The 55,807-nt window shown below is 65.7% G+C and carries 55 protein-coding genes, 3 tRNA genes and 1 riboswitch (1 of these 59 cut by a window edge); of the genes, 35 read left to right on the top strand and 23 right to left on the bottom strand.

The window, feature by feature from the left end; genetic code table 11:
* Window positions 1-121: 121 nt before the first annotated feature.
* The 3 genes from rplM (at window position 122) to argC (ending at window position 2,333) form a co-directional block, all read left to right on the top strand.
* Window positions 122-586, top strand: coding sequence for a 50S ribosomal protein L13 (gene rplM, locus EDC22_RS08520; protein ID WP_132806212.1), 465 nt, complete (start codon window positions 122-124; stop codon window positions 584-586).
* Between the two features lie 2 nt (window positions 587-588).
* A complete protein-coding gene (gene rpsI, locus EDC22_RS08515; protein WP_132806211.1) occupies window positions 589-1,071 on the top strand; it encodes a 30S ribosomal protein S9 in 483 nt (160 codons plus the stop codon).
* Between the two features lie 233 nt (window positions 1,072-1,304).
* Entirely contained in the window at window positions 1,305-2,333 is a 1,029-nt protein-coding gene (gene argC, locus EDC22_RS08510; protein ID WP_132806210.1) for an N-acetyl-gamma-glutamyl-phosphate reductase, read from the top strand.
* Window positions 2,334-2,386: 53 nt separating this feature from the next.
* Here the strand turns inward: argC and EDC22_RS08505 are convergent, their stop codons facing one another.
* Together EDC22_RS08505 and phaC are read right to left on the bottom strand one after the other, a co-directional pair.
* Window positions 2,387-3,229, bottom strand: a complete 843-nt coding sequence (locus EDC22_RS08505) for a DMT family transporter (RefSeq protein ID WP_132806209.1) — start codon at window positions 3,227-3,229, stop codon at window positions 2,387-2,389.
* Between the two features lie 84 nt (window positions 3,230-3,313).
* Entirely contained in the window at window positions 3,314-5,119 is a 1,806-nt protein-coding gene (gene phaC, locus EDC22_RS08500; RefSeq protein WP_132806208.1) for a class I poly(R)-hydroxyalkanoic acid synthase, read from the bottom strand.
* Between the two features lie 110 nt (window positions 5,120-5,229).
* Here phaC and EDC22_RS08495 point away from each other — a divergent pair, with 110 nt between their 5' ends.
* From EDC22_RS08495 to otnC, 6 genes are all read left to right on the top strand, one after another.
* Window positions 5,230-5,727 (top strand): hypothetical protein, encoded by a 498-nt coding sequence (locus EDC22_RS08495; protein ID WP_132806207.1) that lies wholly within the window; start codon window positions 5,230-5,232, stop codon window positions 5,725-5,727.
* Complete coding sequence (locus tag EDC22_RS08490; RefSeq protein ID WP_132806206.1) at window positions 5,724-6,944, top strand: LL-diaminopimelate aminotransferase; 1,221 nt, start codon at window positions 5,724-5,726, stop codon at window positions 6,942-6,944. Before EDC22_RS08495 ends, EDC22_RS08490 begins: the two co-directional genes overlap by 4 nt.
* 38 nt (window positions 6,945-6,982) lie before the next feature.
* Complete coding sequence (locus EDC22_RS08485; RefSeq protein WP_132806205.1) at window positions 6,983-8,290, top strand: homoserine dehydrogenase; 1,308 nt, start codon at window positions 6,983-6,985, stop codon at window positions 8,288-8,290.
* 101 nt (window positions 8,291-8,391) lie between these two features.
* A complete protein-coding gene (gene glpX, locus EDC22_RS08480; protein WP_132806354.1) occupies window positions 8,392-9,354 on the top strand; it encodes a class II fructose-bisphosphatase in 963 nt (320 codons plus the stop codon).
* A 101-nt stretch (window positions 9,355-9,455) separates the two neighbouring features.
* A complete protein-coding gene (recJ, locus tag EDC22_RS08475; protein ID WP_245499686.1) occupies window positions 9,456-11,231 on the top strand; it encodes a single-stranded-DNA-specific exonuclease RecJ in 1,776 nt (591 codons plus the stop codon).
* Window positions 11,232-11,253: 22 nt separating this feature from the next.
* Entirely contained in the window at window positions 11,254-11,889 is a 636-nt protein-coding gene (gene otnC, locus EDC22_RS08470; protein WP_132806203.1) for a 3-oxo-tetronate 4-phosphate decarboxylase, read from the top strand.
* 24 nt (window positions 11,890-11,913) lie between these two features.
* Here the strand turns inward: otnC and EDC22_RS08465 are convergent, their stop codons facing one another.
* From EDC22_RS08465 to EDC22_RS08445, 5 genes are all read right to left on the bottom strand, one after another.
* Entirely contained in the window at window positions 11,914-12,543 is a 630-nt protein-coding gene (locus tag EDC22_RS08465; RefSeq protein WP_132806353.1) for a glutathione S-transferase family protein, read from the bottom strand.
* 388 nt (window positions 12,544-12,931) lie between these two features.
* Window positions 12,932-13,915 (bottom strand): ABC transporter substrate-binding protein, encoded by a 984-nt coding sequence (locus tag EDC22_RS08460; protein WP_132806202.1) that lies wholly within the window; start codon window positions 13,913-13,915, stop codon window positions 12,932-12,934.
* 58 nt (window positions 13,916-13,973) lie between these two features.
* A complete protein-coding gene (locus EDC22_RS08455) occupies window positions 13,974-14,762 on the bottom strand; it encodes an ABC transporter permease (protein WP_245499685.1) in 789 nt (262 codons plus the stop codon).
* Window positions 14,763-14,880: 118 nt separating this feature from the next.
* Window positions 14,881-14,997: riboswitch (TPP riboswitch) on the bottom strand.
* 62 nt (window positions 14,998-15,059) lie between these two features.
* Window positions 15,060-16,481 carry a hypothetical protein gene (locus EDC22_RS08450; RefSeq protein ID WP_132806201.1) on the bottom strand — a complete coding sequence of 474 codons (1,422 nt, stop codon included), beginning with the start codon at window positions 16,479-16,481 and terminating at the stop codon, window positions 15,060-15,062.
* 39 nt (window positions 16,482-16,520) lie between these two features.
* Window positions 16,521-17,813, bottom strand: coding sequence for an adenylosuccinate synthase (locus EDC22_RS08445; RefSeq protein ID WP_132806200.1), 1,293 nt, complete (start codon window positions 17,811-17,813; stop codon window positions 16,521-16,523).
* 182 nt (window positions 17,814-17,995) lie between these two features.
* Here EDC22_RS08445 and EDC22_RS08440 point away from each other — a divergent pair, with 182 nt between their 5' ends.
* The 4 genes from EDC22_RS08440 to EDC22_RS08425 all read left to right on the top strand — a co-directional run bounded on the left by EDC22_RS08440 (window position 17,996) and on the right by EDC22_RS08425 (window position 22,622).
* The gene (locus EDC22_RS08440; RefSeq protein WP_132806199.1) at window positions 17,996-18,931 is read left to right on the top strand and encodes a DMT family transporter; all 936 of its coding nucleotides are present in this window, start codon (window positions 17,996-17,998) and stop codon (window positions 18,929-18,931) included.
* A gap of 380 nt (window positions 18,932-19,311) precedes the next feature.
* Window positions 19,312-20,445, top strand: coding sequence for a type III PLP-dependent enzyme (locus tag EDC22_RS08435; protein ID WP_132806198.1), 1,134 nt, complete (start codon window positions 19,312-19,314; stop codon window positions 20,443-20,445).
* Between the two features lie 10 nt (window positions 20,446-20,455).
* Window positions 20,456-21,016, top strand: a complete 561-nt coding sequence (locus EDC22_RS08430) for a GNAT family N-acetyltransferase (protein ID WP_132806197.1) — start codon at window positions 20,456-20,458, stop codon at window positions 21,014-21,016.
* A gap of 178 nt (window positions 21,017-21,194) precedes the next feature.
* Window positions 21,195-22,622: a homospermidine synthase gene (locus EDC22_RS08425; RefSeq protein WP_132806196.1), complete on the top strand. Its 1,428-nt coding sequence runs from the start codon at window positions 21,195-21,197 to the stop codon at window positions 22,620-22,622.
* 99 nt (window positions 22,623-22,721) lie between these two features.
* On the opposite strand, the gene EDC22_RS08420 is transcribed toward EDC22_RS08425, so the two are convergent.
* Window positions 22,722-23,366 (bottom strand): hypothetical protein, encoded by a 645-nt coding sequence (locus tag EDC22_RS08420; RefSeq protein WP_132806195.1) that lies wholly within the window; start codon window positions 23,364-23,366, stop codon window positions 22,722-22,724.
* A gap of 424 nt (window positions 23,367-23,790) precedes the next feature.
* Here EDC22_RS08420 and EDC22_RS08415 point away from each other — a divergent pair, with 424 nt between their 5' ends.
* The 8 genes from EDC22_RS08415 (at window position 23,791) to EDC22_RS08380 (ending at window position 32,518) form a co-directional block, all read left to right on the top strand.
* Complete coding sequence (locus EDC22_RS08415; RefSeq protein WP_245499684.1) at window positions 23,791-25,578, top strand: IlvD/Edd family dehydratase; 1,788 nt, start codon at window positions 23,791-23,793, stop codon at window positions 25,576-25,578.
* A 392-nt stretch (window positions 25,579-25,970) separates the two neighbouring features.
* Window positions 25,971-27,047, top strand: coding sequence for an ABC transporter ATP-binding protein (locus EDC22_RS08410; protein WP_132806193.1), 1,077 nt, complete (start codon window positions 25,971-25,973; stop codon window positions 27,045-27,047).
* A gap of 58 nt (window positions 27,048-27,105) precedes the next feature.
* Entirely contained in the window at window positions 27,106-28,431 is a 1,326-nt protein-coding gene (locus EDC22_RS08405) for an ABC transporter substrate-binding protein (protein ID WP_132806192.1), read from the top strand.
* A gap of 62 nt (window positions 28,432-28,493) precedes the next feature.
* Window positions 28,494-29,444, top strand: coding sequence for a carbohydrate ABC transporter permease (locus EDC22_RS08400; RefSeq protein WP_132806191.1), 951 nt, complete (start codon window positions 28,494-28,496; stop codon window positions 29,442-29,444).
* Between the two features lie 88 nt (window positions 29,445-29,532).
* Window positions 29,533-30,378: a carbohydrate ABC transporter permease gene (locus tag EDC22_RS08395; RefSeq protein ID WP_245499698.1), complete on the top strand. Its 846-nt coding sequence runs from the start codon at window positions 29,533-29,535 to the stop codon at window positions 30,376-30,378.
* Window positions 30,379-30,385: 7 nt separating this feature from the next.
* The gene (locus tag EDC22_RS08390; RefSeq protein WP_132806189.1) at window positions 30,386-31,285 is read left to right on the top strand and encodes an NAD(P)-dependent oxidoreductase; all 900 of its coding nucleotides are present in this window, start codon (window positions 30,386-30,388) and stop codon (window positions 31,283-31,285) included.
* Window positions 31,286-31,315: 30 nt separating this feature from the next.
* The gene (locus tag EDC22_RS08385) at window positions 31,316-32,215 is read left to right on the top strand and encodes an NAD(P)-dependent oxidoreductase (RefSeq protein ID WP_132806188.1); all 900 of its coding nucleotides are present in this window, start codon (window positions 31,316-31,318) and stop codon (window positions 32,213-32,215) included.
* A 117-nt stretch (window positions 32,216-32,332) separates the two neighbouring features.
* The gene (locus EDC22_RS08380) at window positions 32,333-32,518 is read left to right on the top strand and encodes a hypothetical protein (protein ID WP_132806187.1); all 186 of its coding nucleotides are present in this window, start codon (window positions 32,333-32,335) and stop codon (window positions 32,516-32,518) included.
* 166 nt (window positions 32,519-32,684) lie between these two features.
* Here the strand turns inward: EDC22_RS08380 and EDC22_RS08375 are convergent, their stop codons facing one another.
* Both EDC22_RS08375 and otnK read right to left on the bottom strand, forming a co-directional pair.
* The gene (locus EDC22_RS08375) at window positions 32,685-33,434 is read right to left on the bottom strand and encodes an SDR family oxidoreductase (protein ID WP_132806186.1); all 750 of its coding nucleotides are present in this window, start codon (window positions 33,432-33,434) and stop codon (window positions 32,685-32,687) included.
* Between the two features lie 33 nt (window positions 33,435-33,467).
* Window positions 33,468-34,733: a 3-oxo-tetronate kinase gene (gene otnK, locus EDC22_RS08370; protein ID WP_132806185.1), complete on the bottom strand. Its 1,266-nt coding sequence runs from the start codon at window positions 34,731-34,733 to the stop codon at window positions 33,468-33,470.
* 217 nt (window positions 34,734-34,950) lie between these two features.
* Between otnK and EDC22_RS08365 the strand changes: the two genes are divergently transcribed.
* The 5 genes from EDC22_RS08365 (at window position 34,951) to EDC22_RS08345 (ending at window position 40,649) form a co-directional block, all read left to right on the top strand.
* A complete protein-coding gene (locus EDC22_RS08365; protein ID WP_132806184.1) occupies window positions 34,951-36,078 on the top strand; it encodes an isocitrate/isopropylmalate dehydrogenase family protein in 1,128 nt (375 codons plus the stop codon).
* 134 nt (window positions 36,079-36,212) lie between these two features.
* Window positions 36,213-37,184: an NAD-dependent epimerase/dehydratase family protein gene (locus tag EDC22_RS08360; RefSeq protein ID WP_132806183.1), complete on the top strand. Its 972-nt coding sequence runs from the start codon at window positions 36,213-36,215 to the stop codon at window positions 37,182-37,184.
* An 81-nt stretch (window positions 37,185-37,265) separates the two neighbouring features.
* A complete protein-coding gene (locus EDC22_RS08355; RefSeq protein WP_132806182.1) occupies window positions 37,266-39,716 on the top strand; it encodes a glycosyltransferase family 4 protein in 2,451 nt (816 codons plus the stop codon).
* Window positions 39,709-40,443: a glycosyltransferase family 2 protein gene (locus EDC22_RS08350; protein WP_132806181.1), complete on the top strand. Its 735-nt coding sequence runs from the start codon at window positions 39,709-39,711 to the stop codon at window positions 40,441-40,443. Before EDC22_RS08355 ends, EDC22_RS08350 begins: the two co-directional genes overlap by 8 nt.
* On the top strand, window positions 40,440-40,649 hold the full coding sequence (locus tag EDC22_RS08345; protein ID WP_132806180.1) for a hypothetical protein: 210 nt from the start codon (window positions 40,440-40,442) through the stop codon (window positions 40,647-40,649). The genes EDC22_RS08350 and EDC22_RS08345 overlap by 4 nt, the downstream gene beginning before the upstream one ends.
* Window positions 40,650-41,119: 470 nt before the next feature.
* On the opposite strand, the gene EDC22_RS08340 is transcribed toward EDC22_RS08345, so the two are convergent.
* The 6 genes from EDC22_RS08340 to EDC22_RS08315 form a co-directional block, all read right to left on the bottom strand.
* Window positions 41,120-41,803 carry a sulfotransferase family 2 domain-containing protein gene (locus tag EDC22_RS08340; RefSeq protein ID WP_132806179.1) on the bottom strand — a complete coding sequence of 228 codons (684 nt, stop codon included), beginning with the start codon at window positions 41,801-41,803 and terminating at the stop codon, window positions 41,120-41,122.
* A gap of 137 nt (window positions 41,804-41,940) precedes the next feature.
* On the bottom strand, window positions 41,941-42,690 hold the full coding sequence (locus EDC22_RS08335) for an FkbM family methyltransferase (RefSeq protein ID WP_132806178.1): 750 nt from the start codon (window positions 42,688-42,690) through the stop codon (window positions 41,941-41,943).
* 176 nt (window positions 42,691-42,866) lie between these two features.
* Window positions 42,867-43,193, bottom strand: coding sequence for a hypothetical protein (locus tag EDC22_RS08330; RefSeq protein ID WP_132806177.1), 327 nt, complete (start codon window positions 43,191-43,193; stop codon window positions 42,867-42,869).
* A gap of 113 nt (window positions 43,194-43,306) precedes the next feature.
* Window positions 43,307-43,744 (bottom strand): hypothetical protein, encoded by a 438-nt coding sequence (locus EDC22_RS08325; RefSeq protein ID WP_132806176.1) that lies wholly within the window; start codon window positions 43,742-43,744, stop codon window positions 43,307-43,309.
* 395 nt (window positions 43,745-44,139) lie between these two features.
* Window positions 44,140-44,214: transfer RNA gene (locus tag EDC22_RS08320), tRNA-Glu, on the bottom strand.
* A 116-nt stretch (window positions 44,215-44,330) separates the two neighbouring features.
* Window positions 44,331-44,771 (bottom strand): VOC family protein, encoded by a 441-nt coding sequence (locus tag EDC22_RS08315; protein WP_132806175.1) that lies wholly within the window; start codon window positions 44,769-44,771, stop codon window positions 44,331-44,333.
* Between the two features lie 100 nt (window positions 44,772-44,871).
* Between EDC22_RS08315 and EDC22_RS08310 the strand changes: the two genes are divergently transcribed.
* The 3 genes from EDC22_RS08310 to EDC22_RS08300 all read left to right on the top strand — a co-directional run bounded on the left by EDC22_RS08310 (window position 44,872) and on the right by EDC22_RS08300 (window position 46,820).
* Entirely contained in the window at window positions 44,872-45,636 is a 765-nt protein-coding gene (locus tag EDC22_RS08310) for an SIR2 family NAD-dependent protein deacylase (RefSeq protein WP_132806351.1), read from the top strand.
* Window positions 45,637-45,744: 108 nt separating this feature from the next.
* Window positions 45,745-46,317, top strand: a complete 573-nt coding sequence (locus EDC22_RS08305) for a cold-shock protein (RefSeq protein ID WP_132806174.1) — start codon at window positions 45,745-45,747, stop codon at window positions 46,315-46,317.
* Complete coding sequence (locus EDC22_RS08300) at window positions 46,314-46,820, top strand: DUF192 domain-containing protein (RefSeq protein ID WP_245499683.1); 507 nt, start codon at window positions 46,314-46,316, stop codon at window positions 46,818-46,820. The genes EDC22_RS08305 and EDC22_RS08300 overlap by 4 nt, the downstream gene beginning before the upstream one ends.
* 299 nt (window positions 46,821-47,119) lie before the next feature.
* Here EDC22_RS08300 and EDC22_RS08295 read toward each other — a convergent pair whose 3' ends face one another.
* From EDC22_RS08295 to EDC22_RS08270, 6 genes are all read right to left on the bottom strand, one after another.
* On the bottom strand, window positions 47,120-47,398 hold the full coding sequence (locus tag EDC22_RS08295; protein ID WP_132806173.1) for a copper-binding protein: 279 nt from the start codon (window positions 47,396-47,398) through the stop codon (window positions 47,120-47,122).
* Window positions 47,399-47,410: 12 nt separating this feature from the next.
* Window positions 47,411-47,902, bottom strand: coding sequence for a cupredoxin domain-containing protein (locus tag EDC22_RS08290; protein ID WP_132806172.1), 492 nt, complete (start codon window positions 47,900-47,902; stop codon window positions 47,411-47,413).
* A 32-nt stretch (window positions 47,903-47,934) separates the two neighbouring features.
* On the bottom strand, window positions 47,935-49,284 hold the full coding sequence (locus EDC22_RS08285; RefSeq protein WP_132806171.1) for a multicopper oxidase family protein: 1,350 nt from the start codon (window positions 49,282-49,284) through the stop codon (window positions 47,935-47,937).
* An 18-nt stretch (window positions 49,285-49,302) separates the two neighbouring features.
* Window positions 49,303-50,727: a TolC family protein gene (locus EDC22_RS08280; RefSeq protein WP_132806349.1), complete on the bottom strand. Its 1,425-nt coding sequence runs from the start codon at window positions 50,725-50,727 to the stop codon at window positions 49,303-49,305.
* Between the two features lie 32 nt (window positions 50,728-50,759).
* The gene (locus EDC22_RS08275) at window positions 50,760-50,993 is read right to left on the bottom strand and encodes a hypothetical protein (protein WP_132806170.1); all 234 of its coding nucleotides are present in this window, start codon (window positions 50,991-50,993) and stop codon (window positions 50,760-50,762) included.
* Between the two features lie 77 nt (window positions 50,994-51,070).
* The gene (locus EDC22_RS08270; protein ID WP_165926837.1) at window positions 51,071-51,565 is read right to left on the bottom strand and encodes a hypothetical protein; all 495 of its coding nucleotides are present in this window, start codon (window positions 51,563-51,565) and stop codon (window positions 51,071-51,073) included.
* Between the two features lie 218 nt (window positions 51,566-51,783).
* On the opposite strand from EDC22_RS08270, the gene EDC22_RS08265 reads away from it, so the two are divergent.
* The 4 genes from EDC22_RS08265 (at window position 51,784) to EDC22_RS08250 (ending at window position 52,839) form a co-directional block, all read left to right on the top strand.
* Window positions 51,784-51,860 (top strand) — tRNA-Pro (locus tag EDC22_RS08265).
* Between the two features lie 44 nt (window positions 51,861-51,904).
* Window positions 51,905-52,210: an ETC complex I subunit gene (locus tag EDC22_RS08260; RefSeq protein WP_132806168.1), complete on the top strand. Its 306-nt coding sequence runs from the start codon at window positions 51,905-51,907 to the stop codon at window positions 52,208-52,210.
* A 22-nt stretch (window positions 52,211-52,232) separates the two neighbouring features.
* A tRNA-Arg gene (locus EDC22_RS08255) sits at window positions 52,233-52,309 on the top strand.
* Window positions 52,310-52,497: 188 nt separating this feature from the next.
* Window positions 52,498-52,839 (top strand): type II toxin-antitoxin system HicB family antitoxin, encoded by a 342-nt coding sequence (locus EDC22_RS08250; RefSeq protein ID WP_132806167.1) that lies wholly within the window; start codon window positions 52,498-52,500, stop codon window positions 52,837-52,839.
* A gap of 310 nt (window positions 52,840-53,149) precedes the next feature.
* On the opposite strand, the gene metC is transcribed toward EDC22_RS08250, so the two are convergent.
* Entirely contained in the window at window positions 53,150-54,343 is a 1,194-nt protein-coding gene (gene metC / locus EDC22_RS08245; RefSeq protein ID WP_245499682.1) for a cystathionine beta-lyase, read from the bottom strand.
* Between the two features lie 245 nt (window positions 54,344-54,588).
* Here metC and EDC22_RS08240 point away from each other — a divergent pair, with 245 nt between their 5' ends.
* Entirely contained in the window at window positions 54,589-55,605 is a 1,017-nt protein-coding gene (locus EDC22_RS08240) for an amino acid ABC transporter substrate-binding protein (RefSeq protein WP_132806165.1), read from the top strand.
* Between the two features lie 108 nt (window positions 55,606-55,713).
* Window positions 55,714-55,807: the 5' portion of an amino acid ABC transporter permease gene (locus EDC22_RS08235; RefSeq protein ID WP_132806164.1), read on the top strand. 1,097 nt of this gene lie beyond the right edge of the window; only the first 94 of its 1,191 coding nucleotides appear in the window; it begins with the start codon at window positions 55,714-55,716; its stop codon lies beyond the right edge, outside the window.

The following is a 55,807-nucleotide window of genomic DNA, read 5'->3' as shown; positions in this document are numbered from 1 at the left end:
GGTGGCTTGACGCGGCGGCCTGGAGAGCGTACAAGCCGCGTCCGACGAGGCGCCCCGGCAGGGCGCCGTTTCGTATGCGCGTCCGGGCTGCCGGATGAGCGCACATCCGACAGGTGACCTCATGAAGACGTTTTCGGCGAAGCCGGCCGAGATCGACAAGCAGTGGGTGGTGATCGACGCCGACGGCCTCGTGGTCGGCCGGCTGGCGGCCCTGATCGCGACCCGTCTGCGGGGCAAGCACAAGGCGAGCTTCACCCCGCATGTCGACTGCGGCGACAATGTGATCGTCGTCAACGCGGACCGCGTTGTCTTCACCGGCCGCAAGCGCGACGACAAGGTCTATCACTGGCACACCGGCTATCCCGGTGGCATCAAGGAGCGTACGGCGCGCTTCATCCTCGAGGGCAAGCATCCCGAACGGGTCGTCGAGAAGGCGGTCGAGCGCATGCTGCCGCGCGGGCCGCTCGGCCGCCAGCAGCTCCGCAATCTTCGGGTCTATGCCGGCCCTGACCATCCGCACGAGGCCCAGCAGCCGGTGAAGCTGGACGTGGCCGCCCTCAATGCCAAGAATGCCAGGAGCCAGTGAAGATGAGTGGGCAGGACATCCAGTCGCTCGGTGATCTCGGCGCCGCGCTCGGCACGCAGAGCCCCGAGGCTCCCGTCTACGAGAAGAAGGTCGATGCCCAGGGGCGGGCCTACGCCACCGGCAAGCGCAAGGACGCGGTCGCCCGCGTCTGGGTCAAGCCCGGCCGCGGCCTGATCACCGTCAACGGCAAGGAGTTCGACCGGTATTTCGCGCGTCCGGTGCTGCGCATGGTCATCCAGCAGCCGCTGATCGCCGCCAACCGGCAGGGTCAGTTCGATGTCGTCTGCACGGTTGCCGGCGGCGGCCTGTCGGGCCAAGCCGGCGCGGTCCGGCACGGGCTGGCCAAGGCCTTGACCCATTACGAGCCGGAGCTCAGGTCGGTGCTCAAGAAGGGCGGCTTCCTGACCCGCGACTCGCGCGTCGTCGAGCGCAAGAAGTATGGCAAGCGCAAGGCGCGCCGCAGCTTCCAGTTCTCGAAGCGCTGACCTTCAGGCAGGCAGCGTGGACGGATCGAGGGCGCCTGCGGGCGCCCTTTTTGTCTGTGGGCCAGGCGCTTCGTCATCCCGGACGGCCGACGGCCGGTACCGGATCGGGTCGCCTCCCGCGCTGGCGACACCCCGATCGGGGCTCTCCGCGCGACTGCGGCCGGGATGACGATGCGGATGGAACAAGTGGGCGGGTGCGGCGACGTCCGCATGCGAACTGAACGGAGACGGCCATGACCACCACACGGGTCGCGATACTCGGGGCGAGCGGATATACGGGGGCGGAGCTGGTGCGCCTTCTCTCCCGCCATCCGAACATGGAGATCGCCGCGCTGACCGCCGACCGCAAGGCCGGCCAGTCGATGGCGGACGTCTTTCCGCACCTTGCGATTCTCGATCTGCCGCCGCTCACGGCGATCGACGAGGTGGACTGGAACGGCGTCGATGCGGTGTTCTGCGCGCTGCCGCACGCGACCACCCAGAAGGTGATCGCGGGCCTGCCGAAGCGGCTGAAGATCGTCGATCTGTCCGCCGATTTCCGGCTCGAGGATCCGGCCGCCTACGAGAAGTGGTACGGGCACGCCCACGCCGAACGCGAGCTTCAGAAGGAGGTCGTCTACGGCTTGCCGGAGTTCTACCGCGAGAAGGTGAAATCCGCCCGCATCGTCGCCAACACCGGCTGCTATGTCGCCGCGGCGATCATTCCGCTGATCCCGGTACTGGAGGCCGGCCTTGCCGATCCGGACTGGATCATCATCGACGCCAAGTCCGGAGTCTCGGGAGCCGGCCGCGCGGCCAAGGAGGCGAACCTGTTCACCGAAGTTTCCGAGGGCTTCCACGCCTATTCGGTGGCCGGCCACAGGCACATGGGCGAAATCGACCAGGAACTGTCCAAGGCCGCGGGCCGGCCGGTGACGGCGAGCTTCACGCCGCATCTTCTGCCGCAGAACCGCGGAATCCTGGCCACGACCTATCTGAAGGGCGAGGCGCAGGCGATCCACGCCCGGCTCGCCGAGCGTTTCGCCGGCGAGCCCTTCGTGCACGTTCTACCTTTCGGCAGGACGCCGGCCACGCGGCATGTACGCGGGTCGAACCACTGTCTGATCGGCGTCGTCGCCGACCGGCAGCCCGGCCGCACCATCCTGATCTCGGTGCTCGACAACCTGGTGAAGGGTGCGAGCGGCCAGGCAATCCAGAACATGAATCTCATGCTGGGCCTGCCGGAGACGGCGGGGCTGGAGCAGCTTGCGCTGTTTCCCTGAGGCCCTCGGGGAGGGTGATCGCTGTCCGGGATGGCGAGGACGGTTGCGATTGGCTAAAGCCGCATCAGCATGAGCCCGGCCAGCACAACCGCAACCGAGATCATGCGCACCGGGCTGAACCGTTCGCCGAGAAAGACGACGCCGATCAGCACGGCGAACACGACACTGGTCTCGCGCAGCGCTGCCACCACTGCGATCGGCGCGACGGTCATCGCCCAGATGACGATGCCGTAGGCGGCGAGCGACAGCGCGCCTGCCAGCAGACCCGGCTGCCAGTTCGTCGCGATCATCTCGCCGAACCGGCGCCCGCGTGTGATCGACGCCCAGAGCAGCAGCGGCACGCCGTCGAGCACGAACAGCCAGACCGTATAGGCTATCGGTTCCCCGCTGGCACGTGCGCCGAGCCCGTCGGAGATCGTGTAGCCGCCGATGAAGGCGCTGGTCCCCAGCGCATAGAGTACGCCGGTGCGCTCTCGCACCAACACGCCGATACCGCGGTCGAAGGACAGCGCGACGATGCCGGCCGCCAGCACGACGACGCCGAGGATCTTGGGCAGGCCCACCGGCTCGCCGATGAAGGTGAGGCTCGCGATCAGCGTCAGGAATGGAGCCGTGCCACGCGCCAGCGGATAGACCTTGCCGAGTTCGCCGTGCTGGTAGGCGTTTGCCAGGAAGGCATTGTAGCCGATGTGCAGGAGCATCGAGGTGATCAGCCATGGCCAGGCTTCCGCCCGCGGAATCGAGACGAAGAACAGCGCGGGTGCTGCGATCAGGGCGCCGCAGGTGGCAAGCATCGTGACGACCGCCAGCCGGTCGCCCTTGAATCGCACGATGGCGTTCCAGGAGGCATGCAGGACAGCCGACAGCAGGACGAGCAGGGCGACGGAGATCGACACGGATGACAGATGCCGGGCAGGGCGGGGACAGCGCTTCCTATACGCCCCCGGACGAGATCCCGCCAGCCCGCGGCGCCCGACCGGTCAGCACTTCATCTTCACGTAGCGACCCGGCGCGTCCTCGATCGGTTTCAGCTTGCCGTCACCGGGATGGCGGGCCGGAACCATCGTCTTGTTGTATCGGCGAATCCATGCCTGCCAGTCGGGCCACCAAGACCCGGGATGCTCCTTTGCCTTGGCCATCCACTTATCGAAGTCGCCGGACGGCTTCGGACCGGTCCAGTACTGGTATTTCCGCTTCTCGGGCGGGTTGACGACGCCGGCAATGTGACCTGACCCGGCCACGACAAAGCGGATCGGCCCGCCGAAATGCTTCGATCCGACAAAGACTGATTTTGCCGGCGCGATGTGATCCTCTCGGGTGGCGAGGGTGTAGACCGGGATCCTGATCTTGCGCAGCTCGAGTGTCTCGCCGCCGATCACCATCCGTCCGGTGGTCAGCCGGTTCTCCAGGTAGCAGCTGCGCAGATAGAATGAGTGGTTGGCCGCTGGCATGTTGGTCGAATCGGCATTCCAGTAGAGCAGGTCGAAGGGGAAGGGCGCCCGGCCGCGCAGGTAGTTGTTGACGACATAGGGCCAGATCAGGTCGTTCGAGCGCAGGAGGTTGAAGGCAGTCGCCATCCGGCTGCCCTCGAGATAGCCCTGCCGGGCCATCTCCTCCTCGACCAGCCGGATCTGCTCCTCGTCGACAAACACCTTGAGATCGCCGGCATGGGTGAAGTCGACCTGCGTCGTGAGGAAGGTCGCCGTGGCGGCCCGCTCCTGTCCCTTCGCCGCCAGCCAGGCGAGCGTGACGGCCAGCAGTGTTCCGCCGACGCAGTAGCCGCCGACATTGACGATGTGCTCGCCGGTGGCCTGCTCGACGGCATCCATCGCCGCGAGGACACCCTCGCGCATGTAGTCCTCGAACGATTTCAGTGCGAGCCGTGCGTCGGGATTGACCCAGGAGATCGTGAACACCGTGTGTCCCTGGTCCACCATCCACCGGAACAGCGATTTTTCCGGCGTCAGATCGAGGATGTAGTACTTGTTGATCCACGGCGGCACCATCAGGAACGGCAGCTTGAACACCTGTTCCGTTGTCGGGGCGTACTGGATCAGCTGCACCAGGTCGTTCTCGAAGACGACCTTGCCGGGCGTGATCGCCAGGTTGCGGCCGACCTCGAATCCGGTGGGGTCGGTCTGGCGGATCTTGAGCTCGCCCTTTCCGAGCTTGATGTCCTCGGCCAGCAACTTCATGCCGCGCACGAGATTCTCGCCGTCCGATTCCAGCGTCTCCCTCAACAGTTCCGGATTGGTCAGCACGAAGTTGGACGGGGACAGCGCATTCGCGATCTGCTTGACGTAGAACAGCGCCTTGTGCCGGGTATGCTCGTCGATATCCTCCGTGCTTTGGACGAGGTTCTCCGCCCATCGGGTGGTCAGCAGATAGGCCTCCTTGAGGAAGTTGAAGGCCGGGTGTTCCTCCCAGGCCGGATCGGCGAAACGCCTGTCGCCCTTGTCGGGCGTGGCGGCGGGCTCCCCCGCTTCTCCTCCCATCCGTTGCAGTGTCGAGGTCCACAGTTCGAGATAGCCTCGCCACAGTGCCGTCTGTGCCTCCACCGCCTTCTGCGGATCGGAGACCCACTTCTCGGCAACATGCGACAGTGTTTTCATCGCCTGGGCCAACTCGGCGGCGAAGATCCGCTTCGCCTCGCCTGCCTCGCGCGGGCCGAGGATGGCGGCGAGGGCCTTGCCGCCCTCTTCGGCGAGGCGCGCCATGTTGCGCGCGAACGCCTCGGGATCGCGGATCGCGAATGGCGGCTGTGGTCCCTCCGGCGTCTGCTTCATGATCCTCCCCTGCCGGGCCGATGGCGCCTCTCGGTTCAAGTCTATCATGGCGATACGCGCGCCGGTTTAACAGTCCATCGAGGCTGAATTCGGGTCGCGGTTTTGACATATTGGCCACCTACCCCCAGAACGTTGGGGAACCTGCTTGCAGTCATCCGGACCACATGCGCGGCAGATCGGACATCGAATTGCGACCGCTCGCGGCATGCGTGCTGGCGGCCGGCCTTCTCGCGCTGGGCGGTTGCGAGACCGCGCCGGATCTCGAGCGGCTCGCGCCTCCCGTCCAGAAGCTGCGGACCGAGACGCCGGAGTCGCGACATCCGACGACGGATCAGGAGTTTCCCAACATCAACAACGCGCCGGACCGTCCCTCGGTGATGCGGACGCAAAGCGAGATCGAAGAGATCGAGAAGGATCTTGAGGCGACAGGCGCGTCGCATGTAAAAGAGGCCGATCAGAAGATTACGGCCGAAAAGCCAGCGCCGGCGACGTCGGTCAGACCTGCCCCGGAGCCCTCCACGGACTTGCGTCCACCGCAGAGACCGGCCGAGCAGGGGGAGACGACCGATCAGCCGGCCGCGCCACCCGCCGCCGAAAGCCCGTCATGAGCGAGTTCCACAAGACCAAGCGTCTGCCCACCTACGTCTTCGAGCAGGTCAACAGGCTCAAGGCCGAGGCTCGCTCCGGTGGCGCCGACATCATCGATCTCGGCATGGGAAATCCCGACCTGCCGACGCCTCAGCATATCGTCGACAAGCTGGTCGAGACGGTGGCGCGGCCGCGCACCCACCGCTATTCCACCTCGAAGGGCATTCCCGGCCTCCGCCGCGCCCAGGCCGCCTATTACGATCGCCGCTTCGGCGTGAAGCTCGATCCAGACAGCCAGGTCGTCGCCGCGATCGGTTCCAAGGAGGGATTTGCGAACTTCGCCCAGGCGATCACCGCGCCGGGCGATGTGGTGCTGGTCCCCAATCCGACCTATCCGATCCACCAGTTCGGATTCATCATCTCGGGGGGCGTCATCCGCCAGTTGCCCGCGCGACCGGACGAGGCGTTCATTCGCGCGATGGAGCGCGCGATGGTCTATTCGGTCCCGAAGCCAATCGCCGTCGTGCTCAACTATCCGGCCAATCCGACCGGCTACTGTGCGAGTCTCGATTTCTATCGCGACGTCGTGGCCTTCGCGCGCAAGCACGAGCTCTTCATCCTGTCCGATCTCGCCTATGCCGAGATCTACTTCAACGACACGCCGCCGCCATCGGTTTTGCAGGTACCGGGTGCCATCGACTTCACTGTCGAGTTCACCTCGATGTCGAAGACCTATTCGATGCCCGGATGGCGGATGGGGTTTGCCGTCGGCAATGCCCGCCTTCTGGCGGCGCTGGCGCGTGTGAAGTCCTATCTGGATTATGGCGCCTTCACCCCGATACAGGTCGCGGCCACCGCTGCCCTCAACGGGCCTGACAGTGTCATCGCCGAGATCCGCGACGTCTATCGTCATCGCCGCGATGTGATGGTGGATGCCTTCGCGCGCGCGGGCTGGCCAATCCCCGCCCCCGAGGCGACCATGTTCGCCTGGGCGCCGATCCCCGAGCAGTTCCGGCATCTGGGCTCGCTGGAATTCTCCAAGCTGCTCGTCGAGAAGGCGGAGGTCGCGGTCGCCCCCGGTATCGGCTTCGGCGAGGACGGCGAGGGCTATGTGCGCATTGCCCTGGTGGAGAACGAACAGCGGATTCGCCAGGCCGCTCGCAACATCCGCCGGTTCCTTGCCTCGGCGGAGGAAACCATGCACAACGTCGTCGCACTTGGTGCGGCCCGCGGCTAGGCATTGCCGCCGTCGCACGTCTTCCGGTTCGAGGGGCAATGTCGCAGGCATTACGAGTGGGGCTCGCCGGCCTGGGGACGGTCGGCGGAGCCGTGTTCAGGCTCTTGTCCGAAAAGGCCGGGATGCTGGCGGCCCGCGCCGGCCGGCCGATCGCGGTGACGGCCGTCTGCGCCCGCGACAGGATGCGCGACCGCGGGCTCGATCTGGGGACGGTGACCTGGTACGGCGACCCGGTCGCCATGGCACGCGACGCCGACATCGACATCTTCGTCGAGGTGATGGGCGGCGGAGATGGACCCGCCGCGGCAGCCGTCGAGGCGGCCCTGGCCGCCGGTAGATCGGTCGTCACGGCAAACAAGGCGCTGCTGGCGACCCGCGGCGTGGCGCTGGCGAGGCTGGCCGAGGCGAGCGGCGCGACCATCGGCTACGAGGCCGCTGTCGCGGGCGGCATCCCGATCATCAAGACATTGCGCGAGGCCGTCGTCGGCAACCGGGTGTCGCGCGTCTACGGGATCCTCAACGGTACCTGCAACTACATCCTGACCCGTATGGAGGAGGGACTGTCGTTCCAGGAATGCCTCGCCGATGCCCAGCGGCTCGGCTATGCGGAGGCTGATCCGACATTCGACATCGAGGGCCACGATTCGGCTCACAAGCTGGCCATTCTCGCGGCGCTCGCCTTCGGCACCGAGATCGATACCGCGTCCATCCATCTCGAGGGCATCTCCAGCATCACACCCGCCGATCTGTCGGCGGCAGAGGAGCTCGGCTACCGCATCAAGCTGCTTGGTGTCGCCCGGCGGACCGAAAGCGGGATCGAGCAGCGCGTGACGCCGACAATGGTGCCGCTGGTCTCCGCGATGGCCGGCATTCACGGGGTTCTCAATGCTGTCGCGGTTGATGGCGACGAGGTCGGCGAGATCATGCTGGTCGGGCCCGGCGCCGGCGGCACGGCAACCGCTTCGGCCGTCGTCGGCGACATCGTCGACATCGCAAGGGGCGGCCCGCGGCCGGCGACATTCGGTCAACCGGCGCAGACGCTGACGCCATACCGCGCGGCGCGCATGCGGGCGCATGAAGGTGGGTACTACATTCGCCTGTCGGTGTTCGATCGCCCCGGCGCCTTCGCCGCAATCGCGCGGCGCATGGCCGAGCAGTCGATCTCGCTGGAAAGCATCATGCAGAAGGACGGTCATGACCGCGACGGATCGGATGTGCGGGCGCGGCGGGTCATCCTCATCACCCACGAGACCACCGAAGCCCAGATCAGGCGGGCGCTCGATGCGATCCAGGAGGACGGTCAGATCGAGGGGCGTCCGCAGATGATCCGTATCGAGAAGCCGTAGCGGCACCAGGCCAGAGGAAGAAGATGGCGCGCAAGGACGACAGGAAGGGGCCGAAGGCGGCCAAGACGGGCAAGGTTGGCAAGAAGCAGTCGGGGATCAGCATGGTTCTCGACCGCGTCCTGACGCTGGAGATCGTGCGCGTCACCGAACGGGCGGCCGTCAACGCCGCCAGGTGGCGGGGCCGCGGCGACGAGAAGGCTGCCGATCAGGCCGCCGTTGACGCCATGCGGCGCGAGCTCAACCGTCTCGCGATCCGCGGCACGGTCGTCATCGGTGAAGGCGAGCGCGACGAAGCGCCGATGCTCTACATCGGCGAGGAGGTCGGCACCGGCGAGGGGCCGAAGGTCGACATCGCACTCGATCCGCTCGAGGGAACCACCATCTGTGCCAAGGACCTGCCGAACTCGCTCGCGGTGATCGCAATCGCCGAAAGCGGCAGCCTCCTGAACGCGCCCGACGTCTATATGGACAAGATCGCCATCGGCCCGGGTTATCCTGAGGGGGTCGTCAGCCTCGAGGCGCTGCCGGCCGAGAACATCAAGGCGCTGGCCAAGGCCAAGGGCGTGCCGGTCGGCGAGATCACGGCCTGTGTCCTCGATCGGCCACGTCACGCCTCGATCATCGAGGACATTCGCTCGGTCGGCGCCGGCATCCGCCTGATCGGCGACGGCGACATCGCCGGGGTCATCCACACCACGACGCCAGAGGAGACCGGCATCGACATCTATCTCGGCATCGGCGGGGCGCCGGAGGGCGTCCTTGCGGCCGCCGCGCTGCGCTGCATCGGTGGCCAGATGCAGGGCCGGCTGATCCTCGACACCGACGACAAGCGCAAGCGGGCCCGCAAGATGGGTATCGAGGACTTCGACCGCATCTATCAGATGGACGAGATGGCGCGCGGCGACGTCCTGTTCGCGGCAACGGGTGTCACCGACGGCAACCTTCTCTCCGGTGTGCGCTTCGGCAAGAAGACCATCCGCACCGAGACGGTGGTGATGCGCTCCTCGACGCAGACGGTCCGCTGGATCAAGGCCGAGCACCGCTCCTTCGAAAAGTTCGGCTGAAGCCGCCCGCCCATCGCCGCTGGACTGGCACAGGCGACTCGGGCTTTGTCCTGGGTGCAATGGGTAGGATGTTGACCGCAGCCGATCCGCCGGCGCTGGCCATGCGTGCCGAACGCGCTCTTCTGGGCGTCGAACGCTCGGTCTGTGGACGCCGCTGGGTGGATCGCCTCGATCGGGCAGGCCACCAGGCTGCCCTGGCGATGGTGCAGCAGCATGACCTGCCGGAGCTTCTTGCGAGGGTCCTGGCTGGACGGGGTGTCGCCGCGGCCGACGCGTCCGGCTATCTCGATCCCAGCCTGCGCGCGCTGATGCCCGATCCGTCCCGACTCGCCGGGATGGAGGCTGCTGCCGATCGGCTGGCGCGCGCGATCCGTGCGGGCGAGCGCATCGCGATCTTCGGTGATTATGATGTCGACGGCGCAACGTCGGCGGCACTGCTCGCCCGTTTCCTGCGCTTCCACGGCCTCGATCCGGTCATCCATATTCCCGATCGCATCGTCGAGGGTTACGGGCCGAATGACGAGGCGATCGCCGCGCTCGCTCGGACCGGCGCCAGCCTGCTCGTCACGGTGGATTGCGGATCAACCAGCCACGATGCGTTGAGCCGGGCGCGGCGGCTTGGTCTCGATGTTGTGGTGGTCGATCACCACCAGATGGGCGCCGACCTGCCGCCTGCCGTTGCCGTCGTCAATCCCAACCGGCAGGACGATCTGAGCGGGCAGGGACATCTGGCGGCGGTCGGCGTTGTGTTCCTGCTGTTGGTTGCGACCAATCGCCTGCTGCGGGCAGCCGGTCATCCGCAGCCCGATCTGCTCGGCTGGCTCGACCTCGTCGCGCTCGGCACCGTCGCCGACGTGGTACCGCTGACCGGGCTCAATCGCGCCTATGTCCGCAAGGGGCTCATCGCACTGCGACGCCGCGACTGCATCGGACTTGCCGCGCTGGCCGATGTCGCCCGCCTCACCGAACCGCCGGACACGTACCATCTCGGCTTCCTGCTCGGACCTCGCATCAATGCCGGCGGCCGCATCGGCGATGCCGGTCTTGGCGTCAGGCTGCTCCTGTGCAGCGACAGCAACGAGGCGGCCCGGCTCGCGGCCACGCTCGATCGGCTGAACGGCGAGCGTCAGGCGATCGAGGCGCGCATCCTCGAACAGGCCCAGGCGATCATCGAGGCCGATCTCGCCGTCCGCCCGCGCTCGGTTCTCGTCGCGCATTCCGCAGACGACTGGCATCCGGGCGTGGTCGGCATCGTCGCTGCGCGGCTCAAGGAGAAATACGGAGTGCCCGCCTTTGCGATTGCACTCGGACCCGACGGGTTCGGTACCGGCTCCGGCCGTTCCATCCGCGGTGTCGATCTCGGCGCGGCGATAAGGGCGGCGGTCGCCGAGGGGATCGCGGTCAAGGGCGGTGGACACGCGATGGCCGCGGGACTGACGGTGCACCGGGATCGGATCGGCGACCTGTCCGAGTTCCTCGACGCACGCCTTGCGGCGTCGGTCGCCGCCGCGGCCGAGAGCGACCTGAAGGTCGATGGCCTGCTGACGGCCTCCGGCGCCACGCCGGAACTGGCCGCGACGCTGGAGGCGGCGGGGCCCTTCGGCTCTGGCAATCCGCAGCCCGTGGTCGCGCTTGCCGCCCACCGTCTCGCCTATGTCGAGCCGACCGCTCAGGGGCATGTCCGGCTGAGCCTCGCCGACAGCAGCGGGCGGATCAAGGGCATCGCCTTTCGCGCTGTCGGCACGCCGCTCGGCGATGCACTGCTGTCGGCGCGTGACCGGACGGTACATGTGGCGGGGACGCTGCGGGTCGACCGCTGGGGCGGCCGCGAGGCGGTGCAGATCGCCGTTCGCGACATCGCACCGCACGGAACCTGAGCCGACGCAACGGGAGAGGGGAATGAGCGAAGAGGCCAGAGCCCGCGACAATCTGGTGGCGACCGGCAAGTCGCTGTTCGACCGCGGCTTGACCTTCGGGTCGACCGGCAATCTCAGCCTCCGCCTCGACGACGGGTCCTGGCTGATGACGCCTACCAATGCCTCCCTCGGCGCGCTCGACCCCGCGCGGCTGTCGAAGCTCGATCCGGAGGGCAGGCATGTCGGCGGTGACGCGCCCACCAAGGAGGCCTTCCTGCACGTGGAGATGTATCGGCAGCGGTGCGATGCGCGGGCGGTCGTGCATCTGCACTCGACACATTCGGTCGCCGTCAGCGTGCTCGCCGATATCGATCCGGCAGATGTCCTGCCGCCAATCACCGCCTATTACGTCATGCGGGTCGGCACGCTGCCGCTGGTACCCTACTATCCGCCAGGCGACCCGGCGCTGGCGGGCGCCGTTTCGGCGTTGGCCTCCAGGCACCATGCAGTGCTGCTGGCCAATCACGGGCCGGTCGTCGCCGGCACCAGCCTTGAGGCAGCAACCCATGCGACCGAGGAACTGGAGGAGACGGCCCGGCTGTTTCTCCTGCTGCGCGGGCAGGCGATCCGCACACTGACACCGGATCAGGTCGCGGAGCTGCGGCGGCGATTCGGATGAGACGGATCGCGCGGCCGGCCGCGATCAGGGCATGGGGATGCGATTGCCGCGTGCCGGCACGTCGTAACCCTTCTGCACGGCGGGGCGGCTCGCGATGCGCTCGTACCAGGCCCGCACATTGGGGAACCGGGTCAGATCGATGCCCTGCCATTCGAAGCGCGACGCCCACGGCCAGGTCGCGATATCGGCAATCGAATACTCGCCGGCGAGGTAGTCGCGATCCGCGAGTCGCCTGTCGAGGACGCCGTAGAGGCGCTGGGCCTCCTTGCCGTAGCGCTCTTCGGCATAGGGCGCCTTGCCCCTGTTGAAATGCAGGAAGTGATGCGCCTGGCCGAGCATCGGGCCGAAACCGCCCATCTGCCACATCAGCCATTCGACCGCCTGCCAGTATCGGGCATCGTCGGCCGGCATAAGCCGGCCGGTCTTTTTCGCCAGATAGAGCAGGATGGCACCCGACTCCATCAGCGACATGCCGGTGTCGCGATCGACGATCGCCGGGATCTTGTTGTTCGGGCTGATTTTCAGGAACTCTGGGGCGAACTGTTCGTCCTTCGTGATGTCGATCTCGTGGACAGTATAGGGCAGTCCCAGTTCCTCCAGCGCAATCGAGACCTTGCGGCCGTTCGGCGTGGACCAGGTGTAGAGGTCGATCACGGGCATTTGCTCCTTGGTATTGGTCTGTTGAAGGAGGCACGGCAACCTTGCATGCGCAGGCCTGCGAGGGAAGTGGCGCCTGCCATGGCATGCCACCATCCACGCGCGGCATCATTCGCGTTGTCGGTGAGACGGCGCAAGCGTACCGCATCATCGGATGATGGCGCTGTACGACGGGCCGGGATCAGCGGCAAGGCGGTTGTCGCTCGCGTCGCGGAGGATTGCTGATGGGGCGCCTGTTTCCAGCCGTTGTACTTGCTGGGATGGGCGTGTGGCTCGCGCTCGGCGCGACCGGGCAGGCCGCGCCGACCTTCCGCTTCCAGCTTGACTCCAACGCTCCGGCCGGCGTCTCCGGTGAGCCGCACACCGCACCCGGTCGCCGCAACTGCTATCGCAGCTCCACCGCATAGGTCTCCGTCGGGACGATCTCGTCGATCAGGCCGCGCGACTTCATGAACTGGGCGAAGCGTTCGTAGCGCCTGCGGTCGAGCGCGGCGGGGCGCTTGGCGAAGCGGGGGAGGGTGTCGAACCAGGCGCGTCGGTTCAGGTCATCGTCGAGTTCCGGATGCCGGGCCACGAACAGCTCCCACCCCTCCTGCGGATGGTTGGTCAGCCAGATCGTCGCTGCTTCCACGGCCTCGAGAAATCGGACAAGGCGATCGTCGCCGATGGTGTCGCGGTGGGCCTCGAAGATCAACTCGTCATAGACCGGAACCCCGTGCTCCTCCGGAAAGAAAGCCCGGCCGGGGCGCCCCTCGATGTCCATCTGGTTCAACTCGAAATTGCGGAAGGCGCCGATAACCGCGTCGACCTGGCCCGAGAACAGCGACGGCGACAGCGAGAAATTGACGTTCACCAGCTTAACGTCGGCGAGCTCCAGGCCCGCGCTCTCCAGCATCTGGCCGAGCAGCGCGTCCTCGAAGCCGCCCACCGAAAAGCCGATGGTCCGACCCTTGAGATCGGCAAGGTCCCCTATCGGCCCGTCCTCGAGCACCACCAGCGTATTCAGCGGAGTCTCCACGAGCGTGCCGAATCGCACCAGCGGCAGCCCTTCATGCACCTGCAGGTGGAGATTGGGCTGATAGGAGATGGCGACGTCCGCCTGGCCGGCAGCGACGAGCCGGGGCGGAGCACTCGGATCGGCGGGTGGCACCAGCTCGACGGCGAGGCCGCGGTCGGCGAAAAACCCCTTCGCCTCGGCAATGATCAGCGGAGCATGGTCGGGATTGACGAACCAGTCGAGGAGGACGGTCAGCCGGTCCGCCGCTCCGGCCTGGCCACCGCCGGCGAAGCTCGCGCCAAGGCCGAGGAACAGACCGGCCACAAGACGTGCCGGCCATGCAGTGGGGCGGCTGGGTGTGTGTGTTGCCATGGAGAATCTCCCGGTTTCGTTGAACGGTCGGCGCACAGAGCCACAAGGCAATGCAGCCTCACGGCGATGTCTCGTCGATCCAGTGGACGAGGCGGCGGGTCGCGGCCTCGACCGCGGTTCGGATCAGCACTGCCGTGGCGCCAAGCATCAGAAGCGCGGCGAAGACCATGTCGGTTTGCATGCGGGCATTCGACTGCAGCATGACGAAGCCGAGTCCGGCCGAGGCACCGACCCATTCGCCGACCACGGCGCCGATCGGCGCGACGGCGGCGGCGACCCTCAGGCCCGAGGCGAGCCCTGGAAGCGCGGCCGGAATGCGGATCAGCGCAAGCGTGCGCAGCCGCCCCGCATCCGAGATGACGGCGAGGTCGAGAAGCCCGGGATCGGTGCGACGCAGCCCGTCGAGGAAGGCCGAGGCGATCGGGAAGTAGATGATCAGCGTCGCCATGACCACCTTCGAGGCGATTCCGTAGCCGAGCCAGATGACGAGCAGCGGTGCGATCGCGAAGACGGGCAGCGCCTGGCTTGCCACCATCACGGGCAGGACGACGCGCCCGGCCGCAGGGATGCCGGAAGCGGCGAGGGCGGTGACGACACCGAGCCCGGTGCCGGTCATCAGGCCGAGCACGATCTCCAGCGCCGTGATCGCCGCGTTGCGCATCAGAAAATCGCTGTGGGCGAGGAATGCAGCAGCGACCCGCCTGGGGCTGGGCAGGATGAACGGAGGCAGGTCCAGTACGACCACCGCACCCTGCCAGGCCGCGAGGATCACGGCGCAGACGAGACCGGAACGCAGCAGCCTATGGGCGACGCGCCAACCGGCCCTGGCTGATGGGGCGTCGGGCACCGGGGCCTCAATCCTGTCTTCGGGCCGGGACTGTATGCGATGGTCGGGCGAGACAGCAGGCAAGCATGATGGATCTCCGTCGCGGCGCGTTCAGGAGATCCGGGAGACGTTTGGCTCGGGGGAAGCTCGGTTCCAGTCCCTTCGCCGGCATGACCCGGATCAGGTTCGAAGGGTTCGGCCCGACCTGGCCGGTCGCGCCATCTCAGCTCCCTGCAGAGCACCCCTCGGAACGAGGCCGAGGATGGCGGACGCCGCACGATAATGCAAGCGTCCGTCGCGGGCTGCCGGCCGCCCGATTCATTCCGACGGCAGAGGTGCCGCCGGCGGTGATTCGCCCCAGGCCGCGAAGGCGTCCTGGAACACCTTCGTTCCCGTCTCGCCCTTGGCCAGCGACAGCACCGCGCGGCCGCCGTTGGAATAGTTGATCGGAATGTCGATGAAACCGCGCGTGCGCATCTCGGCGATGTTGCGTTCGCGGTCGAGCTCGGATTCCGACAGGCCGACGAGGAAGTATCCTTCCATCACCGGGACCACGGCGCCGACCAGCGGTTGACCGGAGGAGCGTGGTGTGGCCTTCATCAGCAAGCCCGGCACGGAGGCGATGCCGCCATCGCGAAAGTTCGGCCCCCGCGTGAAGACGAGCTCGACCAGATGGCTCGCCGGAAGCGCCTGGTCTAGGTTGCGGCGAATCGTCAGGGTCAGTTGCAGATCCTTGTCGGGGATGCGTACCTGGCCCTCGATGACCTTCGACACCGCGCCCGTCGCGTCGGTATCGTCCGCCAGTCTCCAGTCTACCAGGCCGCCCGCAGTGATCGGGGCGCCCGTGCCGGACCCTTCCTCGATCAGCAGCGCCTGGGCGACCCGCTCGCCCTCGCTCTCGGCGGCCGGCGGGATCTGCGGCTGGGTCGTCGCCGGTGGTTGAACGGCAGGCGGTTGCGGCTGCGCGGATGCCGGCGCTTCGTTGCCGGGCACGCGATCGACGATCTTCTGCTCCTCGTCGCTCTGAGACCCGCCGGTCAGCGTCGCCACCATCGACGCCAGCGTGTCACGCTGCCAGTAGATGACGCCGGCGATGCCGACGATCACCAGGGCCAGCACGATCCAGGCAATGTAGCGTCCCGCACCGCCACCCGAATCGCCGTCGTCATAGATCGCGGCGGTACGGCGCTCACCGGTCTCGCGCGGGCGTTGATCCGGGCGGCGCGGCGCGGCCGGTTCTTGCGTGCGATAACCGTTGTCGACGCTGGACGCGCCCAGCGCATCGCCGGTTGGCGCGGCTTGGTCCAGGGCCGTGCGCGCCTGCCTGGCAGCATCCGCGGATGCCTGCCCCAGACGCTCGGCCGCCGCGACCGCCGACCGCAAATCCTCGCTGGGGCGACGCGGCTCCTGCACCGGACGCTGCTTGGCCGGCTGCGGCGGCGGTACCTGATTCTGCGGCATCGATGGCGGCGCGACCGGTTCGTTCGCCGGATACCCGGCCTCCAGGTCCGTGTCCAGGCCCGCCGCGGCCTGCGCGAACTCGGCCTCGACCTCGGCGATCGCCGCATCCAGCGCTGCCGTCTGGCGCTGCAGTTCCTCCTCGCCGAGCGGGGGATCGAGCGCCTTCAGCTGGCCGAGCAGCGCGGTTCGCGCCTTGCCGTAAAGAGCATGACGCGCTGCCTCGTTGTTGTCCTTGAGGTTCTCCACCGCGCGGCGGAGAACACTGACGAAATCTGCCATGATCCGGCTACGAGCCTCCTGAAGCCCACCTACAGGCTCTTAGTCCTGAAAAGGGTCGTGAACAAGGATCGTGTCCTCGCGGCGCGGGCTCGTCGACAACAACGCCACCGGCGCGCCGATCAGTTCCTCGATCCTGCGGACATACTTCACCGCCTGCGCCGGCAGGTCGGCCCACGAACGGGCGCCCTCGGTGCTCTGCGACCATCCCTCGAAGGTTTCGTAGACCGGCGTCACCGCGGCCTGCGCATCGCGCGAGGCGGGCAGATGGTCGAGTCTCGCGTTGCCGAGGCGATACTCGACACAGATGCGCAATTCCCCGAAGCCGTCCAATACGTCGAGCTTGGTCAGCGCGATGCCGTGGATGCCGCCGGTGCGGATGGCCTGGCGGACCAGCACTGCGTCGAACCAGCCGCAACGGCGCTTGCGCCCGGTGACCGTGCCGAACTCGCGGCCGCGTTCGCCGAGGGTGTTGCCGATCTCGTTCACCTGCTCCGTGGGAAACGGCCCGCCGCCCACCCTTGTCGTGTACGCCTTGGTGATGCCGAGCACGTAACCCAGCGCACCCGGTCCCGTACCGGACCCGGTGGCTGCCTGCGCGGCAACGGTGTTGGACGAGGTAACGTAAGGGTAGGTGCCGTGATCGACGTCCAGCAGCGTGCCTTGCGCGCCTTCGAAGAGGATGCGCTTGCCGCGCCGCTTCTGCTGGTCGAGCAGGCTCCACACCGAGCACGCATAGGGCAGGATCGACGGGGCGATCCCGACGAGCTGACGCTCGAGCTCGTCGCCGTCGATCTCCGGCCGGTCAAGGCCGCGCCTGAGCGCATTGTGATGGACGAGCAGCCGTTCGATCTTTGCGGCAAGGGATTTCGGCTCGGCCAGATCACAGACCCGTATTGCACGACGGCCGACCTTGTCCTCGTAGGCCGGGCCTATGCCGCGCTTGGTCGTTCCGATCTGTGCCGCGCCCGCGGCTTCCTCGCGGAATGCGTCGAGCTCGCGATGCAGCGGCAGGATCAGGGTGGCGTTGTCGGCGATACGCAGATTTTCCGCCGAGATCGTGACGCCGGCCGCGGTCAGCCTGGCGATCTCGTCCGACAGCGCCCAGGGGTCGATGACGACACCGTTGCCGATCACCGACAGTTTTCCCGGCCGCACGATACCAGACGGCAGCAGACTGAGCTTGTAGGTCTTGCCGTCCACGACCAGCGTGTGCCCGGCATTGTGCCCGCCCTGAAACCTGACCACGACATCGGCACGTTCCGACAGCCAGTCAACGACCTTTCCCTTCCCTTCGTCGCCCCACTGCGAGCCGACGACGACCACGTTTGCCATGTGTCCCTGTCCCCAGTGGGGTCCCTATGCCGGCAACGGCCGGCGTCCCGAAAAAAGCGCGCGACTATAGCGGCATGCACGACACAGCGCGACCTCTGTCTCCAGGCCGTGCAGCCGTCTCCAGGCTTTACAGCGCGATCCATAGCCGCTAGCGGAGATCGGACCAACCCCGCGCGTGCCAGATGCTCCAACAGATTGCCGTCGCCAGCCGCTGGCTTTATGGCCAGGCATATCTCCTGCTGGTCGTCACGACCTTCCTGTGGGCGGGCAACATCGTGCTCGGCCGTCTGGTCGCGGGCCACGTTCCGCCGATCGCCCTCGCCAGCGTGCGCTGGGGCGGCGCCTTCCTGGTGCTGCTGCCCTTTGCCTGGCCGCACCTGAAGCGCGACTGGCGCGCAATCGTGCGGCATTGGCCGATCATGCTGGTGCTGTCCTTCACCGGGATCGCCTCGTACAACACGCTCGTCTATTTCGGCTTGCAGTATACCGGTGCGCTCACCGGCGTCCTGCTTCAGTCCGCACAGCCGCTGGTCATCGCGCTCGTCACCTTCGTGCTGTTCGCGGAACGCCTGTCCGCCCGCCAGGCGGCCGGCATCGTGATTTCGCTGTGCGGTGTCGTCGCGATCGTCTCGCAGGGCGACATCGAGCGGCTGGCGGCAATTCGCTTCAATGCCGGAGACATCCTGATCCTCGTCGCGGTCGTCCTCTATGCGGTGTATTCGGCGCTGCTGAGGCGGCGGCCGCCGATCCACTGGATCAGCTTTCTGGCCGCGACGTTCCTGATCGGCGACGCGATGCTGGTGCCGTTCCTCGTATGGGAGATGTCAACCGGCTACTTGCTGAAGCTCGACTGGCTGACGGTCGCCGCCTGCCTCTATGTGGCAATCTTTCCCTCGCTCGTCGCCTACGCCTTCTTCAACCGCGGTGTCGAATTGATCGGCGCAAACCGGGCGGGGCCGTTCTTCCATCTCATGCCGCTGTTCGGTGCGCTGATGGCCGTCGGGTTGCTCGGCGAGCGCTTCCAGTGGTTCCACGGGATCGGCATGGCGGCGATCCTGTCGGGCGTCGCACTGGCGACCACCGCCAACGGACCGCGGAAAAATTCCGCGGCGGCGTGAAAACCGCTTGATTGTGAAGCGCGAAGCGCCTAACTCACGTTTCGCCCAACATTCGCACGTGCCTGTGGTCGCCGGGCAACCCCGGACTTAACAGGGTGGCGGCTTAAAGCAACGACGGTGCGGGCTTTTTTGGTCTCTGCCGGCTCCTCCAAAGGCCGGGGTTACTGAAGAGGCACACCATCCTTGCCCGACGTGCGGACCGGGGCTCCCGATCCAATCAAAGGCAACCAGGTTCCGGACGTGGAAACAGCCTGAAGGCTGCGTTCGCGCATCCGGAGCATCGGGTCGGCGTCGACGCTGACGGCCTTCGCGTCTCCACAGCGCGGAGATCCGACGCATCGGCACCGCGAGGTTCAACCTTTGGGACCGGGAGAAGCCAGATGGCCACCGACCGAATCCGCGCCTTCATCGCCGAGCGACGCCCCGAGGGGCCGTGCCTTGTCGTCGACCTGGACGTTGTCCGCGAGAACTATCTTGCGTTCGCGCGCGCGCTGCCGGACACGCGCATCTACTATGCCGTCAAGGCCAACCCGGCGCCGGAGATCCTGCGGCTGCTGGCCTCGCTCGGCTCGTCCTTCGACACCGCCTCGGTGACGGAGATCGAGCAGGTCATCGCCGCCGGCGGAACTGCCGACCGCATTTCCTTCGGCAATACCATCAAGAAGGAGCGCGACATCGCCCGCGCTCATGCGCTCGGTGTCGACCTGTTCGCTGTCGACTGCATCGAGGAAGTCGAGAAGGTTGCCCGCGCCGCTCCCGGCACCCGGGTGTTCTGCCGCATCCTGACCGACGGCGTCGGCGCCGAGTGGCCGCTCAGCCGCAAGTTCGGGTGCTCCCCGGAGATGGCGATTGAGGTGCTGGAGCGCGCCCATCGTCTTGGGCTCGCCGCTTGGGGCGTGTCGTTCCACGTCGGCTCCCAGCAGCGTGACACCGAGGCCTGGGACCGGGCATTGGCAATGGCGGCCGGGGTGTTCCGCGCGCTTGCCGAGCGGGGCATCCAGCTGCGCATGGTCAATCTCGGAGGCGGTTTCCCGACCCGCTACCTGAACGACGTGCCGGAGGTCGGCGCCTACGGCGAGGCGATCTTCGGGGCCTTGCGCCGCCACTTCGGCAATCGCATCCCCGAGACGATCATCGAGCCGGGCCGCGGCATGGTCGGCGGTGCTGGCGCGATCAAGGCCGAGGTGGTGCTGATCTCGCGCAAGTCGGCCGACGATCCGGTGCGCTGGGTCTATCTCGACATCGGCAAGTTCGGCGGTCTCGCCGAGACCATGGACGAGGCGATCCGCTATCCGATCCGCACGCCGCGCGACGGAGACCGCGTGGCGCCGTGCGTTCTGGCCGGTCCGACCTGCGATTCTGCCGATGTGCTCTACGAGCGCGAGCCCTACGAACTGCCCGTCAGTCTGGAGATCGGCGACGAGATCCTGATCGAAGCAGCAGGAGCCTACACGACGACCTACGCGTCGGTCGGCTTCAACGGCTTCGCCCCGCTTGCGGCTTACGTGATCTGAGGAGGCATCTATGATTGCGATCCTCTCCGAATCCCCGGTCGATGCGCCGGGTATCGAGTCGCTGCTGGACGAGGCCTTCGGGCCGCGCCGCCGCATGAAGACGGCCGAGCGGCTGCGCGAGGGGCGGAAGCCGGCCGACGGGCTGGCGCTGGTGGCCGTGTCGTCCGCCGGTCTGATCGGCACGGTCAGGCTGTGGGAGGTGGACGCCGGCGGCGTGCCGGCGCTGCTGCTCGGCCCCGTCGCCGTGCGCTGCGACTGGCAGGGCCAGGGTATCGGTGGCCGTCTTGTGAGGACGGCGCTGAAGCGCGCCGAAATGGCCGGCCACAAGGCCGTCATCCTCGTCGGGGATGCTCCCTATTACGGCCGCTTCGGCTTCGGCCGCGACGTGGTGGCCGGACTGGCTTTGCCCGGACCGGTCGATCCGCAGCGCTTTCTAGGCCTGGAGCTTGAGCCGGGAGCGCTCTCAGGCGCGAACGGCCTGGTGCGCGGAACCGGTGCGCCGCAGACGGCAGTTCCGGGGGCCGCCCTTGTCGATATGGACCGCGTGGCCGTCCCCGGCTACAGGTTCTGACCGATCCGCCGGCCCGTCCTGCGACGGGCCGGCGCCCAGCATGCTGCGGTTGCCTGCAGGCTACCATCTCGGCTTGACGGGAGGGGTTGCCGCGCAGCGGTGGATGAGGGACGCGGACGGTGACAACGCCGCACGCTGCCGGACCTCAGCCGACCAGACCAGAGGAGAAAGTCCCACGATGGCCGACTGGAAGATCCATGCCACCTTCGACGGCCCGATCGTGATGATCGGGTTCGGCTCGATCGGCACCGGAACCTTGCCGCTGATCCTGCGCCACATCGCCTTCGACAAGACCGATTTCGTCATCATTGATCCGAGCGACGCGCACCGGCACATCGCCGAGGAGAATGGCGTGCGCTTCCTCCAGGAAGCGATCACCCGTGACAACTACCGGGACGTCCTGACGCCGCTGCTCACCGCCGGCGGCCGCAAGGGCTTCTGCGTCAACCTGTCCGTCGACGTGTCGTCGGTGGCGATTATGGAGCTCTGCCTCGATCTCGGCTGTCTCTACATCGACACGGTGGTGGAACCCTGGCTCGGCTACTACACGGATTCGAGCCTGACGGTCTCCCAGCGTTCCAATTATGCCCTGCGCGAGTCGGTTCTCGAGCTGAAGCGCCGGCGCACCGGCGCCACGGCGATCTCCTGCTGCGGCGCGAATCCGGGCATGGTGTCGTGGTTCGTCAAGCAGGCGCTGATCAATCTCGCCGGCGAGCTCGGCGCAGGCACGGAACCCCCGTCCACCCGTGAGGGCTGGGCGCGCCTGGCACAGGGGCTCGGCGTCAAGGGCATCCACATCGCCGAACGCGACACCCAGCGCGCCCGCACGCCGAAGCCGCGCGAGGTGTTCGTCAACACCTGGTCGGTCGAGGGCTTCATCTCGGAGGGCCTGCAGCCCGCCGAACTCGGCTGGGGCACGCACGAGAAGGAGCTGCCGTTCGACGGGCGCCGGCATGACTTCGGCTGCGATGCGGCGATCTACCTGCTGCGTCCCGGCGCCGGCACGCGCGTGCGCACCTGGACGCCAACCGCGAAGGCGCAGCACGGCTTCCTCGTCACCCACAACGAGGCCATCTCGATCGCCGACTACTTCACTCTGCTGGAGGGCGGAAAGGTGGTCTACCGGCCGACCTGCCATTATGCCTATCACCCCTGCAACGATGCGGTACTGTCGCTTCACGAGATGGCCGGCCGGCAGTGGCAGGCGCAGAAGGAGCATGTCATCCTCGACGAGAAGGATATCGTCGACGGAATCGACGAACTGGGCGTGCTGCTCTACGGCCATGCGAAGAATGCCTACTGGTATGGCTCGCAGCTCTCCATCGAGGAGACCCGCAAGCTTGCGCCCTATCAGAACGCGACGGGCCTGCAGGTGACCTCGGCCGTGCTGGCTGGCATTGTCTGGGCGCTGGAGAACCCGCAGAACGGCGTGACCGAGGCCGACGAGATGGATTTCCGCCGCTGCCTCGAGGTACAGCTACCCTATCTCGGCCCGGTCGGCGGCTTCTACACCGACTGGAACCCGCTGGTCGACCGTGGCGTGCTGTTCCCGGAGGACATCGATCCCGAGGATCCCTGGCAGTTCCGCAACGTCATCGTCCGATAGCCATCGGGCTTGCGTGGGCGCCGTGCGGCTGGCGTGCAGGCCGGCCGGGCGACGCCTTGCCGGCCTTCCCGCCGGATGCGGTGGGCTCCCAGGGCCCCCTCAGTCCAGGAAATCGATGTACTTGCCGTCGTACTCGGAGACCCTGGTCAGCACGCCGTTCTGATAGACCTCGGTGCGCAGATAGAGCACCGTCCGCAAGCTCTCCGACCACAGTTTCTCCTGTCGGAATTCCAGCCCGAGCGATGGCCAGACGGTGGCGGCGAGGATTCGCTTCACGTTGTAGAAGCACAGCCCGTAGACATTGTGGGCCTGTTCCATCTGGCGTGTGCCGCCGTCGACGATCTCGATCGTGCGCTCGACCCGGCTGGAGCGGCCCTGCGAGTCGATCATCCTGCCGCCCACCGCAAATCTGCCGCCCCCTTGCAGTGGAAACAGCGCTGATGGATCGACGTCGTAGGTGAAGACGGTACGCCCCCGCGGACCGTCCGACACCAATGTGAACAGACCTCGATAGAGCTCCTCGGTGGAGATCGTGTTCAGCCGGTTGTCCAGGTGGCGCATGTAGGTGATGTCGCCGACAATCCTGTCGACCTGAAACGCCTCCTTGTTGCTCAGCGTGATGATGAAGCCGGCATGGGCGCTGCTTGCGGCCGGGCAGCCGACCGGACGGGCCGAAGCCGGCGCCGTCGCCAGGCATGCCGACACACAGGCGAGCCAGACCAGGAAGCGGGGCGAGCGGCGCATGGTGTCTCCGTGCACAGGGGATAGACGTGACGGTTGCGCCGGCGGCCCGTGCGGTCAAGGGGGGCCGAGGAACAGCCTTGCCGTTGCCGCCAGATCAAACGCAGATCGAGGAGACGACGGCAAGCGATTCATCCGATTCGCAGAATCCCGCGCGTCTGAATCGCCGCATCAACCCGCTGAATCGCCACTTTAACGGCTTCAACAGGCTGCGCAGGAACCGGAATCGTTCCGTTCACAGCGCCCGCCAACCGATTCATCGAGTGCCATTTCCCGGCGCGCGCATTGCCCTGCATAGCGCTGGACATCCCAGCTGCAGCGTATACACAGGTCAACCCGCCGGTTCTGGCACCGGCGCGACGCCTACCGGCGGCGGGGGCGTTGGAGTATGAAGGCTTCGAGACAGACTTTCGGGAGGAGCGGGCACGTGTCCGGGAAACGCAGGCTGCGCAGTCAACTCTGGTTCGACAATCCGGACAATCCGGGCATGACGGCGCTCTATCTGGAGCGCTACCTCAATTACGGACTGACCCGCGAGGAGTTGCAGTCCGGCAAGCCGATCATCGGTATCGCCCAGACCGGCAGCGATCTGTCGCCCTGCAACCGCCACCATCTGGAGCTGGCGGCACGCGTCCGCGAGGGCATCCGCGCCGCGGGCGGCATCGCATTCGAGTTTCCCGTCCATCCGATCCAGGAGACCGGCAAGAGGCCGACCGCGGCGCTCGACCGCAATCTCGCCTATCTCGGCCTCGTCGAGGTGCTGTTCGGCTATCCGATCGACGGCGTGGTGCTCACCACCGGCTGCGACAAGACGACGCCGGCGTGTCTGATGGCAGCGGCGACCGTCAACATTCCGGCGATCGTACTGTCGGGCGGCCCGATGCTGAACGGGTGGTGGAAGGGCGAGCGCACCGGCTCCGGAACGGTCGTTTGGAACGCCCGCGCCGACCATGCCGCCGGCAAGATCGACTATGCGGAGTTCATGGACATCGTTGCCTCGTCGGCACCGTCGGTCGGCCACTGCAACACCATGGGCACGGCGACGACGATGAATTCGCTGGCCGAAGCGCTGGGCATGAGCCTGCCGGGCTGCGCCGCGATCCCCGGCCCATACCGCGAGCGCGCGCAGATGGCCTACGAGACCGGTCTGCGGATCGTCGACATGGTATGGGAGGATCTGAAGCCCTCCGATATCCTGACGCGCGAGGCTTTCGAGAATGCGATCGTCGTCAATTCGGCGATCGGCGGCTCGACCAACGCGCCGATCCACATCAACGCCATCGCGCGCCACATCGGCGTCGAGCTCAACAACGACGATTGGGAGCGGATCGGCTACCACGTGCCGCTGCTCGTCAACCTGCAGCCGGCCGGCAAGTATCTTGGCGAAGAATTTCACCGTGCCGGCGGCGTGCCGGCCGTCGTCGCCGAGCTGATGCGTCACGGTCTCATCCGCGAGAATGCCCTGACCGTGAATGGCCGCAGCATCGGCGACAACTGCCGTGGCCGCGAGTCGAGCGATCCCGACGTGATCCGGAATTTCGAAACCGCGCTGGTCCGTAACGCCGGTTTCCTGAATCTGAGCGGCAACCTCTTCGACTCGGCGATCATGAAGACCAGCGTGATTTCCGAGGACTTCCGGGCCCGGTTCCTCTCCAATCCGGGCGACGAGAATGCCTTCGAGGGGCGGGTGGTCGTGTTCGACGGGCCGGAGGATTACCACCACCGCATCAACGACGAGTCGCTCGGCATCGACGACAAGACGCTGCTGTTCATCCGCGGCACCGGCCCGATCGGCTATCCGGGCGGCGCCGAGGTGGTCAACATGCAGCCGCCGGATGCGCTGCTGAAGCGCGGTGTGAAGTCGTTGCCCTGCATCGGTGACGGCCGCCAGTCCGGAACGTCGGGCTCTCCGTCGATCCTCAATGCCAGCCCCGAGGCTGCAGCCGGCGGCGGTCTGGCGCTGCTGAGGACCGGCGACCGGGTCCGCATCGATCTCAACAAGCGTACCGCCAACATCCTGATCTCCGACGAGGAGCTGGCGTCCCGGCGCAAGGCGCTCGAGGCGAAGGGCGGCTATCATGTGCCCGCCAGCCAGACTCCCTGGCAGGAGATCCAGCGCCAGATGGTCTCGCAGTTCGACGAGGGCATGGTGCTCAAGCCGGCAGTCAAGTACCAGCGGGTCGCCCAGACCGCGGTTCCGCGGGACAATCATTGACGGATGGGGCACTGACTGATCGGGCCAGTGCACCGACGACAGGGGACGGGCCGTGAGCCCGTCCCCATCGCACTCCGCGGGGTGCCAGCCGACCGGAACCGTCCTACGGGTGGGCTGACCTGTGCACCCGGCCGCAGCGGCGGCCTTGGTGATAGCCGTATTTTTCCAGTGAATTCAATTGTTTGCCGGATATCGGCACGGCCGCGCCGAGGCGCGGGCGGGCAGATCCATTTGTATGACAAAAAGCGCTTGATTTCGCCGGATTTGTCGGGAGTATGTAGTCGTCGATGATGTGTATACATTGACCGGTGTGGTCTCGGCGGACGGATCCGCCGAGACGATGCCGCGGACAGGAGGCGGACGGCAGATCCGCTCAGGGGAGGAGACGACGCATGGCGCCAGTCGGCATCCGCGACGTTCGCAAGCGGTTCGGTACGACCGAGGTTATCCACGGCGTTTCGATCGACATCGCGGATGGCGAGTTCGTCGTGCTGGTCGGACCTTCCGGCTGCGGCAAGTCGACGTTGCTGCGGATGATCGCCGGCCTCGAGGAGATCACCTCGGGCGAGATCACCATCAACGGACGCGTGGTGAACAATGTCCCGCCCAAGCAGCGTGACATCGCCATGGTGTTCCAGAACTACGCGCTCTACCCGCACATGAAGGTGTTCGAGAACATGTCGTTCTCGCTGCGCCTCGCGAAGGTGGATCAGGCGACGATCCGCCGCAAGGTCGAGGAAGCCGCCAAGATCCTCAATCTGACCGAATACCTCGATCGCTATCCCCGGCAGCTCTCCGGCGGCCAGCGCCAGCGCGTCGCGATGGGCCGGGCGATCGTGCGCGACCCGCAGGTTTTCCTGTTCGACGAGCCGCTATCCAATCTCGACGCGAAGCTGCGCGTAGCGATGCGCACCGAGATCAAGGAACTGCATCAGCGGCTGAAATCGACCTCGATTTACGTCACCCACGACCAGATCGAGGCAATGACGATGGCGGACCATATCGTCGTGATGCGCGACGGCATCGTCGAGCAGATCGGCGCGCCGCTCGAGCTTTATGACAATCCGGTGAACACGTTCGTCGCCGGGTTCATCGGCTCGCCGGCGATGAACTTCGTCAACGGCAGGGTCGAGAGCGAAGGCGGCAGGCCAGTCGTCCGCCTCGCCGGCGGCATCGCGCTGCCGTTGCCGCCGTCGGTCACCGTCGGCGAGGGGACCGCGGTGACCTACGGAACAAGGCCGGAGCATCTGCGTCTTGCCGGAGACGGCGACGGGCTGGAGGCCGAGGTGGTGGTCGTCGAGCCGACCGGCGCGGAGACGCTGGTCGTGACCCGTGTGGCAGGCCAGGAACTGCTCGCCTCGTTCAAGGAGCGGCACGCCCTTCGGCCCGGCCAGACGATCCGGCTGATGCCGGATCTGTCCTGCATCCATCTGTTCGACGCCGGCAATGGCAGGCGCCTGTCCGCCTGATGCTGCACGCGACGTGTTGTTTGGCACGGTCCGCACAGACCGAAACGGGAGGAAAGCAATGTTCGACTTGACGCGACGCAGACTGCTGCTGACCGGCGCCGGGCTCGGCGCGCTCTCGCTGGCCTCGCCCTTCCTCGGGGCACACCGCGCCAGCGCACAGGCGATGACCAAGCCGGAAGACGGTGCCGAGATCACGCTGCTGCGCTGGAAGCGTTTCATCCAGGCCGAGGAAGACGCCTTCATGGCGCTGGTCGACAACTTCATGAAGGCGACCGGTGTCAAGGTGAGCGTGCAGAGCGAGTCGCTCGACGACGTGCAGCCGAAGGCCTCGGTGGCGGCGAATGTCGGTCAGGGGCCGGACATGGTCTGGGGCCTCTACTCGCTGCCGCATCTTTTCCCGGACAAGCTTGTCGATCTGACCGACATCGCCGAGAGCCTCGGCGCCAAGTATGGCGGCTGGGTCGATTCGGCCGTGACCTATGGCAAGTCCGGCGACAAGTGGATCGCCATCCCAATCGCCTACAACGGCAACTACATCAATTATCGCCAGTCTGCGGTGCAGAAGGCGGGCTTCCAGAGCGTGCCGGAGGATACCGACGGCTTCCTTGAGCTGATGAAGGCGCTCAAGGCGCAGGGGACCCCCGGCGGCTTCGCCCTCGGTCATGCTTCGGGCGACGGCAATGCGTGGACGCACTGGGCGCTCTGGGCCTTCGGCGGATCGCTGGTCGACGAGAACGACAACGTCATCATCAACTCGCCGGAGACGCGGGCGGCCTGCGAGTATGTCAAGCAGATCTACGAGGCTTCCGTCGAGGGCACGGCATCGTGGAACGACGCCTTCAACAACAAGGCGTTCCTGGCAAGCGAGGTCTACCTCACCAACAACGGCATCTCGATCTACGCGGCCGCCAACGCGGAAGCGGCGAAGGGAACGGCCGGCATGAAGGAGATGGCGGAGGACATCAACCACGCGCTGTGGCCGATCGGGCCTGCCGGCAAGCCGACCGAGTTCCACATCGCCTATCCGATGATGATCTTCCAGTACACGAAGTATCCCAACGCCTGTAAGGCATTCATCGAGTTCATGATGTCGCCCGAACAGTATGACCCGTGGCTCCAGGGCGCTGTGGGCTATCTCACGCAACCGCTCAACGCCTATGAGAACAATCCCGTCTGGACGTCGGATCCCAAGCGTACCGTGTTCCGTGACGCCGCGAAGCGGACGCTGACCGCCGGCTACAGGGGGTCTGTGGGCGAGAAGGCGGCCTCGGCGCTGGCCGAGTTCATCGTGCTCGACATGTTCGCCAACTATGCGACGGGCCGCGAATCGCTCGACGGTGCGATCAAGCAGGCCGAACGTCAGGCGAAGCGCATCTATCGCTGAGGCCATTCGGGCACCGGGCGCGGCTGCGCCCGGTGCCATAACGTCGCGCGTGAGGAGAACAGATGACCGACGCCGCAATGGGCACACGTCCCATACCGGGCGAACCTTCGGCCTGGACGCGCCTGAAGACGAACCGCAACTGGCTGGGCTTCTGGTTCATGATTCCGGCCGCGGCTTTCCTGCTTCTGTTTCTCGCCTATCCGTTGGGGCTTGGCATCTGGCTGTCGCTGACCGACGCGCGCATCGGCCGGCCGGGCCAGTTCGTCGGCCTCGAGAATTTCGAATGGCTATCCGACGACCCGGTGTTCTGGCTGTCGGTGTTCAATACGCTGCTCTACACGGGCGTCGCCAGCGTCTTCAAGTTCGCGATCGGGCTCTATCTGGCGATCCTGCTCAACCATCATTTGCCCTTCAAGGCATTCCTGAGGGCGATCGTGCTGTTGCCGTTCATCGTTCCGACGGTCTTGTCGGCAATCGCGTTCTGGTGGATCTACGACCCGCAGTTCTCGATCATTTCATGGACACTGCGCCAGCTCGGCCTGATCTCCAGCAACATCGACTTCCTCGGCGATCCATGGAACGCCCGCTGGTCGGTGATCTTCGCCAACATCTGGCGTGGCGTGCCGTTCGTCGCCATCACGCTGCTGGCGGGATTGCAGACCGTGCCGCCCTCGCTCTATGAGGCCGCGACCATCGACGGTGCCTCGCGCTGGCAGATGTTCCGCCACATCACCTATCCGCTGCTCACGCCGATCATCGCCGTGGTGATGACGTTCTCGGTGCTGTTCACCTTCACCGATTTCCAGCTGATCTGGGCGATCACCCGCGGCGGTCCGGTCAATGCGACCCATCTGATGGCGACGCTCAGCTACCAGCGCGCGATCCTCGGCGGCTATCTCGGTGAGGGAGCGGCGATCGCCACTGCGATGATCCCGTTCCTGCTGGCGGCCATCATGGTGTCGTGGTTCGGGTTGCAGCGGCGCAAGTGGCAGCAGGGAGAGGCCGATGACTGAGACGGCGACGGCCAACGGCAATGGCGCCATCGCCCGGTGGCGCGCGCGGCGACGCGAGCGCAAGGCGGAGGAGCAGTTCCAGTCGGGGATGGACTACCTGATGTCGACCCCGCGCAAGGTGGTCACGGTCTACATCCCGCTGTCGATCATCGTCATCGTGCTGCTGTTTCCCTTCTACTGGATGGCGATCACCGCGATCAAACCGAACCAGCAGCTGGTGAACCTCGACGTCGTCAATCCGTACTGGGTCTCGGAGCCGACACTCGACCACATCAAGGCGCTGCTCTTCGACACGCCCTATCTGCACTGGATGTGGAACACGATGCTGGTCGCCATCGTAGCCACCTTCCTGTCGATCGTCGCCAGCGTGCTGGCCGCCTATGCCATCGTCCGCCTGCGCTATCGCGGCGCGCAGTGGATCGGCGGCGCGATCTTCCTCGCCTATCTGGTGCCGCCCTCGATCCTGTTCATTCCGCTGTCGATCATCGTCGTGAACTACGGGCTCTGGGATACGCCGGTAGCGCTGATGTTGACCTATCCGACGATCCTGATTCCTTTCTCCACCTGGTTGCTGATGGGCTACTTCAAGTCCATCCCGTTCGAGCTCGAGGAATGCGCGCTGATCGACGGGGCGAGCCGGTGGCAGATCCTGACGAAGATCATCCTGCCGCTTGCCGTGCCGGGCCTGATCTCGGCGGGTATCTTCGCCTTCACGCTGTGCTGGAACGAATTCATCTACGCGCTCACCTTCATCTCCACGCCGCAGAACAAGACGGTACCGGTCGCCATCGTTTCCGAGTTCGTCGACGGCGACATCTATCGGTGGGGTTCGCTGATGGCCGGCGCTCTGCTCGGCTCGGTGCCGGTAGCGATCGTCTACATGTTCTTCGTCAACTACTACGTCTCCGCGATGACCGGGGCGGTGAAGGAATAGACGCGCGATGCGGATCGGATTTGTCGGCCTCGGCGCCATGGGGCTGCCCATGGCGCGCAATCTCGTTGCGGCGGGCCATGATGTCGCCGGGTGTGACATTCGCCCGGAGGCGCAGGCGGCGCTTGCGGCAGCCGGCGGCCGCGCCGCAGCCGCGCCGGCCGACGCGGCCCGCGACGCAGATGTCCTGATCCTCATGGTCGTCAATGCCGATCAGGCGGATTCCGTGCTGTTCGGAGAGGGCGGGGCCGCCGGTGCGCTGCCATCCGGTGCCGTCGTGGTCGCCTCGTGCACCCAGCCTGCAGACCGCGCCAGGGCGCTGGCCGCCCGCCTCGAAGCCCTCGGCCTTCTCTTCCTCGACGCGCCGGTATCAGGGGGCGTGGTGGGAGCGGAACAGGGAACGCTGTCGATCATGGCGGCCGGCTCCGATGCCGCCTTCGACAAGGCCCGGCCGGTGCTCGAAATCCTCGGCAAGGCGGTCTGGCGCATGGGCTCGGAGCCTGGTCTCGGCTCGATGATGAAGACCGTGAACCAGCTCATGTGCGGCGCCCACATCGCCGTGGCTGCGGAGGCGATGTCGCTCGCTGCCCGCGCCGGACTTGACCCGCGGCTCGCTCAGGAGGTGCTTATGGCGGGGGCGGCCGCGAGCTGGATGCTCGGCAACCGCGGCCCACGCATGTTGCAGTCCGACCCGCCGGTGACCAGCGCGGTCGACATCTTCGTCAAGGATCTCGGGATCGTGCTCGAGGCTGGCCACATGCTGAGGACGGCGCTGCCGATGGCGGCGGCGGCGCATCAGATGTTCCTCGGCGCCTCGGGCCTCGGTCATGGCGCTGAGGATGACTCGCAGGTGCTGAAGGCCTATGAGGCGCTGAGCGGCATTTCGGTGCCGCGCTTCAGCGATGACTGAACCAGAAGTTGCCGATCACCGGAGGCAGACATGAGCAAGGAACGGGTGGGTTTCATCGGCGTCGGCCTGATGGGGCACGGCATGGCAGCCAATCTGATCGACAAGGGTTGGCCGCTGACGATCATGGGGCACCGCAACCGCAAGCCGGTCGACGATCTCCTCGCCCGCGGTGCGCGCGAGGCCAGGACCCCGCGCGAGGTGGCGCAGAACTCCGACATCCTGTTCATCTGTGTCACCGGCACCCCCCAGGTCGAGGCCCTGGTGCGCGGCCCTGACGGCATCCTCGAGGGCGCCCACGACAAATTGGTGGTCGTCGATACCTCCACCGCGATCCCGGACTCGACCATCGCGCTGGCGGAGGAACTGAAGGCGAAGGGAGCAGCGATGGCGGATGCGCCGCTCGGCGGCACGCCGGTCCAGGCCGCCGCAGGCGAACTGTCGGCCATGGTCGGGGCCGATCCGGAGGTGTTCGCGCGCATCGAGCCGGCCATCCGTGCCTGGGCGGCGAGGGTGGTGCATCTCGGGCCCGTCGGCTTCGGCCACAAGATGAAGCTTCTCAACAATTTCCTGTCACTCGGCTACGCTGCCATCTATGCCGAGGCGCTCGCCGTGGCCCGCAAGAACGGTATCAGCGTCGCCACCTTCGACAGCGTCATCCGTGGCAGCCGGATGGATTGCGGATTCTATCAGACATTCATGGGCTATGCGCTCGAGGGCAATCCCGAGGCGCACAAGTTCACGCTCACAAACGCCCACAAGGACATGCGCTACCTGGCGACGATGGCCAACGAATCCGGAATAGCCAATCATATCGGCGCGGCCGTGAAGAACATGTTCGCGTTTGCCGAGGGGATCGGGCGCGGTCAGGATTACGTGCCGTTGCTCGCCGACATCGTCGCCGAGGCGAATGGCGTGAAGATCGAGAAGTAGACGCGCCGGACTCCGGATCCGGCCGCGGCGCCGATCACCGCAGGAAACACATTCTTCACTCGCAGGTGAGGCCGGTCTGCTAGACTCGCAAGCGGATTCGCTGAGGGAGCCTTGCTGATGAACGGTCGAACTCCGGGGGTGCTGGCAGTTGCCCTGGCCGCGTTCATGATGGCCGCATGCGGCGACATCGGAACGCGCGGCCCGGCGCCCACGAATCCCGAGTGGGGCGCGGGACTGCCGCCGGCGATGGGCGATCTTCCGACGCTCGGCAGCCCCGGCGATCCGCCTCGCGCGCCGTACTGATCGGCCCCGGAACGCGGCTGTCCCGCTGCCGGGTGGTCGGGACAGCCATCGCGTCCGCGCCAATCGCGGTGCTGGCACGGACGGTGCGGCTTGGCGCAAGGCGCCGGGGCTGCCGCGGTCAGGCGTCGACGTCGCCGCCTCTGACTGCTTCGGTTTGCGCAGGCTTTCAGTAGGTTGCCCGGCCTCCGGAGATGTCGAGAACGGCTCCCGTGGTGAAGGAGCATTCGGGCGAGGCGGCGAAGGCGACCAGTGCGGCCACCTCCTCGACCGTGACGAAGCGTCCGCGGGGGATCTTGGCGAGCATGTAGCCGATATGTTCTTCCGACATCTGGTCGAAGATTGCGGTGCGGGCCGCCGCCGGCGTCAGGCAGTTCACCGAGATATCATAGCCCGCGAGTTCCTTGGCGAGGGACTTGGTCAGCGCGATCACACCGGCTTTCGACGCCGAGTAGGCCGAGGCGTTCGGATTACCCTCCTTGCCGGCGATCGAGGCGATGTTGACGATCCGGCCATAACCCGCGGCGATCATCGCCGGTACCACGGCCCGGCAGCAATGGAAGGTCCCGCCGAGATTGATCGCCATGATGCGGTTCCATTCGTCCACCGGATAGTTCCAGGTGACGGCGTTCATCCCGGCGATGCCGGCATTGTTCACCAGGATGTCGATGCGTCCCTCACGGGCCAGCACATCGTCGCGCGCAGCCTCGACCGAGGCGAGGTCGGTGATGTCGACCGCCAGCGCCCGCGCGGCCGGCCCGATTTCTGCGGCGGTGCTGCCGGCGCGTTCGGCATCGCGATCCAGGATGACGACATGTGCGCCCGAGGCGACGAAGCGCTCCGCCACGGCGCGTCCGATGCCTTGCGCGCCACCGGTGACGATCGCGGTCTGTCCGTTCAGGTCGTACTGGATAGGCATGTGTCTCCTCGGGTGATTGGCGGGCGCCGGCGATCAGGCCAGGCGGTCCCAGGCCTTGATGAAGAAGTCCGGCGCGCCGAAATTTCCGGATTTGAGCGCCAGCACCAGATCGCGTCCGTCCAGTGCCCGTGTCCAGGGCACGCCCGGATCGATCTCGGGGCCGATCTCGAGCATCGCGACGCCGAGTGCGCCGACGACGGCGCCGGAGGTCTCGCCGCCCGCGACGATCAGCCGTGTCACGCCGGCCTCGACCAGTCCCATGCCGATGGCGGCGAGGCTTCGCTCGACGAGTTCGCCCGCCTGCGCCCGGCCAAGGACCGATTGGACGTCGCGCACAGCCTCGGGTTCGTCGCTGGAATAGACGAGGATCGGGTGTAACGGGTCCTGTTCGGCTGCCCAGTCCAGGACGGCTTCGACCGTCTGGCGCCCGTCGGCGAGCGCTTGCGGTTCGATCCGGAGTGCGGGGAGGCCGGCTTCGATGGCGGTCTTCACCTGTGTTCTCGTCGCCTGCGAGCAGCTTCCCGCCACGATCGCGGCGCGGCCGGGCGGCGCTTTGATCGTTCGGGGCGGTGGACTGGGGGCAAGCAGGCCTGCGCGTGCGAAATTGTCCGCAAGACCGATGGCGATGCCTGATCCGCCTGTGATCAGCGGCATGTCGGCGACCGCGGTCCCGATCTCTCGCAAGTCGCGGTCGGTGATGGCGTCGACGATCAGCATCCGTTCGCCACTCCGGGCCGCTGCGGCAATCGCCGTCCTGATCGCCGCGGCGCCCTGGTGTACGACGGGGAAGGGGATCAGCCCGACCTTCGAGGCGGTCTGACGCTGCAGGACGCGCACGAGATTGGAATCGCGCATCGGGGTCAGCGGGTGGTCCCGCATCGGGCTTTCCGCGAGGGGCTGCTGGCCGACGAACAAATGGCCCATGTAGATGGTCCGCCCGTTTGTCGGAAATGCGGGGCAGGCGATGGTGACCGCCGCACCGGTCTCTGCCATCAGCGCGTCGGTGACCGGTCCGATATTGCCCTCGTCGGTCGAATCGAACGTCGAGCAGTACTTGAAGATCAGCTGGCGGCAACCCGCCGCGCGCAACGCGCGGGCGGCGGCAACCGAAAGGCTGACCGCTTCGGCGGCGGGTATGGTGCGCGACTTCAGCGCCACCACGACCGCATCGAAGTCTTCGAGACGGTGTGCGTCGTCGGGGACGCCCATCACCTGAATGGTCCGCATGCCCCCGGCGGCCAGCATTAGCGCGAGATCCGTCGCGCCGGTCAGATCATCGGCGACGGCGCCGATCAACATCGTGTCCCCCTTTCACCGGCCACGGCCAGGCCAGCCTTCGGCAATTGCACGTCCGCGCCCTTGCGTATACGTTATTGCATACGTTGATCCAGACGCGTTCGCAACCCGGCCAGCGATATAGCATGATCCATCGAAATCACATGACCCGTCGCAGGAGCGCGGACAGGATGCAGTCGGCGGATTTCGATTGCGTCGCAGCCGTCAGCAGGAGGGGCGCGTGACCGGCGACCGCCGCTTCCGCATTGCCGTGATTCCCGGCGACGGTATCGGCGCCGAGGTGATCGGACCATGCCTGGCAGTGCTGGAGGGAGCGCTCGGCCGCGTCGGCGGTCCGCGGCTCGACCCGGAGATTCTGGCGGCCGGCGCCGGCACCTATCTGGCGCAGGGCACTGCGCTGCCGGAGCGGACTCTGGCGGCGGCGCGCGCCGCCGATGCAATCCTCCTGGGCGCTGCCGGGCTTCCTGACGTGCGATATCCCGACGGCACCGAGATTGCGCCGCAGATAGAACTGCGGTTCCTGCTCGATCTCTATGCGGGAATCCGGCCGATTCGCTCCATTCGCGGCGTTCCGACGCCGTTGGCGGATCAACGCGCCGCCGCCCTCGACTTTGTCATTGTTCGGGAGTCCACCGAGGGTCTGTTCGCCTCGCATGGCAAGGGGCGCGTCAGGGGCGACGCGGAGGCAGAGGACCGGCTGCGGATTACCCGGCGTGGAACCGCGCGGGTGTCTGATGCCGCGCTGAGGTTGGCGCGATCACGCAAGGCTGCCGGCGGCGCGGGGCGCGTGACCTGTGTCGACAAGGCAAACGTCTTTGCGTCGATGGCCTTTTTCCGCAAGGTGTTCGACGAGCGCGCGCGTCAGTTCCCCGACCTGTCGGGTGATCATCTGTACATCGACGCCGCGGCGCTCGAGATGGTCCGCGCGCCGTGGCGGTTCGACGTGATCGTCACGGAGAACATGTTCGGTGACATCCTCTCCGATCTCGGGGCCGGCTTGATCGGCGGCATGGGGTTTGCGCCATCCGCCGACATCGGCGATGACCACGCGGTGTTCCAGCCTTGCCACGGCACCGCGCCGGACATCGCGGGGTCGGGCAGGGCAAATCCGACCGCGATGTTCCTGTCGGGCGCGATGATGCTCGAATGGCTGGCCGAGCGACATGGCGAACCGCGCGCCGCCGAGGCGGCCTCGCTCGTGCGTCAGGCGGTCGATGCGGTCTTCGCAGACGGCATGCGGACTTGGGAGATCGGCGGGACGGCCGGAATCCGCGAAGTCACCGATGTCGTCCTCGCGCGGATTGCGGTGACGGGCGCCCCTGACGACCCGATGCCCGCTTCCCCTTGACTTTTCCGCCCGTGTGTCGGAAACGCCAGCGTACCGGCACGGCTTCCGGCCGGGCCGCTCGTTGCGCGTCGGCGACCACAGAAGGAGCCGATCACATGGATTTGCCTGACACCACCGTGCAGGGCGGATAGCCGATGCCGGGCGAGGCAGCGTGCGGGCCTGCCGTCGGCGCAACCCTGATCATCGGCGCAGCGGGCTTCCTCGGCCGTCACATCGCGCGCAGGCTGACCGCCGAGGGCATCCCCGTCGTCGGACTTGGCAGCCGCCGGCCCGGCGACATACCGTTCAGCCGCTTTCATATCGGCCGAACGGAACTGACAGGTTTGCTGGACGAAGCGCTGGAAGGCTGTACCAACGTCGTCTTCGCCGGCGGCACGACCCGCCCCGGCGCCCCGATGCGCACGATCGGCGCGGAGCTTGCAACCGAGGCAGGCCATGTCATCGACGTGGCCGAACTTTGTGCTCTGCGCGGCGTCGCACGCTTCGTCTTCCTGTCGTCCGGCGGCGCCATTTACGGGCGGACGGATGCGACGAGGATCGAGGAGACCCATCCCACCGAGCCGATCAGCAACTACGGCCTCGCCAAGCTCGTCGCGGAGCACGGCCTTCGACTCATCGGCCTGCGGTCGGGCATGCGGGTGATTTCGCTCAGGATCGCCAATCCCTACGGTCCGGGCCAGACGGTCAGGGGAAGCCAGGGGTTCGTGGCGGCGGTCGTCGGCGCGGCGCGCGGGGAACAGACGCTCGAGATCTGGGGCGATGGCAGTGTCGTGCGCGACTTCGTTTACGTGGACGACGTAGCCGAATCCGTCATTCTGGCGCTCATGGCGGACGTGCCGTCCACGGTGATCAATATCGGCAGCTCCGTCGGAGTGTCGCTCGTCGAACTGCTGGCAACGTTTGAACGCCTGTCCGGCTGCCGGATGACACCTGTCTTCCTGCCGGGACGTGGCGTCGACGTGCCGCGGGTCGTTCTCGATATCGGGCGGGCCCGGGCGCTGCTCGGCTGGCAACCGGCACATAGCCTCGAGCGTGGGCTGGCGCTGACCATAGCCGCCGAGAACCTTGGCCATCCTCGGGAGACAGCCGATCCGGGGAGCGGCTGACGCCGGCGCGCCGGCATTGGCCAATTTGCTCTGCGACTGATGGACATCGCTCAGCCGGGATAAGTGGAGGGAGCGCAGCGGGTGAGGACCTTGAGGCTCGTAGACGGTGCCTACCGGGACAACTGGCTCGGCCTGGATGCGTTGCTCGCGCTGCCCGACGCAGTGGGCCAGATTGCGCTGCGATTCTATCTGCCGGAGCGGGAGGGGGCGCCGGCCGAAAAGCTCGTGACCGTGGTGCACGACGGTTTCATGACGTGCTGCCGGGTAGCGCGTGGACAGTTGACCGAGGTTGTCGTCCCCTCGAGCCAGTCCCGCCCCGGTGTCGTGCGCGTGCTGGCGGAGTATCCGGAGCCGAACATCGACAGCCGGCCGCTTGGAGTCTTGCTGGCGCAGGCAGCACGCGACGGCAGCGGCAGCAACCTGCCGATCGCCTTCGGTCCGGAGCGGAACGCCGAGGTCGCCGTCGCGCCCGAGCTACCGGATTTCTGGATCGTCGGGCGTATCTTCGACCGCCAGCACTATCTTCGCGCCCTTGCAGGCGAGGTCATTCACCACGATCCCCTGGTCCATTTCCTGGCGTTCGGCCGCTATCGCGGGCTTACTCCGGCGCCCGGATTCGCGGCGGGCGCCCGGGAGCCGTCGGCTGGCGCAGCACACGCAGCCTTGCTCGAGGAGGCCGAGCGGCTGGAGTGGCTGCGTCGCGCGCGCGAACTGTTGTCCGCCGTCGGGGTGAGCGGTCCGAGTATCGATGACGAACATTTCTCGCGATATGTGATCTGGCTGTTCGACCCGGATGCCTATCGCCAGACCTGTGGGCTGGCGGCCGATGCGACTCCGGTCGAGCTGCTGACCCGTTATCTCGCGATCGACTATCCGCGCGGGACGGCGCCGGGCCCGCTGTTCGACGCCGGTCACTATGCGGCGGAGCTTAGCCGACTCGGCATGTGCTGCCCGGCCGGCGAACCGCCATTCCGCCATTGGCTGAAAGTCGGCGTCCAGCGCCGGATTTCGCCGACGCCGCTGTTCGATGCAGCGGAATATCTGGCGCTCAATCCCGAGCTCAAGACCTATCCGGACTGGCTGTTCGACCATTGGTTGCGATACGGCATCAAGGAAGGCCGGGCATTCGACAGGAATCTGGCGTTTGCCCGGGATCGCCATCAGCTCCCGGAATCAGGGTCTGCGGAGGCGCGGTGGGATGCGATCCGGCGCCTGTCGCGCGCCCCCGGCGCGGCGACAGATCTGCACGCCATGCGAACGGCACGGCGTTCGGACGCCTTTCGCGGTCTGGTCGAGGCAGCCGCGGCCATCGATCCGAACGTGCCCGCCGTCGACGCGCTGACAACGTCAATGTTGCCGCCTTTCCATGACGAAGATTACGCGGCCTTCCGCAGGGTCGTCGACGCCCTTCCGGCGGAGGGGTGCGACGCGCTCGTCCTGATGCCATTCGGCAAGCTCGGTGGCGCGGATTTCGTCGCGGGGGTGCTGACGACCACGTTGCACGAGAGCAGGGCGAGGACGGTGGTCCTGCGGACCGACGCCGAGGATTGGGTACGTGCGGACTGGTTCCCCCACGAGGTAACCTCGATCGACATCTCGTCCCTGCTGCCCTCACAGCCGCCGCGGCTCCGCCAGCGGATCCTCTACGAGGTGATCCGCCGGCTGGCTCCCAGGGCCGTCTTCAACGTCAACTCGCGGCTCGCCTTCGACACATTCGTGACCTACGGTGCCCGTCTGCGGCTGATGACCGATCTGTATTGCTACTACTTCTGCGCAGACCGTACACCGGACGGGCGGGAGGCCGGCTATCCCGTGTGGTACTTCGCGCCGCTCCTGCCGAACCTGACCGGGGCACTCATCGACACGCGCTATCTCGCCGACATTCTCACCGAACGGTATGCGCTGGGGCCCGAGCAGGCCGCAAAACTGCACGTGCTGTACACGCCAGCCATGCAGCAACCTCCAGCCCGTCCGCTCGTCGAGGCGCAGCTTGCCACGGCAGCACGGCGGCGCAAGCCGGTGGTCCTGTGGGCCGGCCGGCTCGACCGGCAGAAGCGGTTCGACATCGTCGTCGACGTGGCCCGCGCGATGCCGGACGTCGATTTCCGGTGCTGGGGCACGGCCGTCCTCGACGAGGCGCCCGACCTTTCGGCGCTTCCTGCCAACCTGACGCTGAAAGAACCATTTCGCAATTACGATGAACTGCCGCTCGCAGACTGCGACGGCTGGCTGTACACAGCCGACTGGGACGGCATGCCGACGATCCTCATCGAGATCGGTCAGATGGGTGTTCCGATCGTTGCGACCGCGGCGGGAGGCATTCCCGAACTTGTCGATGAGGATACCGGATGGCCCGTGCCGGTTGGAGCCCCTGCCGCGGTCTATGTGGAGGCCCTGACGTCGATGCTCGCCAATCCTGAGGAGCGGCGCCTTCGTGCCACCAGGCTGTGCGACCGGGTTCGCAGCAGGCACACCCGCGAGACCTATACTGCAGGTATCCGGGCGATGATCGGGGAGACCGGCGATGCCTGACATCACCGTCGTTCTCACCGCCCACCGCGAAGGCGTGCTGGCCGGGCCGACGGCGCGCAGCGCCTGCGCGGCCATCGAGCATGCGCGATCGAGCCGGGGCCTGTCGATCGAGGTGATCGTCGTCCTCGATCGGCCGACCCGTGACACGCGTCAGGTTCTAGAGCACGGGCTGTCGCGGCTGCAGGAGGTGCCGGTACGTGTCCTCGATGTCGAGACCGGCGATCCCGGCCAATCGCGCAACATCGGGATTGCAGAAGCGGCGGGCAGCTGCAGCACGTTTCTCGACGGTGACGACCTGTGGTCACAGAATTGGCTGTCGGCAGCATGGGATCTGATCGAGGCGCGGCCCGATGCTGTCGCCCAGTCCATGTGCAACGTCGTCTTCGGAGAGTATACTGCGCTGTGGTGGCACGTCGATTCCGAGAGCGGCCTGTTCGATCCGGATTATCTTGGCTGGGCCAATTACTGGGACGCGATGTCGTTCGCCCGCACCGACATCTACCGGCGCTTCCCGTTCAAGGCTAACGATCTAAAGCTCGGATTCGGCCATGAGGACTGGCACTGGAGCGTGGTGACCTATCAGGCCGGTATTGCGCACAAGCCCGTTCCGGGGACGATCCACTTCAAACGGCGCCGTTCCGGTTCGCAGATGAGCCTGGTCGAGAGCGCGGGTGGGGTCGTATGGCCGTCGGGTCCATTGAAGGACCTGTCCGACGAACGCGCATGACGACCGTCCGGAAGAGGATCCTGCATGCGGGCGAGCACAGGACGGGCTCGACCAATCTGCACAAGGGGCTGTCTGCGGAACGCGCGCATCTGGCCGGACAGGGGATATGGTATCCGAAGGCATTCGTCTCGATCTTCGGGCATCACAGGATCGCGGCAACCCTCCAGTGGCAGATCCACGAGAAGGCGATGGCGCAGGTGCGGTAACCTGCGACTGAACTCTCGTCCGGTCGAGCCTGGACCGAAGTTGCACCGGTAGAACGGCGCGAAGGGCCAAGGAGTGTCGACTGGCACGCACGTAAGTCCGACCCGGCGTGCCTTCCCCCTTGGCCCGAACCGCCGCCCCAGAGCGATCAATCAGCCCATGCCATCGCTCTTGGCGTTCGGCCTCTTCGCCAGGGTCGCCTCGTTCTGCCTTGCGCGCATGGCCGTGGCCCGATCCCAGACTGCGAGGTATTGCTGCTGCGAGGCGATGTCGTCCTCGGATAGACACTCGGTCCAGTCGTGGCCGCCTGTAGTGCGGCGACGATCCTCGGGCAAGCCATCTTTAATGAAGCTGCCCGCAACCCTGTAACGGAAGATGCGCGACGACCGGTGTAGACGAGCCTATCTTGCAAATCTCCAAAAAAGAGACACAACAAATCGCGAAATGAGACCGGCGCGAGCCAGCGCGAATCTCAGAAAAAGCGGGAATAGACGTCGAAATCCTTCGCATAGATTCTGCGAATTTTGGTCAAGTGCGCAGGACTCAAGACATCTGGGCTGATTTTCTCGCCACCTGTTTGGAGTTTCTCCAAGCGAAAATCCGAACCGATGCATTCTGAGATTGCCGCCTCGAACTCATGAATACGATTAAAGCTAAAAACACCCGTGTAGAAGGCTGCATCATCCCCCAGAAAATAGATCTGCCGTCGCGTATGCAGTCGAATAGACGGAGATAATTTCACATAATGTTCGAAATTGTCGATGAACACATCGAGGTCTGGCACGGCAGGTAGGCCCAATTCATCAAACTGACTGCGAATCTCGGGGTTTTGGGCACATTCCCGCTCCATATCTCGATAGTAGGTGACGCGATTGGTGTACGCCGAGAGGAATCTTGAGACAGGATCGCGCACAACAGTGAACTTTCTTGTTTTGAATGGATCCATTCTGTTTCGGTCCATCAACTTTTCAGCACTTGCAAAATCTAGTGCTGGATAGATCGCTGGATGATGAATGCTTCGAAAACTTCCACAGCAATTGAAAGGGGTAAAGGGGAATCCGTTCTCAACCTGAAACAGAGCCGTCTTGATTGACGTGCAAGCAACCTTCGGCGACATGGTGACCAGAAGGTTTTTGGATGGCACGATAACAGTCATTTATTCAGGCCTCTCGCATCTCTGGATAATGTTCGCTTTCCGATTCTAAGTGCAAAAAGGATATGCACCCGTGTATTTTCGTATATTTTTCGGGTGATCGACCCTGCTCAATCACGGATCTTGCCAAGTGACGAAATTCACTGGCCGAGATCATCCCGGCGCGCGGCATGCAGGTCCACCCACCCGGGGGCCAGTTCCTGGTCGAAATCCCGCAGCGACTTCCACTTGTGGTAGACCTCGCCGAGCTTCTCCAACGGCACCCATTTGGCGGGGTCAAGCTCAAGCCCGAACAGGCCGCTCATCTCGCCGGTAAACTGCACCGGCACGAAGGTGCCTTCGCGCGGCGGATTCGGCGGTCGGCGAAAATGGTGCATCCACTGGTTGACAATCTGTCCAACCTCGTAGCCGCAAGCCCGCAATACCTCCGCTTCCTCGCCGTCGTTCATCTCTACGGACACGAACCGCGGGCGGCGGGTCTCGCAAAGCAACTGCTCGCGAAAGATCAGGTCGCCGCCCTCAATATCGCATTTTATATAGCGGGGCACCCCGAAGGTGTCGAACAGCCAGGTCAGGTCCACTGTCTCGACAGTAATCTCGACTGACTGCTCTGTACCCTTCTCGGCGATGTTCCGATTGAGGCTGCCCCAGTCGTCCTTGTTCGGTACCGTGAAAAAGCTCACGGTTTCGCCGGGCCGATCGAACAGTGCCTTGTTGACGACCGTCAGGCGGTTGCCCCATGCGGCGAGCCGCGTCCGGCATAGATCGGCCAGATCTGGCGCGGCTTCAAGGCCGACGACGCGGAACCCCTTCTTGAGGTAGAATTCCGCATCATACCCCTTGTGCAGGCCGAGATCGAAGACGAGATCCTCCTGCACCTGCCACGACATGCCTTGGCCTCTCCTGTCTTGCGTTTCCTTGTTCAATATGCGGGCAGAGGGTCAAAGTAAATGTCCGGATCCGTTTCGGGAAACGCAGGCCCGACCGACCCGCCGCGAACCGACGGAGCAAAGGTAATCCCCACGCCGCACCTTCATGCCGAGCAGCAGGTCCCGGCGAATGGCTCTCAAGTCTTGCGCAGGATGACTACATCCTGGAACGACGGATGGCGACGGCGGAAGTCGGCGACTTCCATGATCCGGCCCCAGTGGCTGCGGACATAGGCTTCCTTGTAGAAGACGTTCGACGAGTAGGATCGTCCCGACAGCCACCGCAGCACCAGCCGCTCGCCTTCAAAGGTGCGGGCTTCGGTGTCAAACAGGCTGGCGGCTTTCGGATGTTTCATCACGGGCGACCACAGCGGCCAGTCGGGCGTCATATCCTTCAGGGTGCCTTCGGTGTGCAGCGTGATCCATGCGATTCCACCGGGACGCAGGATGCGCCGCAGTTCCATCAGCCAGCTCGTCTCCATCGCCTCGATATGGGTGAAAACCGATTAGGCCGACACGATATCGACCGAGTTCGATTCCATCGGCAGACTGGGGATCGAGGTGTTCTGAAACGTTGTTACCTGCGCGGAAGAAAACGGTTGCACCACTCGACATGCAGGCGGTTGATATCGCAACCGTAGGTCTTCATTTCCTGCACTTCCAGCGCGGTGTGCCGCGTAACCCGACCGGAGGCGCAGCCCAGATCGAGATAGGTGCCCAACGGCACCTGCATCTCACGAGCTGTGTCGATCAGCATGCGCGCATCCGACAGTCCCGAGGCCCAGTAACTGAAATGGTCGGACCCATAATATCCTTCGCGGTCCTCGGTCTTTGGCAATGGCCAGGTGTCACGGGCCAAAGCTGCGGCATAGTCAAGCTTGGTCCACCAGCTCAGCCGGGTGTCGGTGGCCATGTGGTCCGCTGCCTTCGGCAGAACTTCAAAGTGCTTGTCAACGCCGCTGTTGAGGACGATGAAGTCTTCCCAAGTTCCGGCCGGGGCATCAGGTACCGCCATCTGTTCTACCATCGCTATGGCTATCGACGCGCGAGACTAGCGTAGCGCGTCCGCGCCCTCGGTCGCAAGTGAAGCGCCGCCCCTGCCGCTCGCGATCCATCCCCAGCGCGATCTCGTGGATGGTGCGGAACATCAGCAGCCGGACGAATCGGCGGAACGACCAGTAGACAGTCCGCCACCGGGCTGGTGAGTCCTGCCTCGCAGAGGCGCTGCCACACCCAAGCAGGACAGGCGAAGGCAAGGGCCGGGCCGGGGGCTGGATAGGCCTGATCTGCTGATACCGCTGCCCGTCGATGAACACCTCCGGCCGGTTTCCGACGAAACCCCGACCGGACCGAGCCCGCCGACACCACCTTCGTCCGCGACCAGGAGCGCGCGACAGGGAATGACATCCGTGGCGCCCCCTAGGGGAGTCGAACCCCTCTTTCCAGATTGAAAATCTGGCGTCCTAACCGATAGACGAAGGGGGCGGCGCGGGGAGGGATATACTGGGCTTCGCGCCGGGCCGCAACTGGCGAAGGCCGGTTCTTCACCTGCCCCGCCAGGTCGCGGGAGACGACGGCGGCACTGCCGGGGTCGCGCCGGATCACCACTTGCCGGTGTTCGGCATCGATGCCCAGGGTTCCGCCACCGGCAGCGCGTCGCCCTTCTGCAGGAGTTCGATCGAGATGTTGTCGGGCGAACGGATGAAGGCCATCCGCCCGTCGCGTGGCGGGCGGTTGATGGTGACGCCGGCATCCATCAGCGCCTGGCAGGTCGCGTAGATGTCGTCGACCTCGTAGGCGAGATGGCCGAAGTTGCGGCCCTCGCCATAGACCTCCGGATCCCAGTTGTAGGTCAGCTCCAGCAGCGGCGCCCGGCTGGTCTCGGCTGCCGCGACATCCTCCGGCGCGGCAAGGAAGATCAGCGTGAAGCGGCCCGTCTCGCTCTCCATGCGGCGGACCTCCCGCATGCCGAGCTTGCCGCAATAGAAGTCGAGCGACTTGTCGACGTCGCTCACCCGCACCATCGTATGCAGATATCTCAAGGGTGGTTCTCCTTGCGTGTCGGGCAACCGTCGCCCGCCCGTGCCGGAGAATTAATCGTTTCGGCGGCGATGGCCAGCCCGGAGGTGGCGAGCGATGGACATGATGCGCGATCTCGATCCGTCGGCCGCGCAGCTGCTGCATATGGTGCGCGCGGCGCGTCGTGTCGTCGCCTTCACCGGGGCAGGCATATCGACGGAATGCGGAATTCCGGATTTCCGCAGCCCCGGTGGCCTGTGGTCGCAGAATCGGCCGATCGCGTTCTCGGCCTATCTGGCCTCGCCGCAGATGCGGGCCGAAGCCTGGCGGCGCAAATTCGCGATGGAGCCGGCCTTCCGCAACGCCCGGCCCGGCCGTGGTCATCGCGCCATTGCCCATCTGGTTGCGATCGGCAAGGTAGCTTGCGTGATCACCCAGAACATCGACAACCTGCACCAGATGTCGGGTGTCCCGACGGATCGATTGGTCGAGTTGCACGGCAACGGCAGTTACGCCCACTGCCTTGCCTGTGGTCTGCGGCACGAGATCGACGAAATCCGCCTGATCTTCGAGGCCACCGGCGCGGTTCCGGACTGCCGCGCATGCGGCGGCATCGTCAAGACGGCGACGATTTCATTCGGGCAGCCGATGCCGGAGGCGGCTATGCTGAGAGCCCGTGCCGAGGCGGAAGTCTGTGACCTGTTTCTCGTCATCGGATCATCTCTGGTCGTATATCCGGCTGCCGCAATCCCCCTGATTGCCCGCCGCCACGGTGCCCGCCTGGTGATCCTCAATCGCGAACCGACCGATCTGGATGCCCACGCCGATCTCGTGGTCAACGCCGATATCGGCGATACCCTCGAGCCGCTGACACGACTGGACGGTTGAGCAAGGATCGGCATTTTCCCTTCCAGACCGCCGGTGCAATGATATCCTTACGGCGAATCGGGGTGCGCGGGTCGGCTGGGACATCGCGCTCGGGCGTTGGAGTAGCACATGGGGGCCAAGCTCACGCCGCACATCGGCGTGGATAGCGATCCGATCGGGGACAGGCCGGTCGACGTTATCGAGATAGCCGGGACCATCAAATGGTTCGATGCCGGCAAGGGGTACGGGTTCATCATCCCCGACAATGGGATGGCCGATGTTCTGCTGCATGTCACCTGCCTGCGTCGGGACGGCTACCAGACTGCCTACGAGGGGGCAAGGATCGTGTGCGAGGCGCTCAATCGCCCGCGTGGCCTGCAAGCGTTCCGGATCCTGTCGATGGACGAATCCACCGCCGTCCATCCGTCGCAGTCGGAGCCGCGCACCCGCGTCTCTGTCATGCCGCAGGGCAATTTCGAACTGGCGCAGGTGAAATGGTTCAACCGTGTGCGCGGCTACGGCTTCCTGACCCGCGGGGCGGGCACCGAGGACATCTTCGTCCACATGGAGACGCTGCGGCGTTACGGCTTCGCCGAACTCAGGCCGGGACAGATGGTCTGGGTGCGCTCCGGACCGGGACCGAAGGGATTGATGGCAGCCGAGATCCGTCCGGAGGATGGTGGCGGCGTCTCGTCGCATTGAGCCCATGCGCGGCGTTGCGCCGCCGGTCGCCACGGCGCTTCGGCCCGCTGGTGCTCGTGCTGGCCTTGGCGCTCCTTGCCTTTCAGCCGGCCTCCGCGCAGCGAGCCGACCAGGCGGTCGATGGCGGTATTGCCGTCGTGGAGACCGCGAGCGGCGCCCACAGCTTCACGGTCGAACTTGCCGAGACGCCGGCGCAACGCGCGCGGGGACTGATGTTCCGCCGCCAGATGGCCCCCGATCACGGCATGCTGTTCGATTTCGGCACCGACGACGAAGTCCGGATGTGGATGCAGAACACCTACATCTCGCTCGACATGGTGTTCATCACGCGTGACGGCGTCGTGCACCGCATCGAGCGGAACACCACGCCACTGTCAACCCGGACGATCTCCTCCAAGGGGCCGGTGCGCTCGGTGCTCGAGGTCATCGCCGGCACCGCCGACCGGATCGGCCTGAAGCGCGGCGATGTCGTTCGCCATCCGATCTTCGGCAACGCCGAATAGTCGTCTCTCCTGACGCCTCGGCACCCCTGCCCGTAGCGGCGCCTTGCCGGCTGCCGCTGCCCTCCTGTCCGTCGCAAGTCCGTCGGCAAGCGCCGTCATCCGCCCATCAACGTGATGACGAGCAGCACCAGCGCCATCACCGCCAGCATGATCCGCCCGAACCAGCGCCACTTGCGTTCGGTCGAGAACTGAGCGTCTGCCATCTGCGATACCGTCCCGTTGCTGGCTCGTCACCTTCGTCGCGCACCCGAACCGCAGAACAGGCGCCGCAGAAGCCATGCTGCGACGCCCATCCGACGCTACTTGATGTCGGTCACGGTGATGCGTCCATTGACCCGTTCGGCAATGAATTCGATCTGCTGGCCGACCGAGACCCGGTCAAGCATCGCATCCTCGGCGACGACGAAGACCATGGTCATCGGTGGCATGTTCAGGTTCCTGATTTCCTCGTGCCGGATCGTCAGCTTCTTCTGCTGGGGGTCGATCTTGGTGACCTCGCCCCGGGTATAGTCCGAGGCAAGCGCGGGTCCGGCCGTCCAGACGGCAATTGCGGCCATCGCTGCAACGAGTGTACGCATCTCATTTCTCCATCAATGCCTGACGCGGATGTGGCCCTTCATGCCGGCGTCGTAATGGCCGGGAATCAGGCAGGCAAAGCCGAACTCGCCGGCGTTGGCGAACGTCCAGATGATCTCGCCGGATTCTCCCGGGCCGAGGCGTATCGCGTTCGGGTCGTCGTGTTCCATCTCCGGAAACCTTTCCATCAGGACCTTGTGCTCGTTGATGCTGTCCTGGACGTCCATCACGAACTCGTGATCCAGTTCCCCGGCGTTGACCAACTGCAGCCGGAGGGTCTCGCCTTCCCGGACCGCGATCGTGGTCGGCTCGAACACCATCCTGCCGTCCTCCTTTTCCTTCATGACGACCTTCACCGTGCGTGTGACTTGTGCAGGATCGCCCGGCCTTCCGATCGCCATCATGCCGGCCTCGCCATGGCTGTGACCGCCCGCATGGTTGCCGCCGGCAATCGCGCCTCCGCCAAGGCCGATCAACAGGCACCCCGTCAAGAATGTGCGCTTCATTCCCAGGTTCCTTTCGCAGATGCTTGTGATGGTCAGTCCGCGGTGGAATGGCTCTCCGAGCCATGCCGCGGTGCCGCGTCGGCGCGCACCGCCGCGGGCAGTTCGCCGGTCCACTCGTAGGCGACGGTGCCCTCCGGATGGCGGTACCAACCCGGATCCGAGTAGTCGCCGGCCGAGATGCCGGCCCGCACCTTCACCACCGAGAACATTCCTCCCATCTCGATCGCGCCGAACTGTCCCCAGCCGGTCATCATCGGGATGGTGTTGTCGGGCAGGGGCATCTCCATCTCGCCCATGTCCGCCATGCCGCGGTTGCCCATGGCCATGTAGTCGGGCTGCAGGCGATGGATCTTGCGGGTCGGCCCGGACTTGTCGACGCCGATGAAGGTGGGGATGGCATGTCCCATGGCATTCATCGTGTGGTGCGACTTGTGGCAGTGGATCGCCCAGTCGCCCTCGTGAACCGCATCGAATTCGTAGGCCCGCATCGCACCGACGGGGATGTCGATAGAGACCTCCGGCCATCTCGCCTCGGGCCGGACCCAGCCGCCGTCGGTGCAGGTGACCTCGAAGTCGTAGCCATGCATGTGGATGGGATGATTGGTCATGGTGAGGTTGCCGACCCGCACCCGGACCCTGTCGTTCTTCGACGCGACGAGATGCGTTATTCCGGGAAACACCCGGCTGTTCCAGCACCAGAGGTTGAAGTCGGTCATTTCCATGACCCGCGGCACATAGGAGCCGGGTTCGATGTCGAAGGCGTTGATCAGGAACACGAAGTCCCGATCGACGCGCATGAAGGAGGGATCCTTCGGGTGGATGACGAAGAAGCCCATCATCCCCATCGCCATCTGCACCATCTCGTCCGCGTGGGGGTGGTACATGAAGGTCCCGCTCTTCACGAGATCGAACTCATAGACGAAGGTCTTGCCCGGCGGGATGCCCGGCTGGGTCAACCCCGTCACGCCGTCCATGCCACAGGGCAGGATCATGCCGTGCCAGTGGATTGTCGTGTGTTCGGGCAGACCGTTGGTCACGAAGATCCGGACCCTGTCACCCTCGACGGCCTCGATGGTCGGTCCGGGCGACTGGCCGTTGTAGCCCCACAGATGAGCGGTCATGCCCGGAGCAATCTCCCGCTCGACCGGCTCGGCGATCAGGTGGAACTCCTTGACGCCGTTGTTGAACCTGAACGGTAGCGTCCATCCGTTGAGGGTAACGACCGGCTGGTAGTCCGGCCCGGTTGTCGGAAACAGCGGCGGCTGCATGTCAGCGGACTGCATGATCGGAGCATCCGGCAAGCCCATCGCCGATGTCCGGCTCCAGGCCGCTGCGCTGGCCAGGAAGGCACCACCTGCCAGCATCTGTCGTCGCGTGATCATTCGCTTGTCTCCTCGAATTCAGTGTCCGGCGCCGGCACGAGCCACCATTGGCGAAGGGGCGTCGCCGACGGAGCCCGGTGAACCGCCGCCGCCATGGATGGCGGTTCCCAGATCGATTTCGGCCAGCCAGAAATCGCGCTTTGCTGCAAGCGAGAGCATGATCGCCTCGATCCTGGCGCGCGTGTCTGCCAGCAGTTCGAAGACGCTCGTGATCATGCCGTTGTAGGTTAGCAGGGATTCCTCCTCGATCGTCGTACGGAGCGGCACGACATTGCTGCGATAGTGCCGGGCGATGTCGTGTCGCGAACGATAGACGAGGTAGGCAGTTCGAGCTTCCGAACGGATGTTGACTGCCCGTTCGGCAAGACGGTTCGCGGCTTGCATGTAGGCGAGCTCCGCCTTGCGCAGCCGCGCTTCGCCGCTGTCGAAGATGGGAATGGTGAACTCGATCTCACCCAATCCGGTGACCTTGGTTTCCGCTTCGCCCCCTTCGGCATCCTTCTCCCGCTCGACCTCGATGCCGGCCATCAGGTCGAGGTCGGAGATGTACCGGGTGGCCTGCGTGAGCCCGTAGGCGCGGCCGAGCGCTTCAAGCTCGAGTCGCGCGATCGACAGATCAACGCGATTGCGCAATGCCTCCGCCTCGATGTCCGGCATGTCCGGCACGCGGTCGGGCAGTGGCGGCAGGGCGTTCGGGACGAAGTAGTCGACGTCTTCGCCCCACAGGCCCATCAGCCTGGTCAACTCCTCCTTGGCCACACGCGCCGCCGTTCGCGCCTCGGCCGCCTGACCGGCAAGCTCGGCATAGAACACGTGTTCGCGCGCCTGACCCGATTTCGTGAAGGCGCCCGTCTCGCCCAGCTTCTTGGCCAGCTCCGAGGCAGCATCGGCGGCGACCAGCGCCTTGTTGAAATGGGCGACCCTTTCCCAGGCCGACACGGCTCTTACCCAGGCCCGTCGCGTCTCCGCGGCAAGCCTCAGGGTCTCTTCCACCGCACGCAGTTGCGCTTGCCGGAACCGGATCTCGGCAATCGCAACACGGTGCGGCCGCGTCATCAGTGCCAGGATGTTGCTGATGACTGCCGCCTCGATCGTGCGCGTGAGATCGACCGTCGATATCCCTACGGCAACCCGTGGATTGACCAGCATCGTCTCCTGCCAGAGATCCGCGGCCGACAGTCCGAGATCGGCGTATGCGGCCTGCAGTCCCCTGTTGTTCATGAGAGCGACCTGGACGGCGACATCCGCGCCGATCGTCTTGCCATGCACGAGAGCGTGGACACTGTCGGCGAGAATGCGAGCTTGCTCGCCGGACTGGATCCACACGGGCCCATGGCCTGTGAGACGGGTGGTTCGGTCCGAGACGGTCGAGAAGCCGGCGACCGGGTCGGATACATCCCCCACATTTGCGGTCATGCACCCCGCAACCGCCAAGGGTGCCATGACGGCCAGCGCGCCGGTGGTCAGGCGGCGGATCACGATCCACCTCCCCGTCGCGCAGGCGACAGCTCGTCGTTGAGCTGACGCCAGTTCCGAGGACCGACCGGCTCCCTGTGCTGATAGTCGCCGAGGACCGGCTCATAGACGACGGTGTGGATACCGGCGCTCGCATCGGCTGGATCGGGGGCGCTCGCGACCTCGCCGGGCTGCGTCGTCGCGCACCCAGCCGCCAGCAGCGGTACGAAGACCGCCGTAAAGAGGCATTTCATGAGATTACCTGATCTGAACGTAGACACACGTGCCCTGCCAATGCCGGCAGTGGCGGTGCTCCCCGTGAGGGGTTACGTCAGATCTGGCGTTCGGGAGGCCTGACAGGCTGTGCCAGTTCGAGATGCCTGAGCGCGGTCAGTACATCGCCTTCGAAATCCCGAAGCGGAACGTGGGTGACGACCCAGGCTTCGACGGCAATCGCCTGGACCGGAGCACAATGCAGTTCGCAGCGCTTGTCGTTCGCCTCGGAGGAATGGTCATGCGGTGTACCCATTGAGGCGCCAACCTCGGACTTTGGTTCGGTCGAATGGCCCTCGTCGCCCGCCTGCGCCTGATCATCACGATGGTGATGACCTTGCGTTGCATGCGCATCGGGACCCAGACCGTAGGCGGTCGCACTCAGCATCAGACCGTTGCCACCGTGGTGGCCGTCCACATTGCCGGCTGCGAAGAGCACCGGTTGAAGGCCTGATGCCACGACAACTGCGAGGGCAATGATGGCCCGCGCGAGGACAAGAGCTGCCAGGCGATGCAAGGCTCGGTCGACCATGCGCCGATTAATCTTCAGCATTCCGGTGGCGGTCAAGGTCCGTGCGCGCACAAATCGTTTGGCGGGTCCGACCTTGCGACGGCTGGTCAGGATCGGCGCTCGGTGAACGCGGTTCGGGATTCTTCCGGGAGTTTCCGGTTCCCTTGCGGCCGAGCGGTGCCGTTTCGTTCCGAATCCCGTGGTCGGCCGCTTGTCGCGGCGCCACGAAATGGCTAGGTATCCTCCGGGTTTCGGGCATCCGGGGTATAGCTCAGCCTGGTAGAGCACCTGCTTTGGGAGCAGGGGGTCGCAAGTTCGAATCTTGCTGCCCCGACCAGCCCGCGAGCCGACAGGCGGCCTTGGACAATCGGAGCAACGGCAATGCCGGCACGTATCTATCGACCCGCCCGTACCGCGATGCAGTCGGGCAAGGCGAAGACTCATCGCTGGGTGCTCGAGTTCGAGCCGGAAGTGCCGCGCGAGATCGAGCCGCTGATGGGGTACACGAGCTCCATGGACATGCGCCAGCAGCTGAGGCTGACATTTCCGACCCGGGAGGAGGCAGTCGCCTATGCCCAGCGCAACGGCATCGACTATGTTGTCATCGAGCCGAGCGAGCCGAAGCGCCGCATCGTCGCCTATGCGGACAACTTCAGGTACAACCGAATCGGCCAGTGGACCCACTGACGGCCGAGGCGCCAGACTTTCGGGCCCCGTAGCTCAGCTGGATAGAGCGGCAGCCTTCTAAGCTGCATGTCGCAGGTTCGAATCCTGCCGGGGTCGCCATTATTCCATATATATCAAGGACTTGCGTTACTTTCCTGCCTCTGCGTGAGGGCCCGTCCCGTAATCGTCACCACCTCGACACGCTGGCGCCAAGGACCTGTGCGAGGGTTCGCACGATCCGTCCTACGCGGCGGACGGGATTGTGGGGCGCGTCGCTTGGACGTGCGACACCAGTGGAGACAGAGGCCATGGATACCTTCATCGCTTATGTGCGGCTGCCCGATGGCGGCGGCGACTGGCACGCGGAGTTTCCGGACCTGCCGGGCTGCACGGCGACGGGGAACACCCTGGATGCAGTGATCGATGCGGCCAGGAACGCACTCACCATTCACATCGCCGAATTGGTGGCCCAGCGCCGTCCGGTTCCGCGCCCGCGCGATGCCGCCGACATGATGATCGCTGTCAACGAGGATCCGGCGCTCGCCCGCCGTGTCGTGGGGGCGGTGCTCACTCCCGTCGTGCGCCGGCCGGCCTCCGCCATGGCGGCCAGGACCGGGTTGCCGTTGTCGGGCGAACGCAGGGTCGCCTGATCGATCAGTTGCCGGCTGGCGACACGAAGAGGACCTCGAGGTCCTCTTCGGGAATGAAGTCCGTTGCAACGAATTCGACCTGCGTCGGCCCGGCCCGAACTGCGAACCGGGTGGTGCGCTGCCGCGCTGCTCGGCATGTGGATGAGGCGACACTCCTGTCGCGGCGCCATTGGCCATACGTCCGGAGCGCTTCGGGTCATGTGCCCGACGGACCGATGCCGCGTCAGGAGATCAGAAAGTCGCTAGCCCATCCATCCGATAGGGGCAAGGTCCGCCACTTGACGATCTTCCGATGGCCCAGGCAGGTGCGTCAGGCGCCACCCCCCGCCGCGCGCCAGCGTGCGAAGGCAGCCTCGAGATCGGCGACGAGATCGGCCATCGCCTCGAGCCCCACGTGGATCCTGATTGCCGGTCCCTCGGCCTCCCAGCGCGTGGCGACCCGGTATCCGCGCGGATCGAAGGGCAGCACCAGGCTTTCGTAGCCGCCCCAGGAGGCGCCCAGTCCGAACAGCTCCAACCCGTCGATGAACGCTGCCAGCGCCGCCTTCGGGCCTGGCTTCAGCACGATCGAGAACAGCGAGGAGGCGCCCGTGAAGTCGCGCCGCCACAGCGCGTGGTCGGGATGGCTCGGGAGGGCCGGATGCAGCACCCGCTCGACTTCCGGACGGCCTTCCAGCCATCGCGCCAGCTCGATCCCTGCCTCCATCTGGCGCGCGAGGCGGACGGCCAGCGTGCGGATGCCGCGCTGGCCGAGCCAGGCAACGTCCGGTCCCGCACATTCCCCGAGCAGGCTCCAGGTTTCCCTGACCTGAGGCCACATCCGCGCATTCGCGGTGACGGTTCCGAGCATCACGTCGGAGTGCCCGCCGATATACTTGGTGGCTGCATGGATGGAAATGTCGACCCCCAATGCCAGCGGCTTCAGGAACAGCGGGGTCGCCCAGGTGTTGTCGATCAGCGTGACGAGGTCGCGCTTGCGGGCGACGCCGACGATGGCGGGAATGTCCTGGATCTCGAAGGTCTGAGAACCGGGCGATTCCAGGAAGATGGCCTTGGTGGCAGGCCTCAGCAGCGCCTCGATGCCGGCACCGATGCGCGGATCGTAGTAGTCGACCGCCACACCGAAGCGCGCCAGCACGCCCGTGCAGAACTTGCGCGTCGGCTGATAGCAGGAGTCCGTGACCAGCAGATGGTCGCCGGCGCCGAGCACCGATTGCAGCGCAATTGCGATGGCGGACAGGCCCGAGGCAGCGAGCACGGTTCCCGCCCCTCCCTCGAGCGCCGTGACCGCCTGTTCCAGGCTGTCGGTTGTCGGGCTCCCCATCCGTCCGTAGGGGTAGGGCATGGCCCGCTTGTCGAACGTGGCCAGATCCGGATAGAGGACCGTCGATCCGCGATAGACCGGCGGATTGACGAAGCCGTGCTGCTCGGCCGGGTGACGGCCGGCGGTGACGATCTCGGTGTCGATGCCGCGCGGCGTCGGATGTCGTATGGTGCCGGTCAAGATCAGAATGTCCTCTTCGTGTCCGGAATGTCCTGAGCCGTCGACGGATAGTTCGCCATCGAACAGCCTTGACCAACCGGTCATAATCGCCTGAGATGCAGTCAGGGCTCGCCACGGGTCCCGGTGGATGCCGGGCGGCCAACCACCAAGCCGGGGGGGCTGTGACTGCCGATTCTCGAGACCGCTTGAGATGGCTCTACTCAGAAATCTTCGGCATTCCAACGGGTAACAGAGAAGGCTGCACGATGAGAAACACGCTGATGCCCGCGCTGCTGGGCGTAGCAGTCGCTTTCGCCGCGGGAACGGCTGCGGCGGCGACCCTCGATGAGGTCAAGTCGAAAGGGTTCCTGACCTGTGGCTCCAATACGGGTCTGGCCGGTTTCGGTTATCCCGACGACCAAGGCAACTGGAAGGGGATCGATGTCGATCTGTGCAGGGCAATCGCGGCTGCGATCTTCAATGATCCCGAGAAGGTGAAGTTCGTCCCGCTCTCGGCCAAGGACCGTTTCACCGCCCTGCAGTCCGGCGAAGTGGACGTGCTCGTGCGCAACACCACCTGGACGATGAGCCGCGATACGGCGCTCGGCCTCAATTTTGCGGGCGTCAACTACTATGACGGTCAGGGCTTCATGGTCCGCAAGGATCTCGGCGTCACCTCTGCCAAGGAGCTGTCCGGGGCGTCGGTCTGCGTGCAGCAGGGCACCACGACCGAGCTGAACCTCGCCGACTTCTTCCGAGCCAATGGCATGGACTACGAGGTGGTAGCGTTCGCGTCCTCGGACGAGACCGTTAAGGCCTATGACTCGGGCCGCTGCGACGCGTTCACCACCGACGCGTCCGGCCTTTATGCCGAGCGCCTGAAGCTGACCAACCCGGACGAGCACATCGTTCTGCCCGAGATCATCTCGAAGGAGCCGCTCGGACCGGTCGTGCGGCAGGGTGACGATCAGTGGTTCAGCCTGGTCAAGTGGGTGCACAACGCGATGATCAACGCCGAGGAACTCGGCGTTACCCAGGCCAATGTCGACGAGATGAGGAACTCGTCCAATCCTGAGATCAAGCGCCTGCTCGGTATTGAGGGCGAGTTCGGCACGGCGATCGGTCTGACCAACGACTGGGCCTACAACATCATCAAGCACGTCGGCAACTATGGCGAGACCTTCGACCGCAATGTCGGTCCCGACACCGAACTCGGCATCGCCCGCGGCCTGAACGCCCTGTGGACCAAGGGCGGTCTCATGTACGCGCCGCCGATCCGCTGACGGTCGGATCGTCACGTCGCCGGATCCGAACGGCAGGGACATGCCGAGGATCCGGCGGCGGCCCTACCTGCCGAGCACGTCGGCATTGCGGTCCTGGGGGGTCGGGACATGGCGACGATAGACATCGAACACGGTGCCGCGAGCCGGGTTGCCTGGTACAATGATCCGCGCATCCGCGGGCTGATCTACCAGGCGCTGCTCG

The sequence above is a fragment of the Tepidamorphus gemmatus genome, assembly GCF_004346195.1.
Classification (GTDB): domain Bacteria; phylum Pseudomonadota; class Alphaproteobacteria; order Rhizobiales; family Tepidamorphaceae; genus Tepidamorphus; species Tepidamorphus gemmatus.
Note: the sequence above shows the minus strand (reverse complement) of the source record. Positions and strands in the feature narration are given on the sequence as shown.

Bases quoted from the DNA above. Each gene is read 5' to 3' on its own strand.
- rplM (WP_132806212.1), top strand. From the start codon at position 122: ATGAAGACGTTTTCGGCGAAGCCGGCCGAGATCGACAAGCAGTGGGTG.
- rpsI (WP_132806211.1), top strand. From the start codon at position 589: ATGAGTGGGCAGGACATCCAGTCGCTCGGTGATCTCGGCGCCGCGCTC.
- argC (WP_132806210.1), top strand. From the start codon at position 1,305: ATGACCACCACACGGGTCGCGATACTCGGGGCGAGCGGATATACGGGG.
- phaC (WP_132806208.1), bottom strand. From the start codon at position 5,119: ATGAAGCAGACGCCGGAGGGACCACAGCCGCCATTCGCGATCCGCGAT.
- EDC22_RS08490 (WP_132806206.1), top strand. From the start codon at position 5,724: ATGAGCGAGTTCCACAAGACCAAGCGTCTGCCCACCTACGTCTTCGAG.
- EDC22_RS08485 (WP_132806205.1), top strand. From the start codon at position 6,983: ATGTCGCAGGCATTACGAGTGGGGCTCGCCGGCCTGGGGACGGTCGGC.
- glpX (WP_132806354.1), top strand. From the start codon at position 8,392: ATGGTTCTCGACCGCGTCCTGACGCTGGAGATCGTGCGCGTCACCGAA.
- recJ (WP_245499686.1), top strand. From the start codon at position 9,456: ATGCGTGCCGAACGCGCTCTTCTGGGCGTCGAACGCTCGGTCTGTGGA.
- otnC (WP_132806203.1), top strand. From the start codon at position 11,254: ATGAGCGAAGAGGCCAGAGCCCGCGACAATCTGGTGGCGACCGGCAAG.
- EDC22_RS08460 (WP_132806202.1), bottom strand. From the start codon at position 13,915: ATGGCAACACACACACCCAGCCGCCCCACTGCATGGCCGGCACGTCTT.
- EDC22_RS08450 (WP_132806201.1), bottom strand. From the start codon at position 16,481: ATGGCAGATTTCGTCAGTGTTCTCCGCCGCGCGGTGGAGAACCTCAAG.
- EDC22_RS08445 (WP_132806200.1), bottom strand. From the start codon at position 17,813: ATGGCAAACGTGGTCGTCGTCGGCTCGCAGTGGGGCGACGAAGGGAAG.
- EDC22_RS08440 (WP_132806199.1), top strand. From the start codon at position 17,996: ATGCTCCAACAGATTGCCGTCGCCAGCCGCTGGCTTTATGGCCAGGCA.
- EDC22_RS08435 (WP_132806198.1), top strand. From the start codon at position 19,312: ATGGCCACCGACCGAATCCGCGCCTTCATCGCCGAGCGACGCCCCGAG.
- EDC22_RS08430 (WP_132806197.1), top strand. From the start codon at position 20,456: ATGATTGCGATCCTCTCCGAATCCCCGGTCGATGCGCCGGGTATCGAG.
- EDC22_RS08425 (WP_132806196.1), top strand. From the start codon at position 21,195: ATGGCCGACTGGAAGATCCATGCCACCTTCGACGGCCCGATCGTGATG.
- EDC22_RS08420 (WP_132806195.1), bottom strand. From the start codon at position 23,366: ATGCGCCGCTCGCCCCGCTTCCTGGTCTGGCTCGCCTGTGTGTCGGCA.
- EDC22_RS08410 (WP_132806193.1), top strand. From the start codon at position 25,971: ATGGCGCCAGTCGGCATCCGCGACGTTCGCAAGCGGTTCGGTACGACC.
- EDC22_RS08405 (WP_132806192.1), top strand. From the start codon at position 27,106: ATGTTCGACTTGACGCGACGCAGACTGCTGCTGACCGGCGCCGGGCTC.
- EDC22_RS08400 (WP_132806191.1), top strand. From the start codon at position 28,494: ATGACCGACGCCGCAATGGGCACACGTCCCATACCGGGCGAACCTTCG.
- EDC22_RS08395 (WP_245499698.1), top strand. From the start codon at position 29,533: ATGGACTACCTGATGTCGACCCCGCGCAAGGTGGTCACGGTCTACATC.
- EDC22_RS08390 (WP_132806189.1), top strand. From the start codon at position 30,386: ATGCGGATCGGATTTGTCGGCCTCGGCGCCATGGGGCTGCCCATGGCG.
- EDC22_RS08385 (WP_132806188.1), top strand. From the start codon at position 31,316: ATGAGCAAGGAACGGGTGGGTTTCATCGGCGTCGGCCTGATGGGGCAC.
- EDC22_RS08380 (WP_132806187.1), top strand. From the start codon at position 32,333: ATGAACGGTCGAACTCCGGGGGTGCTGGCAGTTGCCCTGGCCGCGTTC.
- EDC22_RS08375 (WP_132806186.1), bottom strand. From the start codon at position 33,434: ATGCCTATCCAGTACGACCTGAACGGACAGACCGCGATCGTCACCGGT.
- otnK (WP_132806185.1), bottom strand. From the start codon at position 34,733: ATGTTGATCGGCGCCGTCGCCGATGATCTGACCGGCGCGACGGATCTC.
- EDC22_RS08360 (WP_132806183.1), top strand. From the start codon at position 36,213: ATGCCGGGCGAGGCAGCGTGCGGGCCTGCCGTCGGCGCAACCCTGATC.
- EDC22_RS08350 (WP_132806181.1), top strand. From the start codon at position 39,709: ATGCCTGACATCACCGTCGTTCTCACCGCCCACCGCGAAGGCGTGCTG.
- EDC22_RS08345 (WP_132806180.1), top strand. From the start codon at position 40,440: ATGACGACCGTCCGGAAGAGGATCCTGCATGCGGGCGAGCACAGGACG.
- EDC22_RS08340 (WP_132806179.1), bottom strand. From the start codon at position 41,803: ATGACTGTTATCGTGCCATCCAAAAACCTTCTGGTCACCATGTCGCCG.
- EDC22_RS08335 (WP_132806178.1), bottom strand. From the start codon at position 42,690: ATGTCGTGGCAGGTGCAGGAGGATCTCGTCTTCGATCTCGGCCTGCAC.
- EDC22_RS08330 (WP_132806177.1), bottom strand. From the start codon at position 43,193: ATGGAACTGCGGCGCATCCTGCGTCCCGGTGGAATCGCATGGATCACG.
- EDC22_RS08325 (WP_132806176.1), bottom strand. From the start codon at position 43,744: ATGGCGGTACCTGATGCCCCGGCCGGAACTTGGGAAGACTTCATCGTC.
- EDC22_RS08310 (WP_132806351.1), top strand. From the start codon at position 44,872: ATGATGCGCGATCTCGATCCGTCGGCCGCGCAGCTGCTGCATATGGTG.
- EDC22_RS08305 (WP_132806174.1), top strand. From the start codon at position 45,745: ATGGGGGCCAAGCTCACGCCGCACATCGGCGTGGATAGCGATCCGATC.
- EDC22_RS08295 (WP_132806173.1), bottom strand. From the start codon at position 47,398: ATGCGTACACTCGTTGCAGCGATGGCCGCAATTGCCGTCTGGACGGCC.
- EDC22_RS08290 (WP_132806172.1), bottom strand. From the start codon at position 47,902: ATGAAGCGCACATTCTTGACGGGGTGCCTGTTGATCGGCCTTGGCGGA.
- EDC22_RS08285 (WP_132806171.1), bottom strand. From the start codon at position 49,284: ATGATCACGCGACGACAGATGCTGGCAGGTGGTGCCTTCCTGGCCAGC.
- EDC22_RS08280 (WP_132806349.1), bottom strand. From the start codon at position 50,727: ATGGCACCCTTGGCGGTTGCGGGGTGCATGACCGCAAATGTGGGGGAT.
- EDC22_RS08275 (WP_132806170.1), bottom strand. From the start codon at position 50,993: ATGAAATGCCTCTTTACGGCGGTCTTCGTACCGCTGCTGGCGGCTGGG.
- EDC22_RS08270 (WP_165926837.1), bottom strand. From the start codon at position 51,565: ATGCTGAAGATTAATCGGCGCATGGTCGACCGAGCCTTGCATCGCCTG.
- EDC22_RS08260 (WP_132806168.1), top strand. From the start codon at position 51,905: ATGCCGGCACGTATCTATCGACCCGCCCGTACCGCGATGCAGTCGGGC.
- EDC22_RS08250 (WP_132806167.1), top strand. From the start codon at position 52,498: ATGGATACCTTCATCGCTTATGTGCGGCTGCCCGATGGCGGCGGCGAC.
- EDC22_RS08240 (WP_132806165.1), top strand. From the start codon at position 54,589: ATGAGAAACACGCTGATGCCCGCGCTGCTGGGCGTAGCAGTCGCTTTC.